Source organism: Microcoleus sp. Pol11C2 (assembly GCF_036701505.1).
Classification (GTDB): domain Bacteria; phylum Cyanobacteriota; class Cyanobacteriia; order Cyanobacteriales; family Microcoleaceae; genus Microcoleus.
Genome location: NZ_JAUBQX010000037.1, coordinates 1 through 57,671 on the forward strand (window position 1 = coordinate 1; position 57,671 = coordinate 57,671).

Consider the following 57,671-nt stretch of genomic DNA (forward strand, 5'->3'; position numbering starts at 1 on the left):
TATTCATTTTTTTTGTCATAATCAAGTATTGCATATAATTGTACCGTACTCATGATAATGATTTAGGATTGCTATATTCGTTGGCAAGTACGGCCTGGTTCAGCGTCGCAGCCAGTGCCTGTGCCTGCTCGCGCAGTTCTGGGACAGCAATCGTTTCCCATAAATCACCTCTGCGCGGAGTCCCCAAAGTATAGAGCAGACTTGAAGGGTTGCCCCGAGCATCTAATACGGCACCATCAGCGGCAGTATCCAATCCCAAACCGATGTCGTTGGGGCGGATCAACCCTTGGGCACGCAAATTGGCGATCGGGGATTGGGGCGATCGGCGATAATCTATTTGTACCCCTGTGCAATTAACCGCGCGGCTGACCTGTAAGACCCGATTCGTTTGCGTTTGGCGATCGCCAACGGTAACAGCCACCCCATCAGGTGTCGCTTGATAGTCCTGAATGCGCCCTGCGGTAACTGTCAGTTGCCCTGATTCCAGCATTGCCCGGACAACATCCCCCATTTCAGGGGCAATCCGATGCCGGTGCACATCCCAATAGGGGCTGGCATGGCGCAAAAACCGTCGCTGCTCGACGCGGCCGAGTTGTTGCCAGAGTTGCTGGGTGATGGGACGCAGGGAATCGATCGCCGATCGCCAGTCGCAGCCCTGCTGGGCCGCCGTCTGCACCTCACTCCGAATGCACCGCAGCAAGCCCAGAATCGTTTTGGGCGCGGTGTCTGGGGTCAAAAAGGCGGGGTAGGGTTTGGTCGATCGATGGGTCAGCGGCAACAAGCCCCGGCGAGACACGGCGTAAATTTTGCCTTGATGGTGGCGCGAGTGGAGCGACACCGCCATATCCATCATTGTCAGTCCAGTGCCAATCAGCAACACCGGCGCATCAAGCTCAAGCCCTGCCAAGGCCGAAGCTGACCAGGCATGGCGGAGGTAGGGGGTGTCATCGTCCTTAGTTTGCGATGCAGTGGGAACTGCTGGCGCGTTTCCCACTGCCAGCACAATTTTGTCTGCCACGAAAGCACGACCGCTCCGCAGGGAGACGATCGCACATGAGGCTTGTGGCTCCACTGCCACCACTTCATCGATGACGCGCGAGAGCCGGACGTTACTGGATGCCGCGGCTTCAGCTTCCTCCAGAATCGACTCAATGTAAAGCCCGTAGATATAACGGGGAATGAAACTGCTGGCGTTCAGGTCCTTGGGCAGTAATGCCGCCAATTCGCTGCGGTTATAGTGCAGCCAGCACAGCAGATGACCGGGATCGTCGGAAAAGGCACTCATCTTGCCTGCAGATACATTCAGCAAATGGCTGGTGTCATTGGTGCTGTATGCAACTCCTAGGCCAATCTCGTGACTGCGATCGATCAGCTCTATCAGCAGGGGTCGGTTGGCTGTTTTCAACAGGTGAACCGCTACGAGACAACCACTAAAGCCAGCACCGACGATCGCGATCGTTGTTATAGGATCGGAAGTCCGCATTTTAGGAACCCTATCAGCATCAAATAGAATACGAATGTATTTATTTTTAAGACCTCGGATCTATGAAAATATATCGCTGCCTCTGTCTCCAACACTTACCCACAAGCGGGAATTTTTAATTACCTGGTTTCCAAACTACTTCTTCAACTTTGAGCTGCTTGGGAATTAAGCCAAGTTCAAAAAAAGTATCGGCAATTTCCTGTTGCTCGGCAACCATATCAGCTTGGATCGGTTCAAATCCATAACTGCGCCGTCGAGTGACTACATCTAAGATAGAAACATCAACATTCAGAATGGGAGCGAGAATCTTGACTACTTCTGCGGGATTCGCATCAGCCCAAGTCGCTACTGCTTGAGTTTCTTCTCTAATTGCCTCAATGATTTTGACATTCGGCTGAGCAAATGAGCGATTAGCTAAGTAAAAATCGCGGTTAGCGGCTAGTCCTTTACTATCTTTAACAACACGAACATCTTTTTGCGCTTGAGCTGCTGCATAAAAGGGGTCCCAAATTACCCAAGCATCTACGTTACCTTGTTGGAAGGCGGCTCTGGCATCGGCTGGTGTCAGGTTGGCCGGCTCAATATCAGTCCATTTTATCCCGGCGGATTTCAGTGCTTTTGCTAATAGGTAATTGGCACTTGAACCTTTTGTAAAAGCTATTTTCTTACCTCGCAAATCTGCCAGGGTTTGAATTGCCGAATTAGCAGGGACTAAAATACCTGAACTGCGGTCTTTGGGCGCGCTACCGCCAATGTACAGCAGAGGTGTGTTAGCAGCCTGGGCAAAGACTGGAGGAGCGTCCCCGGTGCGCCCGATGTCGATGCTGCCGGCGTTTAGTGCTTCCAGCATCGGGGGGCCTGATTGAAATTCTTTCCACTCAACGGATACACCTAGAGGCTGCAAGCGTTTCTCTAAACCGCCTCTAGCTTTGACTAGGGTGAAGGGGTCGAATTTCTGATGACCGATGCGGACTACCTTAGCTGGAGTTGCTGTGGGGGAAGCGGCGGGGCTTGCAGAGCCCGTAGGGGGGGGAGTATTGTTACAGGCCGCGATCGCCCAATTCAAGCCGATTCCTAATAGAAATAGCATTGCTAGGGAAAGGTGCGATCGCCATAATTGAGCAAGGAATGAAATCAGTCTTTTGAGCATAAACAATAATATTGTTTGTCGCTAACTTTCCGATCAGAGACTTCCAACTAATTCGGGTTTGCCACTGTGTAACGCACCAACAAACTCTTGCAACTGCGATCGCAATCTTTGTTCTGTTTCCTCTTCAAGTTGTACGCTTGTTTCGTCATAACTTTGGATCTGCGTGTCTAAAACATAGGCACCAGCCAAGATATGACTAGCGCCCAGCTCGGATAACACTGGTTTGAGGGCGTAGTTAATTGCTAATAAGTGACCCAGCGTACCTCCGGTGGCTATGGGGAGAATAACTTTACCAGCTAAACTCTTCTGCGGGAGCAAATCTAAGTAAGCTTTGAGTACGCCTGTGTAGGCTGCTTTGTAAACAGGTGTGGCGATGATTATGCCCTTGGCTTCTACTACTAAATCATTGACTGCTTTTAAGTCTGGGTTCGCGAATTGTCCGTAAATTAATACCTCTGGTGGGAGATCGCGGACGTTGACAGAGGCCGTACTCAGTTCCTCTTTCTCGACAGCACGGCGGGCGTATTCCAGCACCGCAAAGGATCGGGATGGATGAGACGGGCTACCTGCGATCGCAACAACATTAGGCATTTAATAGTCCTCCTATTTTTGACTCATTTAAAAATGAACGATTTACGGTATCGCTAGCAAATACGGTAAATTGGTAGACTTACCGTATTTTATAGATAGTAAGCTAGCACGGTCAATTTTAAAAAGCAAGTAAGTTGAGATGTAAAGTTGGATAACTCTTATACAAATTTTGCGCGATCGCGAATCTCGGCGGGAATCAACTGTCAGGTTTTTTCTTCCAGATACAGCATAATCCCACCGGACTCAAAAACAGAACCTTTACAGGAACCGGGTTTGCTTGTTCTTAACAATTATTTATCAAAGCCCCAGAAGTTGGGCAAAAAATTATCTTGCTTTTTGTAGATACCTATGCAATAATCTTGTTTAATCAAAAACTACTGTAATTTGACTGATTTACCGTAGATTACGTTAGAAATGCTAATCTGCTATTCACCAGCACCGGTGAGTAGGAGACGAATTGGCATTTACTCAACAGCCACCTTTGACAGCGAAAAAGGTTTTGAGCCTGTGGCATAGATCGCGATATGGAGGTTTTTTAGAATGGAATCACCACTCTCAGGAATAGGTCTAGAATTAGTAAAACTCCAGAAGTCATTTGGAAATATTAAAATTTTGCGGGATATCAACATAGAAATAAATCCCGGAGAATTTGTAGCAATTGTAGGTCGCAGCGGATGTGGCAAAAGTACCTTACTGCGCTTAATCGCCGGACTAGAAGTTCCCACTCAAGGCACTGTCTTTCTAGATGGAAAGCCGTCCCGCAAACTCAACTCTAAAGTGACAATGATGTTTCAGGATGCACGGCTACTACCTTGGCAAAAAGTGGTAGCAAATGTGAAATTAGGGCTAGTCACGGCCAAAGAAAACACGCACTGCAAAGCGATGCAAGTCCTTCACGCGGTAGGGCTTGGCGATCGCGCCAACGATTGGCCGGCGGTACTCTCCGGCGGTCAAAAGCAGAGAGTTTCTTTAGCAAGAGCCCTTGCCTGCGAACCTCATTTACTGCTGCTTGATGAACCCCTCGGCGCGTTGGATGCTTTGACTCGCATTGAGATGCAGCAATTGTTAGAAAATTTATGGCAAGAAAAAGGCTTTACCGCCCTACTGATCACTCATGACGTAGAAGAAGCAGTGGTGCTAGCTGACCGAGTTATTTTAATAGAAAATGGTCAGATAGCAATGGACTGTTCTATTGATATGCCGCGACCGAGGCAGAGAGGAAATGCTCTATTTGCTGCGAAAGTAGAGGCGATTTTGCAGCGCGTTATGGGTCAAAAAGAAAGTAGCAAAGATGCAGAGAAATTTGCAATAGGTAGGTACAAAAAACCCAACTATGTACAGATAAGTAAATACGGATAACGGATCTACCAAGGTAACTCAGATATGGGCGCTCGTTTAAGAATATTTCTGACTCGCGAGCTCTTCGTCAGCCAATCCGATGCACCCGGATTTGATATCACTCGCAGATCCTAAACTCCGATCGATACTTCACTGTTCCGCTGCAATCCTCCAAAGCTCCACTTTCTAACTCCAAAACCATAAAAGCTTCATCGGGCACATCATATTCACATTTCAAGCTCTTTTTGCTAGCAGGAATAAACCCAAAACGCGAATAAAAATCTGGATGGCCAAGCACAACCACTGCCTGAAATCCCGATCGCCTGCACTCTTCTAAACCGTGCTGGATCAGCAGCGTTCCTATACCTTGGCGCTGATATTCGGGAAGAATTGCGACTGGTGCCAACCCCAGAATCGACAAATTGCTAGAACATTTTCCTTCGACGACAACCGGACTGAAGAAAATGTGTCCGACAATGCGATCGGAGGGTAAGGCAACGAAGGAAAATGTAGATGCAATTCCCCGCAATCTATCGACTAAGTTTGCCTCATTTTCTCGCCCGAATGCCGCCATATTAACTTGGCGAACCGATTCTAAATCTTCGGGCTTTTCGGTACGGATATACATAGCTTAGATTAATGGTTTGGTGGCCGATCGGGCAGACGAAATACTACAGAAACTGTTTCTATCTTTCGATCGTGATGTTAATCAAATTCTAGCGCCCCTGAAGTTTTTTTCCTCTTTTTGAGCTATGTACTTTTGGCAACCAATGATGCAACCACTGACAGATTACTGCCAAATCACCCCCAAAGTCGATCGCTTCCAATAGACTACAAGATTGCATTCAATCGCTTTCACTTGCTTCAATTATCTGCGTTTATCTGTGTTTATCTGCCTTACATCTGCGGTTTCTCGATCGAAGACTTATGCAATGCAAGTCTAATCTTCACCCGATACGCCGAACCGCTTAACTGTCATTATTGCGGTACAAGCTGACCGGAAGACAATCGCTTAATGCCCTCCATCGCCGTAGTTTCTCCGGCTTTGTCACCGCCATCACGAGCAATTTTTAAAGCTCCCTCGTAGGATTCGAGAGCTTTAGCAGATTGACCGAGACTTTCATGAATTGCGCCCATGTTGTTGAGCAAGCGTCCGATACTTGTCTTGTCGCCGATTGCTTCTAACATCGGTATAGCTTGCTGAAAATAGATCAGCGCTTGAGTATCTTTGCCGAGTTTGCGAGAGGTAAGTGCCATGTTGTTGAGGAGGCGACCGACGCCAGCCCTGTCTCCGATTTCCCGACGAATTGCTAAAGCTTGGTGGTAAAATTCCATCGCTCTATTAAAGTCGCCGATGTTGTAGTAGACGCCGCCCATGTTATTGAGGGTACGGCCTAAATCGCGGCGATCGCCCTCAACAGTGCGAATCGTGCGCGCTTGCTGGTAAAATTCGATCGCCTTGGCGTAATTGACCTGTTCTGCGTACACGGCCGCGATGTTGTGAAGGGATTCTCCAATTTCAATTTGGTCGTTGGCACTTTTGGCAAGTTCCAAAGCTTCTTGGTGCAGTTTCATAGCTTCGGAAAAATTGTCCCCAATCCGGTTGACGAAACCGATGAGATTGAGAGTGCGCGCGATACGACGCCCTTGGCTGATTTCTCGGTGAATGACTAAAGCTTGCCCCAAAACTTCCAAAGCTTTGGGCCTCAAACCCATTTCGCCATAAACTTCCCCCATATTGTTGAGGGTTTCTCCGATTCCCGCTTTGTCGTCTAGTTGCTTGCGAATTGCCAAAACTTGCTCAAAAGTCTGGATAGCTTCTTGAAACAAACCCTCGCGGTGCTGTTTTACTCCTGTTTCAAAGAGTGCGTCTGCTTGCGTTTTGGGGTCAGTTGCCTGAGCGTGAGCGCTCGCTTGGGCACGCCTAGCATTTATAATTGGGCCATAAGCCCGGGCGTCTGAAATTGCCAGCAAGCTTAGTGCGGGCGATAAGACAATACTTATAGCTGCGAGATAGCTGAAGTGATAAGAGCGGCAGTCCACCGATCGAGTCCTCCAATAGCTAAGTGATAACTATTAAGATAGAGCTTTTTGGGGTGTTCCTGCCGCATTTTTTCTTAATCTCTAGGTTCTGACTGGGTTTTTGTCTTGCCAGACTGCCATAATCAGCGGCATATTGTTGAGAGCGGATATGACAGCAAAGTTTTTGCTGGGTGGAAGCGATGCTTTTTCAGAACTTTGCAAGATGATGTCCTGTTGGTCAAGCGTGATCCAAGCAATTCCTGACAAAACTTGAATTTCTCGATGAGTTTGAGGCAATCTGTATACCTCGTTTTCCATCAGAATAATGCGATCGGGCGCTGCACATTCGGAAGATATTTGAAGCATAGCATCTCCTACTTGGTAATGGGTAATTGCTAATGGGTAATTGCTAATCGAGGGCTGTATTTCACTTCATTTCCACGCCACCCACACACTACTATTGGCAATAACGCCGATCGAGCCAAGCGCGCATTTCATCATCCGTCGCCACGCAGGTAGAACGACCAGTCGCCTGATCGCAACCGTGCCACCAAGTGTTACCATAGCGATCGCACGTCTGCCAAATTCTCAGTTCCTCCTCACTAGAAATGAGGTAGAGCCAAAACAGCCCAATTTTTTTTATAGCTGAAAAGAGAGATAGCCCTTTCTGTTTTTCGGATGGTTTAGCTCGATCAGCCATCAAAAAAAACATCATTATTCGGGGGTTGCTCCGACTGTTGTAAGTAGACATAGCCCACACCTTAAAGTGATAATTTTTACAAAAATTGCACCAATAAAATTACAAAAAATAGCTTGGAGCTGCAATAAATTTACCGCAACTACAGCACAATATTGTTGTCGTGCAAGTCCTGTAAAAGCCTATCTGTTACCTGATAAATTAACCTTAACTCAGCGGCAATTGACAATCAAAGCATTGCTTGCATAGGTTGTATGAATAAAATCGATATATCGAAGCCCCTGTGACAATTTGGGTACTACTGGCACAAATGCTATGAACGAAATTAATACGCGGCGGATGAAACTCTCTCAGATTCAAGCTTTGATAGCTGTAGCAGACTGTGAAAACTTTAGCGAGGCGGCTTTGCAATTGGAACTGTCCCAATCCGCCGTCAGCCACGCCATCGCCTCTCTAGAAACAGAATTGGGAGTGCAATTGTTCCACCGGGGGCGACACGGTGCTCAACTGACGCCAGTGGGGGAAAGGGTAGTGAGTCACGGGCGTCAAATAGCCTGCGCCTTAGAAAGGATGGTCAAAGAAGCGGATTTAGAAAAAGGTTTGCAGGGAGGCCAGGTACGGATAGTTACTTTTCGGAGCGTTGCAACTCATATCCTACCGGGTATTATTGCTAAATTTCGCAGTTGCTTTCCCAAAATTGCCGTCAGCATTACCGAAGTTTATTATACCCAAGCTGTGGAAGAAGCTTTGCGATCGGGCAAAGCAGACATCGGCTTTGTTTCCCTTCCCATTTCCGATGAATTTGAAACTAGAGAAATTTTGCGGGATAAATATGTTGTATTGCTGCCGCCAAGTGCCAAAGTGTCAAGTGCTAAGATTACCTGGAAAGAATTAGCGGCTTATCCGTTGATTTTGCAGCCGGTAGAAAATGCTTGTTCTATACCGCTGCGAAAATATTTGACAACTTCGGGGTTTCCCTTAAATATCGCTTACGAACTCAGCGAAGATTCAACGATTGTCAGTATGGTGATGCAAGGTTTGGGGACAGCAATTCTTCCCCGTTTGGCTGCAGAACCGATACCTACTTCGGTGAAAGTTTGCAGTTTGCCTGCGGATTTTGAAAGAGTAATTGGGGTGGCTGTTTTGAGGAATGGGTTGTTGATTCCGGCGGTGTTTGCGTTCTTGGATTTAGTTAAAAGTGCCGCAGAGGTTGATAGTGATGGCGAGTTTCCGATTAATCCTTCATGAGAAACCTAAGTCAGTTGTTATTGGTTATGGTTTAGATTGGCATTTTGTTACCGCAGATATCAGCCGATGAACACAGATGAACGCGGATGGGATTGTATCTGCGTTCATCTGCGTTCATCTGCGGCTTAAAAAAATCGCATAAAATAGTGCGATCGCTGATTGCCTACTTCATGCGCTTTGCCACAAGACTAGAACTGTCGCCTTGGTGGAGTTTGACTCGACCATCTACCGAGTTTTTATCCTTTAATTTGAGCCAACCGCTACCGGATGCACGATCGCATTCATCATTACCGTCCCAGGTAAACTCAAATCGCTGATCCTTTCCATCTTTTACGACTTCGCCGTCAATTTGACCGGATACTAAACCGAATTGAAATTCTCCTGAACTTGTTTGATCTATCTCGATATACGCTTCAACTTCCATGTCCAAGTAATCACCAGAAAAACGAGCGAGAAGCCCCTGGCTTTAGACATGGGGAGGAAAGCGACAGCGACTTCAGTCGCCTTGAAATATTTTCAAAACCCATAGCTATAGCCATCTTTTTTATGAATTGCTTTGCAATACTTGTGACTAACACCTGTTACTCTCCCAGACTTAGTTACGATATCAAAACTACCCGAAGCACGGCACAGAACACGCCCTGCGTAGCCGCCGATTTTCTTCCCTGCGGTAACGATTGCGCTGACAATATCGCCAGTCTGAAAACCTTTATGGATTTGCACTCTAGACTTATGCCGAATGGGAAATCCGTACTGGTTTGTGCCGCACATCTGTCGCGTTCCGTGACCTTTTGCCACAATCAGCAGCGGCTTTGAAGTCAATACTTTGAGCGTGTCAACGCTACCCACACAGGCAGCATCAAGCCAGTGCGATTTAGCCAATCCTAATCGATGCCGATTGAACTTAGTTTGCCCGCCCGTGCCAGTAGTGACGGACAATTCCGTCTCTTTAAGTGCATTAAATAATGCCCATCGGGTTGAGTTGACCGCTGCTGCATCTTTAAGGGGCAGTTTTGCCTGTTTGAGAATACGGTTTAGCAGGTCGGGCTTAGCTGTCAGGAATACCCGAACATCTTGATTGCCTTTCTTTTGATTGCAATCGTGACAGGCAATCGTTAAGTTAGAAATCCTGTCCGAGCCACCTCTTGACTTGGGTTGAATGTGCTCAATCTCGAACGGTACATTTTCAACCGAGCAATAAGCGCACTGCCGATTCCATTTTTCCAAGAGATACTCGCGGACTTCATAACCCTGCAACTCTCCTTGCTGATACATAACGCCTGAGATTTCAGGGTTTTGCATGAGTTGGGAATCAAACCGCACTAGCTCTTGAACAATGCTGGTAATGGGCGCAAATCGAATCAACTTGCGAACCCATGTGAGTGTTGTTTCAATTCGGTGTTGCAAGGATGGAGCTAGCCAACCATCGGGACGAGTGCGATTGAGGAATCGTGCCTGACGGTATCGAGTTTTGCGATTGCGTCTTCCTCGCCTAAGTTGACGGCGAGAGAGAAGTGCATCTTTAATTTGTTGTCCCCGGTGTTGCAGTTCGGCTCCGAAGATAATCTTGTCGCCCTGTTTGATTGCAATCCCCGTGACTTTCGATCCCGGATCTAATTTGAGTTCTAGCGGTTCAGGATTCACCTCAACTGCTTTGTTCAAAATAATCGTAAACGGATAGCGACGAAATACCGCTGCTTTGCCTGCTTTCAGCAATGACCTTGCCATTCCTGGTTTACAGGGTGATAGCGGTTTGCGATTGGTATCAATTACAAAGACAAAGTTAGACATTTTTGCGTCTCCTCTGATTGCTCGTAACGTTCGCTTCGCCAATGTTTTCAAGGCTTGTCATGTTGGCTGCACTTCCTTAACCCATTACAGATGTTTAACAACCAACGATAGGGCTACAAACTAGCGACGCATTTGTAGGTATCTTGACCTTGAAAACGTAGACCTCGAAGGTATACGGCTGGTCATGTTCTGGCTTGTATCCCGCTCGTAGAGTCGGGCAGTCTACAAGCCCCTGCCTTTAGGCATGGGGTTCATGACTATCCCACAATTCCATCTCCGCGATCCGCCATTTACCGCAATATTCCATTGCTTTTATCCTCCATTTGTGTTAAGGGGAACAAAACCAATATAGTCGAAACAGTTACGCTCAAGCAGTACGCAAACGCTCAATATCCCGGATCGGCGGTGCACCAAACATACGAGAATATTCGCGGCTGAACTGTGAGGGGCTTTCATAACCCACCTGATACGCAGCATTTGTGGCATCGGCGTTTTCGGCAAGCATCAGGCGACGTGCTTCTAATAGTCTTAATTGCTTTTGATATTGAAGTGGACTCATCGATGTCACTTGCTTGAAATGGTGATGAAAAGATGAAGGAGACATCTTGGCTTGTCCTGCAAGATACTCAACGCGCATCGGCTTTGTAAAATCAGCCTTGATGAGTTTTATCGCCTCGGCTATCCGCTCCATATTGCTGCCAGATGTTGCTATTTGGCGGACAGCTTCGCCTTGTTCACCCATTAAAAGACGATAATAGATTTCGCGGATAATCATCGGAGCCAGGATAGGGATATCTTGTGGCGTATCCAAAAGCCTTGTCAATCTGAGGGCGCAGTCGAGCAACGGTGCATCGGCGGTGCTGACAAACAAACCTCTGACACAGTTTTCTTTCTTATTCGCACTTGGACTGGTTTGGGCAGTGATAATATCGCAGAGTTGGCGAGGGTCTAAATTCAGCTTGAATCCTAAATACGGCTTGTCGGGAGTGGCCTCTACAACAAATCCGCTCAGAGGCAAATCAACCGATATCACAAGATATTGAGCCTCGCCATAACGATAGGTTTCCTCACCCAGCAACGCTTCTTTTTTGCCCTGAACGATGATGCCGAGAATAGGTTGATAGACACCGTGCAGTGCGGCGGAAGCTGAAGATTCTCGCGTAAATTCCAGCTTATCTATAGCTGTTTTATGAAAACCGTTCCCCTTGCCTTCAGTGTGCCGAGTTACTAATGCCGCCAATTCTTTACATTGATTAGCGATCCTCTCCGAGGGCTTCGCTAACGCATCTTGGTTTATTAGTTGGTTGAGCATTTCAATCGCCCTGCTAGTTTTTTGATTGATTTAACCCTTTCCTTTTGCTCATCATAGAGCATCTTGAGCCATTCCTAAAATATGGGTTTGGAGGATTAGGCAATAAATTGCGAGGTCTGTGTATTCAAAACGCTTGCTTTTACTCATACGATGAACACATCTGAATGAAACAGTAAAAGGATAAGGCAATGACGAAAAACCCGACAAAAATCGCATTGGTAACAGGTGCGAGCCGAGGACTTGGCAAAAATACCGCTTTGACTCTTGCCAGAAAAGGAGTCGATGTCATCGTGACATATCACAACAGCGATGAGGATGCCAAAAATGTCGTATCTGCGATCGCCGATATCGGATCTCAAGCGGTTGCGCTGCAACTGGATACTTCAAACACGAAAACCTTTGACGGTTTTGTGGAACAAGTCAAGGAGTCACTTCAAGATAAATGGCAGACAGAGCATTTTGATTTCCTCGTGAATAATGCTGGTATTGGGGTTCATGCGTCTTTTGCTGATACCACCGAAGATGATTTCGATCGCTTGATGAATATTCATGTAAAGGGCGTTTTCTTCCTCACGCAGAAACTTCTGCCTTTGATCAATGATGGAGGACGGATAGTCAATATTTCGTCTGGGCTTGCCCGTTTTGCTCTACCTGGCTATGCAGCTTATGCAAGCATGAAAGGAGCGATCGAAGTTTTGACCCGATACATGGCTAAGGAATTGGGACACAGACAGATTGCCGTGAATGTGGTGGCCCCAGGCGCAATTGAAACTGATTTTAATGGCGGTGCGGTGCGTGACAATCCTGAGATTAACAGCTTTATCGCTTCGCAAACCGCCCTAGGTCGCGTCGGTCTGCCTGATGATATCGGCGGTGCGATCGCCTCTTTGCTATCCGAAGAAAACAGATGGGTGAATGCACAGAGAATCGAAGTCTCGGGCGGTCAGTTTGTTTAATTCAAACTAACCTCAACAGAAGAGACAGAAATAGGAGATTTCGAGCCAGAGCCATCCAATTTTAAGGTGAAATAGAAGAGGAAGATATGATTACACAGCTTTTGACTGACCATCTTGCATTGATTGGCAAGGATACCGAAGCTTGGATAAATTTATTTGCTGAAGATGCAGTTGTTGAATTTCCGTATGCTGCTGCTCTGAATGCGCCAGAACGATTTGAAGGCAAATCTGCCATCTACAACCACATGAAAAAGATGGTGGCACAGATGCAAGATTTAGTATTCACGAATGTTCGCGAATATCAAACATCCAACCCTAATGTTCTACTTGCCGAGGTTCATGGAGAAGCCGACATCCTCGCCACACGCCGCCACTATCAACAAGATTATGTGATGCGCCTAGAAACCAAGGATGGAAAAATCGTTCACTACCGTGAATACTGGAACCCTGTCCCCGTTATTGATGCAATGGGCGACACTGAAAAATTGCGCGAATTTTTCAGCCGGGGCTAATACATAAAAGAGAGGATAGCTATGAAAATTGTCATTGCAGCCGCATCAGGCAACATTGGACGACGTACCGCTGAGAAAGTGATACAAGCTGGAGCCGAAACCGTTCTGTTGGCAAGACATCCAGAGAAGTTAGCCGATTTAGTTGAGCGAGGTGCGACAGTGAAGCAAATTAGCAGTGACGATCCTCAAGGATCGATCGAGGCAACACAAAATGCAGATGCCTTGTTTTGGCTGACTCCACCGAAACTCGATACGCCAAGCTTATCCAACTGGTACATCCAGACGGCAATGGCTGGAGCCACAGCAGTGCGCGAAAACGGCATCAAGCGAGTCGTCAATATTTCTAGCATTGGTGCGGGCGCAAGACCCAATTTGGGTACAGTCTCATTCGTTGGTGATGTTGAATCGATCTTCAACCAAACCACAGCAAATGTGCTGCATCTGCGTCCCGGCTATTTCATGGAGAATTTCCTGCAGCAAGTCAAGTTGATTCAGCAAGACCATAGCGTAAGCTTCCCCTATGCTAGTGACCACGATATTCCTTGGATTAGTACGGATGATATCGGCGATGAGGCCGCGAAATATCTACTCGATGATTCTTGGACAGGTAAGTGGACTCGTAATTTGATGGGGCCAGAAAATTTAACGCTCTTGGAAACAACAGTTATTCTTTCACAAGTATTAGATCGCCCGATCGAATATGTTCAGGTGACTATTGAATCGATCCAGCAGCAACTGGCATCGATGGGAGCAACGCCTGATGTCCAACGAGAGTTAGAGAATTTGTTCCGTGCTATTGGCGATCCGAACGGAATTTATGCGACAGCACGAACACCTCAAGCATTTACACCAACAACGTTTGAACAGTTTGTTAAGAACAAGCTATGGGATGCCCTCGCGCCTTGATTGCGACGGGAACTCTCGAAGAGCTGTTTCAAGAAAACCAAATCAAATTCCCAGTAACATCACAAAAATAGGAGATTTCAATGTCTAACTTAAATGGAAAAGTCATCATTATCACTGGAGCCAGTAGTGGAATCGGTGAAGCCAGTGCTAAGTTGCTTGCTAAAAAGGGCGCAAAAGTTGTTTTAGGCGCACGTCGCACCGATCGCCTAGAAGCGATCGCCAAGGACATTCGTGCGGAGGGTGGAACAGTCGAATACCAGGCTCTAGATGTGACACAACGCAGTCAAATGGAGGATCTCGTTCAATTTGCCCAAAGTAAGTTCGATCGCGTAGATGTTCTGATTAACAATGCTGGCATCATGCCCCTATCCGCACTCGAACAACTGAAAGTTGAGGAATGGGATCGCATGATTGATGTCAATATCAAAGGTGTTTTGTACGGCATCGCGGCGGCACTCCCTGTGATGAAAGCCCAAAAGTCTGGTCAGATTATTAATCTTTCTTCAATCGGCGGACACGCGGTTTCTCCTACTGCTGCTGTTTACTGTGCTACTAAATTCGCCGTTGGAGCCATCTCAGAAGGCTTGAGACAAGAAGTTGGGGGCGACATTCGGGTGACGGTGATTTCTCCGGGAGTAACCGAGTCTGAGTTAGCCGAGAGCATCACTGATGAAACTGCAAGATCGGGAATGCAAGAATTCCGCAGAATAGCTATTCCTGCGGCTGCGATCGCGCGATCGATTGTATTTGCGATCGAACAACCTGACGATGTTGATGTTAGCGAAATTATCGTCAGACCAACAGCAAGCCCTTACTAAGTAGGTTAATTTAATTAAATATAAAAGGCGATGGTTATTAGATAGCCGAATTTTTGAAGAAGTCGGCTATCTGAGTATTTGGTTTTTTTAGGGGGACTTAGTTAGCTTACCAATTCCCATTGACAATTCCCAATTTTTCCTTACACAATTCCAAACTATTTCCCGTATCTTTGGCGCAAAATAAATTCAGCTAGTGCTAAATCTACGGGGGTTGTTACTTTCAAATTCGTCTCTTCTCCCTCCACAATTTGTACTGGTAAACCGCATTTTTCAAACAAAGCTGCATCGTCTGTAACTTCCCAACCTTTCTGTCGCCCTTCTTCGTGACACTGCTTTAACAATTTCACTTCAAATCCTTGGGGAGTCTGGGCTGCCCACAAATTGCTTCTGTCTGGGGTGTCTCGCACGATCCGACGCTCATCTACGACCTTAATCGTATCCTTGACCGGGACGGCGACAATCAAGCCGGGACAGGTCAAGAGAACCTCGGCAGATCGATCGAACAATTCAGCAGTTGCCAAACACCTCGCGCCGTCGTGAATCAACACTCGATCGGCATTGGGGGGCAAAGCTTGCAAACCGTTGTAAACTGACTCTTGCCTGGTGGCGCCACCTTGAATCAGTTCCACGGGCTTGACCAAAGATAAATCGCTCAGAATTGCTTTAAAATCAGGAAAATCGTCTGGCTGACCCATGATGCCAATCCAGCTAATGTGCTGCGAAGCTTCAGCAGCAGCCAAAGTCCAACTCAGCAAAGGTTTTTCCAGCAAAGTCAGCAGCAGTTTGTTCCGCTGACTCCCCATCCGTCGCCCCGAACCCGCCGCAGGAATTAATAAGTGCATTAACTAACCGTTCTTAACCCAACTAGGTATATATTAAGAGCGTCCTGTACTTTTGGGTCAGTTGTTTAGCTGTCAGCCAGTAGCTTTTAAAGTCTAGAAATACTATAAGCTGATAGCTGAAGACCGATCGCACAGAGCTACCTCGATAGATAATAGCCGATCGTTTATGATGCGAATACTAGCACTTGTCCCAGGCGGAATTGGCGACCAAATTTTATTTTTCCCCACCCTCGATGACCTCAAGCAGTCTTATCCAGAGGCGCAAATTGATGTCATCGTGGAACCGAGGGCAAAGGGCGCTTACCGAGTCTGCAAATCCGTCAAAGAAGTCTTGACGTACAATTTCAAAGACCGCAACGCTATGGCAGATTTGGGCAATTTACTGGGCGTAATTCGCGATCGCGAATACGAAGCAGTTATTTCCCTCGGCCAGCGGTGGACTGTAGGGCTGCTGCTGTGGCTGACCGGCATTCCGCAGAGAGTTGGGTATTCGGGAACGAACGGTGCTCGATTTCTCACCGCTGCGGTACCGCTGAAAACTGAACAGTACGCAGCTTCAATGTACCACGATTTGCTGCAAGGATTCAACATTAAAAATCCTTGTCCGCCACTGGCAATTAATGTACCTAAACAGGACATTCAGTGGGCGGAAGCCGAACAGCAGCGGTTGGGAATCAAAGAAAGCGGTTACATTCTAATTCACGGCGGTTCGAGTCAATTAGCTGTGTCTAAAGGTATTGACAAAATTTACCCTACAGACAACTGGAAGCAAATAATTGAAGATTGTCAGCAGCGGCAGCCAAATTTGCCCGTTGTTGTTGTGAAAGGCCCCGAAGATGCAGACTTCGTGAAAAAGTTAGTCGAGTCATGTCCAAATGTAAAAGTTATCTCGCCGGATGATGTCGGCAAGTTGGCTGCCACGATTGCTGCTGCTAATTTGATGATATGTACTGACAGTGCGCCGATGCACTTAGCTGTGGCGGTTCAAACTTATACAATAGCTTTGTTCGGCCCGACGGAACCGGCGAAATTGCTGCCAAAGAGCGATCGATTTTTGGGCATTAAATCTCCTACTGGCAAAATGGCCGACATCTCTCCTCAAGATGTTTTGAAGAAGGTTTGGGGCGGCTAAAAACTAGGATATCTAAGTCAGGACACGGCCGTGCCGTGTCCCTACAATTTAGCTGGTTTCCCGACCCGGGGACGAGGAAAGTCGGGCATCTAAAACTCGATGTTAGTCTTCTAAATCATCCATCATCTGCTGTAAATCACATTCCATACCCTCAACTTTCACAATCGGTTTTTACCTATTTTGATCGAGCAATAAAATTCTAAATTAGACTTTTATAAAGTGGTTAATGCAAATGAGCTTAGGAAATTGCCATTGCAGTACGATCCTCTTCGAGGGCTTCGCTAACGGGCGGCTCGAACCTGTAACCGTAACCCCGAATAGTTTTAATAAACTGCCACCCACTAGCATCAGCTTGAATCATTTTCTTGCGAATCTGACCGATATGTACGCTAACAACGTTCTCTTCTCCTGTGTCGTTGCAGTTCCACCCCCAGATTTTTTCGATTAGCTGTTGGCGACTCCAAGATTGACCGGAATGACTTGCTAAAAAATACAAGATATTAAATTCCAAGGTTGTTAACTTGATAATGCGATCGTTGAGTGTTGCTTCTCGACGCGCTGAATCGATCGCAAATTGATCGAATACAATACGTGATGGGGTCACAGGCCTCATGCGTCTCAACACCACTTCTATACGAATTGCCAACTCGGCCAAACCAAAGGGTTTGCAGATATAGTCATCAGCACCGGCGGATAGGACTTTAAGTTTATCAGCTTCGTCTGTGCGGCTGCTTAGCATTACCACAAAAACATTAGTACGGCGCTGCATTTCCTGGCAGAGGTGATAGCCTGTAGTATCCGGCAAATTCCAATCGAGAACTACTAGCAGTGGCTTGAATTTCTCAAACAATGTTAAAGCGGTCTCCCCATCTGCTGCCGAATCTACTTGATATTTCTGATTCAAAAAGCGATGAATTAAATTGCGGATGGATGGGTCATCATCCACAACTAGAATCTTGGGAGTAGTATCAGTAATCATCACAAAAAACTACCTTTATGTTGTGAATAGACGGGTGGCAATTTCAGAACAGCTTTAGTGAAGAGTAAAGGCCAGGTCGTTCCAACTAAACAGAGTTTTTTCGGGCAATTCTTCTTTTAGCTTGGTCTTGAGGTCAAAAGGCTTGCCCCAATCCCATATTTCGATCTCTAGGCGTTTGTTAAATACTGCGATCGCCAGTTCTATTTTCGGAGTTTCCAATGACCGATTTGTGTTCGCGTGGCGAACAGCATGGGTAAAACCCTCGATCGCCGCAAGCTTACAAAGCTGCAAAACTGTCTCGGGAATGGGTAGAAGCTCTAAAAAAACTGCTCGACCCACCAGAAAACTTGAGTAACAGCCTGGAGCGAGCTACGTACTTGAAGTTTAATTTTGTGAAGTGGCTGCTTATAACTTCGATCGGATTGGGGATTTCGTTGCTCTTGAAGCCAGTTAAAGCTGTGTAAGACATCGATCGCACGCTTAAAAAAAGTAGCTTGAGTGCTAGGTTGTGGTGGTACTAAAGCTGGCTGAAAATATTTTACAATTAACAGACAGTTTCGACCCTCAGATGTGCGGGTATAACTTAGCTCATCGGCAATTTTGCCAATAAGTTTTATACCTATTTTTCCTATTTCATCGATTTCGCTAAAATCTTCGTCACGGTGCGAATTGCCTAAGTTAGAGTTCATAACGGTTTTCTCTGCTAAATATTGAGCTTTTTTGTTTCTACAGATATCCTACTGAAGCAAAAAGGGAGAATGAAGGGCAGGCAAGGTTAGTTTTAATTTGCTATCTGCCATGATTTTTAGGGCAAATCGGGCAGGAGATTAAAACCTATCGATCCTAGTCAGGCAGAACTAATTAAAGAATGATTGGCAGATATAGTCATCTTTGCTAAAACATAAATTGCAGCTCCTTTAAACCGAAGGTATCTTTTGCTGGCGATTGTTCAGGTGCAACTTTTCCTTGGCAATTAAGAGGCTTTCCCCAATCCCAAATTTGAATTTCTATGCGTTCGTTAAAAACTGCTATCGCAAGCTCGATCGGAGTGTTTGATGGCATATTTTTGTGGTGGTGAATAGCATTGATAAACCCCTCCACCGTCGCAAGTTTACAAAGCTGCAAAACTTCTTCGGGAAGTGGTAGATTCTCTAACTGTTCGACCCACCATAAAACTTGAGTGACAGTGGCAATATCACTATTGAGTTGAAGGGTAATCTTTTGCAGTGGCTGGTTAGAACTTCGCTCGGATTGGCTAGTTTTTTGCTCTTTCAGCCAGTTGAAAATGTTTAAAGTATCGGTCGCTCGCTTAAAACAATCAGCTTGAGTGCTAGGGTGAGGTAGTACAGGCTGAAAATATTTTACAATTAACAGACAGTTTCGATGGTCAGAAGTGTGGGTATAACTAAGCTCATCGGCAATTTGGCTAATAATTTTTATACCTATCCCCAGTGATGGGATTTCATCCATTTTGCTATAATCTTCGTCTGGGTGTGAGTTGCCGAATAAGTTAAGATTCATTTCTAGTGACCTCCAATGTTTATCAAAAATTGCTTTTGTGCTTCTGATCAAATCATCGCATCACTTTAATTGAGTGAAGTTGACCAGAGGTATAAAGTTAGGTCTATTAGAGGTCGGTATAATCAAAGTATACTCAAGGTATAATTAAACTACTGTCATGCAGAGTCCCGATTCTTCGCAAGGCTCAGGACTGGGAAGCATCCCAGCCGTCTAAGAGCTCATTGGCAAGGCTCAGGATGATTTAAGTGCATGATGCGTAAGTTGTAATAAAGTTAAATTAGGGGTTAACCTAGATGGATTGGCAAGAATTCCTTAGACGCGAATCTGGGACACATGGATTATCGATGGAACACACCGAAACATTATTAGCAGCACTCTCCTCTCCTGAAAGAGCACCCCTCAATCAGGCACAGCTTTCAGTAAAATTCAGCATAACAGAAGCTGCTGTAAAACAGCGGATGGGAGAGATTTATATGAGGTTTGGAAATAGTTTTCCTCAACTTCTTGACCAAAAAGGTGCCGGTAAATTAAATCTATTGTTTATAAAATTAAAACAGAAGTATTATCCAAAACCAGACCCAGTATTTGCCCCCTACCCTGAAGAATTTAGATCGTTAATAGAAGAAAAAATTCGGAGGTTTTGCGGACGCGGATTTGTTTTTGAGAATTTTGAACAATTTATCACCGAAAATCCTCACGGTTATTTTACAATCGTCGGGGATGCGGGAATGGGCAAAAGTTCGATCGTTGCCAAATACGTCTGGGAACATCAATCTCCCTGCTATTTCAATATTCTCGTCGAACGTCGCAACAGACCAGAATTGTTTTTGAAGAGCATTCGCCGACAATTAATTGACCGCTATCAATTGCCAAATTCAGAAGACGCCGATTTACCAACTTTACTGGCACAGGTGGCAGGAAAACTCACGGCGGGCGATCGTTTGGTAATTGCAATTGATGCACTGGATGAAGTCGAACAAGAACCGGGAGGAAATCTTTTACATTTACCGAAAAATCTGCCCACTAACGTATATTTTCTGCTGACGCGGCGACCCTATGCTTCTGATAAAAAGCAGTTGTTAGTAGATGTTCCGGTAAAAGAGTTAGATTTAAGAGAGAGCGAGTATGTTAATTTCAATCGGGAGGATATCAAAGAGTATATTCGGTATGCGATTAATACCGATACGGAGTATAAAGATAAACTGAGAAACTGGATTCACAATCGCAGCATTTTAGATACAACTTTTGTCGAGCAAGTGACCAACAAAAGCGAAAACAATTTTATGTATTTGCGCTATGTTTTGCCTGCAATTGCTAATGGTGATTACAATGACTTGAGTTTAACGCAATTGCCCGATGGGCTGCAAGAGTATTATCAAAGCCATTGGGTGCGGATGGGAATGGAAGCTAAGCCAGGGCAATTGATGGAGATTGTCTTGTATATTTTACTAGAGATTGGCACGGCGATTCCCTGCCAGATGATTGCTGGAATTGTCAAGGTGGATCAATGCGATGTGGGAAAGGTTTTAGAAGATGAGTGGGTTGAGTATTTGAAAAAGCAGAATGTAGGCGAAGAAATCTGCTATACCATCTATCATGCTAGTTTCCTTGACTTTCTGAAAGGCAAACGGGAGATGGATGCAAAGCGGAGAATTTTTAAGCAAGTAAATCAACGGATTGCTGAGTATTTAGAAGAGGGGATGGCGTGAGATGGGAGAATTTGCTGACAAGTTAGCTTCCAAACCCCTTTCCTATCAACGTGCTTATCTCGGCAGCTTACTACCAAATTATGTCAACTCAGGGAACTTAGAAAAGTATTATCAAAAACTGACTGATTTTAACTTTCTGATGGCAAAGATTCAGCATCCTGAGTTTGGGGTGCAGGCACTTATTGATGATTTCAATTTGGTTGAGGATTCAGAAGCAATAACTCACCCAGAGTACAATCCCGAAACAGCGAAAGCCCTGAACTTGATTCAAGCGGTACTGTGGATGTCAGCCGATATTTGGGAGCATGATAAGACGCAACTGGCAGGGCAATTGTTAGGGCGCTTGCTGCACTTTAACATTCCGGCTATTCAGGCAATGCCAGAGGTAGCAAAGCAGTGGAAAGCAACACCTTGGTTGCGTCCTTTGACACCCTGTTTAACTCCCCCTCGCAGGGGACTACTACGAACCCTCGAAGGTCACAGCAACTCGGTAAATGGAGTCGCTGTCACGGAGGATGGGAAGCGAGCGATTTCTGGTGCATCGGACAACACGATCAAAGTCTGGGATTTAACAACTGGAAAGGAAGAATTTACTCTCAAAGGTCACAACCACTGGGTAAATGCAGTAGCCGTCACTGCTGATGGCAAAATGGCGATTTCTGGTTCGTGGGACAACACGATCAAAGTCTGGGATTTAACAATTGGAAAGGAAGAGTTTACTCTCAAAGGTCACAGCAAGTCAGTATATGCAGTTGCTGTCACTGCTGATGGCAAACTGGCAATCTCCGGTTCGTGGGACAAAACCATCAAAGTCTGGGATTTAACAACTCGAAATGAATTGTTTACTCTCAAAGGTCACAGCGACTTGGTAAAAGCAGTAGCCGTCACTGCTGATGGGAAGAGGGCGATTTCTGGTTCATCGGACACCACCATCAAAGTCTGGGATTTAACAATTGGAAAGGAAGAGTTTACTCTCAAAGGTCACAGCAACTCAGTATATGCAGTCGCCGTCACTGCTGATGGGAAGAGGGCGATTTCTGGTGCAGCAGACAACACCATCAAAGTCTGGGATTTAATAACTGGAAATAGACACTTTACTTTCAAAGGTCACAGCAACTCAGTATATGCAGTCGCCGTCACTGCTGATGGGAAGAGGGCGATTTCTGGTGCAGCGGACAACACCATCAAAGTCTGGGATTTAATAACTGGAAATGAACACTTTACTTTCAAAGGTCACAGCAACTCGGTAAATGGAGTCGCTGTCACGGAGGATGGCAAGCGGGCGCTTTCTGGTTCGTGGGACAAAACCCTCAAAGTCTGGGATTTAACCACTGGAAATGAACAGTTTACTCTCAAAGGTCACAGCAACTCGGTAAATGCAGTTGCTGTCACTGCTGATGGGAAGCAGGCGATTTCTGGTTCAAGAGACAAAACCCTCAAAGTCTGGGATTTAACAACTGGAAATGAACTGTTTACTCTCAAAGGTCATAGCTACTCGGTAAATGCAGTTGCTGTCACTGCTGATGGCCAAATGGCGATTTCTGGTTCAAAAGACAACACCCTCAAAGTCTGGGATTTAACAACTGGAAAGGAACTGCTTACTCTCCACAGCTACTCGGTAAATGCAGTTGCTGTTACTGCTGAGGGCAAAAGGGCGATTTCTGGTTCAAAAGACAACACCCTCAAAGTCTGGGATTTAACAACTGGAAAGGAACTGTTTACTCTCCCCAGCTACTCAGTAAAAGCAGTTGCTGTCACTGCTGATGGCAAACGGGCAATTTCTGGTTCTGATGACAACACCCTCAAAGTCTGGGATTTAACAACTGGAAAGGAAGAGTTTCCTCTCAAAGGTCACAGCTACTCGGTAAATGCAGTTGCTGTCACTGCTGATGGCAAACGGGCGATTTCTGGTTCTGATGACAAAACCCTCAAAGTCTGGGATTTAACAACTGGAAAGGAAGAGTTTACTCTCAAAGGTCACAGAAACTCAGTAAATACATTAGCCGTCACTGCTGATGGGAAACGGGCGATTTCTGGTTCAACAGACAACATCCTCAAAGTCTGGGATTTAACAACTGGAAAGGAAGAGTTAACTCTCACTGGTCACAGCAGCTTGGTGAATACAGTCGCCGTCACTGCTGATGGCAAAATGGCGATTTCTGGTTCGTCGGACAACACCCTCAAAGTCTGGGATTTGTCGAATGGAAATATCATTGCTAGTTTCACGGGTGAAAGCCCGATCGCCTGTTGCGCTATTGCACCGGATGGAGTCACAATTGTCGCAGGCGACGAATCCGGCCGCGTATATTTCCTGCGACTCGAAGGGATTACTGAGTATTTAGAAAAGGGGATGGCGTGAGATGGGAGAATTTGCTGACAAGTTAGCGGCTAAACCACTTTCCTATCAACGTGCTTATCTGGGCAGCTTACTGCCAAATTATGTTAAGTCAGGGAATTTACAAAAGTATTATCAAACACTGACTGATTTTAATTTTCTGATGGCAAAGCTTCAGCATCCTGAATTTGGACTACAGGCGCTTATTGATGATTTTAATTTAGTTGACGATTCAGAAGCAGTAACTAACCCCGAGTACAATCCAGAAAAAGCGAAAGCCCTGAACTTGATTGAAGCGGTACTGTGGATGTCAGCCGAGATTTTGGATGAAGATAAGACAAAACTGGCAGAACAGTTAGGGCGCTTACGCTACTTTAAAATGCCAGAGATTCAGGCAATGCTGGAGGTAGCCAAGCAGTGGAAAGCAGCACCTTGGTTGCGTCCTTTGGCACCCTGTTTAACTCCCCCTTGCAGGGGGCTACTAGGCACCCTCGAAGGTCACAGGAACTCGGTAAATGCAGTTGCTATCACAGAGGATGGCAAGCGCGTGATTTCTGGTTCCTCGGACAACACCATAAAAATCTGGAATTTAAGCACTGGAAAGGAAGAGTTTACTCTCACAGGTCACAGGAACTCGGTAAATGCAGTTGCTATCACGGAGGATGGCAAGCGCGTGATTTCTGGTTCCTCGGACAACACCATAAAAGCCTGGAATTTAACCACTGAAAAGGAAGAGTTTACTCTCACAGGTCACAGCAACTCGGTATATGCAATAGCCGTCACGAAGGATGGCAGGCGGGCAATTTCTGGTTCAGCGGACAAAACTCTCAAAGTTTGGGATTTAACTACTCGAAAGGAGCTGTTTACTCTCGAAGGTCATAGCAACTCAGTATATGCAGTAGCCATCACGAAGGATGGCAAGCGGGCGATTTCTGGTTCGTGGGACAAAACCCTAAAAGTCTGGGATTTAATCACTGGAAAGGAAGAATTTACTCTCAAAGGTCACAGCTACTCAGTACATACAGTAGCCGTGACTGCTGATGGCAAGCGGGCAATTTCGGGTTCAAGAGACAACACGCTCAAAGTCTGGAATTTAACAAGTGGAAAGGAAGAATTTACTCTCAAAGGCCACAGCTACCCAGTATATACAGTTGCTGTCACTGCTGATGGGAAACGGCTGATTTCGGGTTCAAGAGATAAAACCCTAAAAGTTTGGGATTTAATAACCAGAAACCAATCGTTTATTCTCGGAGGCCACAGCGGCTGGGTATATGCAGTAGCCGTCACGGAGGATGGGAAACAGGCGATTTCTAGTTCAAGAGACAACAGCATCAGAGTCTGGGATTTAACAAATCAAAAGGAAGAGTTTACTTCTCATGGTCATACCTATTTGGTAAATGCAGTTGCTATCACGGAGGATGGGAAGCGGGCGATTTCTGGTTCAGAGGACAGCACGCTCAAAATCTGGGATTTAACCACTCGAAAGGAGCTGTTTACTCTCGAAGGTCATAGCAACTCAGTATATGCAGTAGCCGTCACTGCTGATGGGAAGCGGGCGATTTCTGGTTCAGAGGACACAAACCTCAAAGTCTGGAATTTAACAACTGGAAAGGAAGAGTTTACTCTTAGAGGTCATAACAACTCAGTCAATGCAGTAGTCGTCACTGCTGATGGCAAAAGGGCAATTTCTGGTTCAGCGGACAAAACTCTCAAAGTTTGGGATTTAACAACTCGAAAGGAAGAGTTTACTCTCACTGGTCACAGCTACTCGGTAAATGCGGTAGCCCTCACCGCTGATGGCAAACGGGCAATTTCTGGTTCAGAGGACAAAACGGTAAAAGTCTGGGATTTAGTAACTCGAAACGAACTATTTACTCTCGTGGGCCACAGCGATTCGGTAAATTCAGTTGCCGTCACTGCTGATGGCAAGCGGGCGATTTCTGGTTCAATTGACAACACCCTCAAAGTCTGGGATTTAACAACTCGAAAGGAAGAGTTTACTCTCACTGGTCACAGCTACTCGGTAAAAGCAGTCGCTGTCACTGCTGATGGCAAGCGGGCGATTTCCGGTTCATCTGACAAAACCCTCAAAGTCTGGGATTTGTCCAGTAGAAATGTCATTGCCAGTTTCAGGGGTGAAAGTTCGATCGCCTGTTGCGCTATTGCACCCGATGGAGTCACAATTGTGGCAGGCGACGCATCCGGCCGCGTATATTTCCTGCGACTAGAAGGGATTACTGAGTATTTAGAAAAGGAGATGGCGTGAGATGGGAGAATTTGCTGACAAGTTAGCGGCCAAACCACTTTCATATCAACGTGCTTATCTGGGCAGCTTACTGCCAAATTATGTTAAGTCCGGGAATTTACAAAAGTATTATCAAACACTGACTGATTTTAACTTTCTGATAGCAAAGATTCAGCATCCAGAGTTTGGGGGGCAGGCACTGATTGATGATTTCGATTTGGTTGGCGCTTCAGAATCATTAACTCACCCAGAATACAACTCAGAAAAAGCGAAATCCCTCAACTTGATTCAAAGGACACTCAGGTTGTCGGCACATATTTGGGTTCGAGATCGGACGCAACTGGCAGGGCAATTGTTAGGTCGCTTACTGTACTTTGAAATGCCTCCGATTCAGGCAATGCTGGAGGTGGCAAAGCAGTGGAAAGCAGCAGCTTGGTTGCGTCCTTTGACACCCTGTTTAACTCCCCCTCGAAGGGGATTGCTACGCACCATTGAAGGTCACAGCAACTCGGTAAATGCAGTCGCTGTCATTGCTCATGGCAAGCAGGCAATTTCAGGTTCAGGAGACAACACTCTCAAAGTCTGGGATTTAACAACTGGAAAGGAACAGTTTACTCTCACAGGTCATAGAAACTCAGTCAATGCAGTAGCCGTCACTGCCGATGGCAAGCGGGCAATTTCTGGTTCGTGGGACAACACCCTCAAAGTCTGGGATTTAACCATTGGAAAGGAACTGTTTACTCTCAAAGGTCATAGCAACTCAGTAAATTCAGTAGCAGTCACTGCTGATGGCAAGCGGACAATTTTTGGTTCTTTTGACCACACCCTTAAAGTCTGGGATTTAACAACTGGAAAAGAAGAATTTACTCTCAATGGTCATAGCAACTCAGTAAATTCAGTAGCCGTCACTGCTGATGGCAAACGGTCGATATCTGGTTCAAGAGACAAAACCCTCAAAGTATGGGATTTAACCACTGGAAAGGAAGAGTTTACTCTCAAAGGTCACAGCAACTCAGTAAATGCAGTAGCCGTCACTGCTGATGGCAAGTTGGTAATTTCTGGTTCATCCGACAAAACCATCAAAGTCTGGGATTTAACAACTCGAAAGGAACTATTTACTCTCAGAGGTCATAGCGACTTGGTAAATGCAGTAGCCGTCACTGCTGATGGCCAGCGGGCAATTTCTGGTTCGTGGGACAACACCCTCAAAGTTTGGGATTTAACCACTGGAAAGGAAGAGTTTACTCTCGAAGGTCACAGCGACTCAGTAAATGCAGTAGTCGTCACTGCTGATGGTCAGCGGGCAATTTCTGGTTCTTTGGACACCACCATCAAAGTCTGGGATTTAACAACTGGAGATGAACTATTTACTTTCAAAGGTCACAGCCACTGGGTAAATGCAGTAGCTGTCACTGCTGATGGTAAGCGGGCAATTTCTGGTTCGTGGGACAACACCCTCAAAGTCTGGGATTTAACAACTCAAAAGGAACCGTTTACTCTCGAAGGTCACAGCAACTGGGTAAATGCAGTAGCCATCACTGCTGATGGGAAGCGGGCAATTTCTGGTTCAGATGACAACAGCATCAAAATCTGGGATTTAACAACTGGAAAGGAAGAATTTACTTTCAAAGGTCGCAGCAATTTGGTAAAAGCAGTCGCCATCACTCCCGATGGGAAGCGGGCAATTTCTGGTTCAGATCACAACTGTATCAAAGTCTGGGATTTAACAACTGGAGATGAACTGTTTACCCTCGAAGGTCACAGCGACTGGGTAAATGCAGTAGCCGTCACGGATGATGGCAAGCGGGCGATTTCTGGTTCATCCGACAAGACCATCAAAGTCTGGGATTTAACAACTGGAAAGGAACAGTTTACTCTCGAAGGTCACAATAACTGGGTAAATGCAGTAGCTGTCACTGCTGATGGCAAGCGGGCAATTTCTGGTTCTTTGGACAACACCATCAGAGTCTGGGATTTAACAACTGGAAAGAAACTCAAAGATCATAGCAATTCGGTATATGCAGTAGCCGTCACTGCTGATGGCAAGCGGGTAATTTCTGGTTCAAGAGACAACACCCTCAAAGTCTGGGATTTAACAACTGGAAATATCATTGCTAGTTTCATGAGCGAAAATCCGATCGCCTCTTGCGCTATTGCACCCGATGGAGTCACAATTGTGGTAGGCGAAGAATCCGGTCGCGTATATTTTCTGCGCCTAGAAGGGGTGGAGGCACTAACATGAATTCCTCACCTCTGTCAACTCCCATCTCTACCGCTGCTTACCCAAAAGAATTTCAGCAACTCCTGCGAGAAAAAACCGAGAATTTTGCAGGTCGCAAGTTTATTTTTTCTGCGATTTCCGACTTTCTGGACTCCCACAGCCGCGGTTATTTCACAATTGTCGGCACTCCCGGCTGCGGCAAAAGTTCCATCCTCGCCCAATATGTCAGGGCCCATCCTCGCAGTATCTATTACAACGCTGCAGTTGAGGGCAAAAATCGAGCTGAAGATTTTCTCGCTTCTGTCTGCACTCAACTGATTGACAAATACCTTGCGGCCAATGGGGAAACATCCGAAATCCTCAAGCTCAAATCTCAAATTCAAAATCTCGAATCCGATGATGGGAGTTGGTTTTTGTCTTTGTTGCTTCAGCAAATTAGCGATAAATTAAACGATCGCCAAAAGTTGATAATAGTCATTGATTCTGTAGATGCGATCGCCCGCACGAGTCAGCCTCCCAGTACCAATCTGTTTTACCTGCCGAGATATTTGGGCGATCGTACTTATTTTATCCTCGCCCGCCGCCCGTTTTTGAGAGAGAAATCCGGTTTGTTAATTGAAACCCCCTCTCAAACCCTCGATTTAAGAGATTATCCCGCCCAAAATCGCGAAGATGCCCTTAACTACATTCAGCAATACCTATCAACCGCACCGGATTTAACTGCACCGGAATTGGGCCACCAACTCGCCACTCTCAGCGAAAACAATTTCATGTATCTGAGTCAGATGTTACCTGCCATTAACGAGAATTCACACCCCGATGCTAATCTGGGGGAGTCCTCACTTGTCTCTGAACTTCCTCCCGGTTTAGCAGCGTATTATCAAAACCACTGGCTGCGGATGAGAGGTGATGGCTTATCGGCGATCGAGTTGTCTGTACTGAATGTTTTGGTACAATCAACAGCAAGTTTATCTGTAAGTGCGATATCCAATATAATTGATCAGGATGAATACGATGTTGAAAAAGCGTTAGACAATTGGATCGAGTTCTTCAATAAACAAGAAATTGGAGGAGAAATTTGCTATGGTTTGTATCATGCCAGCTTCCGCGAATGGCTGGAAAAACAATCTCTTTTAGAATGACGAGTTTACCTAGACTTGCATTTCTTCTCTTCAGTCCGCGCAGGCAGACTTTGTTTATGTAGACGCGATTTCAATCGCCAAGTTATATCAAATATAGTACAACAATGAAACGAGCAGTATTTCTTGACAGAGATGGCGTTCTCAATATCGAAGCCGGCTACATCCACAAAGTAGAAGACTTGCATTTAATCCCCGGAGTAGCCCAAGCTGTACGCCGTTTAAATGACAAACAAATATTTTGCTGTTTGGTTTCCAATCAATCCGGCCCGGCGAGGGGTTATTATCCAGTCAGCCACGTAGAAGCTTTGCACAAACGCCTTTGTCAGCTATTAGAAAATGAAGCAGGAGCCAAGTTAGATGCTCTTTATTACTGTCCTTATTTAAGCGCAGCCGAAGGCGGAACCAACCCAGAATTCACGCGATATACAACGTGGCGAAAACCAAATACAGGGATGTTGGTAGCGGCCGCTTGGGAACAGGATTTAGATTTGCGAAATAGTTTTATGGTCGGGGATAAAGCGACTGATGTTGATATGGCTCACAATGCCGGCTGTACTGGTATTTTGGTGCAGACTGGTTACGGGGAAAGTGTGTTGAGTGGGGAGTATCAGCACCATACTAAACCGGATTTTATTGCAGCAAATTTAGCGGTGGCTGTGGAGTGGATTTTGCAACACTTTGATTAGTCTTTGTAGTGGCATTTAACTTGTTTCTCGTTGAGTCTTACAGGAAAGTGCTACGTAAGGAAGCGCGACTGTGAAGGTTGTACCCACGCCCATTTTGCTTTCGCAGGCGATCGCGCCTCCTTGCAATTCCACAGCTTTTTTAACAATTGTTAATCCCAAACCGTTACCTTTAATCTTTCCCGTATTCTTGCAGCGGTAAAACATTTCAAATATTTTCCCTACTTCAGTTTCTGGGATGCCGATACCTTCGTCTCGAATACGCAGAATTAGTGAGGGAGAGTTAATATTTGTAAATTGGGAATTGCCAAACAAACACTGAGGAGATAAGCAGAAAATAGCTTCTTTGTCTCCCTGACCTGCTTGACGGTATTCCAATTCCAAGGTGACTTGCCCGCCGTTGGGAGAATATTTGATGGCGTTGACGATTAAATTGGAGAGAATGCCATGCAGCAATTGTTGATCTAATATTGCACTGGTAACATCTGACGGGATTAATGTTAGTTTGTGCTTGGCTTCATTTCCTAACTGCAATTGACCGAGCAAATCTTGACAAAATTCGACTAAATTTATCGGTAATGGATTGCATTTGAGTTGACCTGCTTCTGCTCGACCCATGAACAGCATATCGTCGATTAGCTGGTTCATCTTCTGGGTAGCTGAGTGCACCAGCCGCAGGGTTCTAACTTGGGATTCGTCACTGCTGCGAGTTCGATCGAGATCCAGAAGTTCCGCAGAAATTAAAATCGCGTTGAGGGGATTCCGCAATTCGTGAGCGGCCATTGAAATATACTGGTTTTGGCGGTGCGATTTTTCTTCCACTGACTCTTTAACTGCTTCCGCGGCTTTGAGAGATTCTCGCATCTTGGTTTCGATTTCGTGTCTGTGCAGGGCAATCTCGATCGCCACCCGCAAATCATTTTGTTGAAATGGTTTGATAATATAACCGAGTGGGTCTGTAAGTTTCGCTCTTTGCAGCGTTTTATCGTCGGCATAAGCTGTTAAAAATACTGTCGGCACATTCCTATTAGTTCGGATTTTTTCTGCCGCTGTTACCCCGTCTATCTCACCTTTAAGCACGATATCCATCAACACTAAATCTGGCGGGTTTTCTAGAGCTTTTTGAATTGCTTCTTCTCCTGAAGAAACTGTAGCTGTTACTGCATACCCCAGTTTTTTTAATCGGCCTGCTATGTCTTGCGCTACAATAACTTCGTCTTCGACCACCAAAATTTTTATAGGGTTCATTTTTCCTTAAATGCGTCGCCGATAATTTAACTCTTTAAAAATTAGAGTGTAGCAGGTTCCACACTGACTGTCAATTGCAATACTCGCCTCTAATTGGCACGACAACATTCTCACTAATCGCAATCCTAATGTTTCGGCATTTTTTACGTCGAAACCAGCCGGGAATCCGCTACCATTATCTTGAATAATTAATTGAAGTTCCTGAGAACTTAATTCATTAAATTCTATGTTAATTTCACCGGCTAAACTTTGCCTAAAAGCATATTTTAAGGAATTAGACACTACTTCGTTAATAATTAAACCGCAAGGAATTGCTGTTTCTATGTTTAAATAAATTGGGTCAAGGTTAAGATTGAATTTGATAGCAGTGTTGCCGCACCCAAAAGATTGATACAAATTAGCAACCAAGTTTTCGACGTAGGGGGGAAGGTCGATGCGATCGAGATGTTCGGATTGATACAATTGCTCGTGAATCAGAGCCATTGAATGGATGCGGGTCTGGCTTTCTTCAAATAAAGCTAGCGTCGGTTCGTCTTCAATATATTGAGCTTGAAGTTGCAGCAGGCTGGAAATTACCTGCATATTATTTTTGACTCGGTGGTGAATTTCTTTGATCAATACTTCTTTTTCGCGGAGTGCTGCTTGGATGCGGGTCTCGGTAAATTTGCGATCGCTGATATCTTCGCAAATACCCGCGATGCGGTAAATTTTGCCGGATTCGTCGTAAATGGGAAAAGCTCGATCGCACACCCAGCGAATTGTGCCGTCTGGCAGAAAAATCCGATATTCGGTATTGGTGGACTCGCCCTGCAACACTCGTCCCATTGCCTTTTCCAACAGGAGTTTATCTTCTGGATGCACCCACTGCATCATTTTTAATGGATCAGCATACAATTCTTCGCGACTGCGCCCCCAGATTTGTTCGTAAGCTGGACTCAGATACAATAAATCGGTGAATTCCGCAGACATTAGCCAGACGGAATCTTGGATATTTTCTGCTAGCTGGCGGAAGCGTACTTCACTTTCGCGGATGGTTTGTTCTGCCTGTTTGCGTGCGGTAATATCTACTGCAATGCCCACCATGCGGTAAACTTTACCAAAGTGATTTCTAATCGGAAAAGCCCGATCGCGAATCCAGCAGGTTTTGCCGTCCGGCCTGACAATTCGATATTCTATCTCGTCTTCAGACTCAATTTGTCTAGTTAAATTAGCAATAACGCGCTCACGATCTTCTGGATGGAGGGAATCTGCAAAAAAGCGCCCGTTAGCATACAAATCAGCGCAGCTTCTGCCCCAAATCTTTTCGTAACCCGGACTGATATAAATAACTTCCTGGGGTTGAACGTTTACCATCCAAAACACGCTTTCAATGTTTTCTGCTAGCTGTCGGAACCTTTCTTCACTTTCTTTCAGCGCTGCTTCTGTTTTTTTGCGATCGCTAATATCGCGCTGCACGCCAAAATAGCCCATGATTCTGCTGTGGGAATCGTAAATGCAAATATAGTCGCCTTCTACCCAAAATGGAACCCCGTCAAACTTGCGATTTTCATTTTCGATGTGAATTCTGCCAGCCTCAAAAAATTGCCTTATTATCTCTCTGCTACCAGTCAAGTTGTGCGAAAATAAAGAGTCAAGCGTCCGGCCAATAAACTCTTCCCTGGTACCTCCGTATTGAGCTATCAAAGCATCGTTTGCCTTCGTTACCCGCCCCTTAGCAAATATGTAATCCAAGACTTTTTCTTTGTCAACTGTATCGTCCCAGTGTACGGGTTCGTCCAGCATCATAAAGAAAAAACCATCTAAAGATTGAGAGAAAAACAATTCTAGCTGTTCCTGGCTTTCTCGCAGAGCTTCTTCGGCCTGCCAGCGATAGATAATTTCTTCCCGCAATTGAGTGTTGGCTGTTTTTAAGTCTTCAGTGCGCTTTTGATATTTAATTTTTAGCTGATTTTTGATTTCTTGCAGCGCTATTTCTGCCTGTTTTTTTTCGGTGATATCCTGAGTAACTACCATGCCGGCAAAAATTTCTTCCCGGTCGTTTTTGACGGGAGCAATTGTTGTTGAATAAACGCGACCGCCGTATTTATATTCAAAAGTATTCTCTTTTCCTGCCAAAGCAGCGCGATATGTAGTCTCAAAAAGTGGCAAATCTTCAGGTGGCGATACTTCCCACAATGTTTTACCTTCCAACAGTTCTTTTGACAAACCAACTACTGCCAAACCTTGACCGTCAACCAGGGTATAGCGCAAATCGCGATCGAACAAAAACACCGAGCCATTGGGATAATGTTTGATGAGAGTTCGGTACATTTCCTGGCTTTTTTCCAGAGATGCGATTAACTGAATGCGATCGTCCTCGGTGATATCCGATTCCGTTGCCCAAGCCGAAGAGTCCGCATTCTCCACTGCTTTGAGTTGTGCTTCTAATTTATGGCACAATTCTCTCTGCTGCTGCAAATCCTCTTCAAGTTGCCGAATTTTTGCTTTTTGCTCTGCTACTAATGATTCGCAGGTTTCGAGAGGTCGATCGATCTTGGTAGGATCAATACACATAATTGCTCTAGGTTTGCCAGTTGCGGACTTGAGCTTTTTCAAGTTAATACTAACAAAGCTCAAGCCTTTACTGCCAACTTAATTAGACAGAATCTTTTTTGACTTGTGTCTAAAGCCTTCTACCTTTATTTAGGAACTCCCGCCGTCAAGACTTCATGGCTGTCAAATGTCACCAAAACATCATCTTCAATTCTCACGCCAATCCCGCGCCATTTTTCAGGAACCTCCGGCTGTCCTTCCACGGGTTTAATATAAGGAGAAATATAAATCCCCGGTTCCACCGTCAGCACTTGTCCGGCCTGCAAAACTTGCGGATTTTCGCCGTACTGATAAACGCCGACATCGTGCACGTCCAATCCCAGCCAATGACCAGTGCGGTGCATATAAAATGGCTTGTACTTCTCTTCTTTAATTATCTCTTCAATGTCGCCCACCAAAAGTTTTAAATCCATTAAACCTTCCACCAAAACGCGCACCGCTGTTTCGTGAATTTTGCTGTAAGGATTTCCAGGATATACTTGACTAATTGCCTGCAATTGTGCTTGCAAAACTAAGTCATAAATTATCTGTTGTTCGGCTGTAAATTTGCCGCTAACAGGAAAGGTGCGAGTAATATCGGCGTTGTAGTACCCGCAAGCACAACCGGCATCTATTAGCAACAAATCGTTTTCCTGCATTTGCCGGTTGTTTTCGATGTAGTGTAGGACGCAAGAATTGTAACCGGATGCAACAATAGAAGGGTAAGCCGGAGTACAGCCATTTAAGCCAAAAGTATGTTCTATTTCAGCTTGAATTTCATATTCGTATCTGCCGGGTTTGGCGAATTCTTGGGCGCGGTTGTGCGCTGCAACTGAGATATTAGCCGCTTTTCGCATTAATGCTAATTCAGTTTCGCTTTTCACCAGCCGCATCGGGTGTAAAATGATGTTGGAATCTGCGATTGCTGTGGGGCCTGTGCCGCGTTTTGGGTAGGTTGCCATCAAGCGCTGCCAGTGATTGAGGACTGTTTGGTCGAAACTACGATCGCGCCCGAAGTGATAGTATATGCGATCGGCCTTTTCTAAATATTTCGGCAATTTTTCTGCAAGTTCCGTAATGGGGAAAGCTTCATCCGCGCCGTACAATTCCTTAGCGCCTTCTACTCCGGCGCGATAACCGTGCCAAGTTTCTTTTTCCAAGTCTTTTGGCTGCACAAACAACACAAATTTGTGTTCTTCGTGGTGTGGCGCCAGCACTGCTACCGCCGCAGCTTCATTGAAACCGGTTAAGTAGAAAAAATCGCTATCTTGTCGGTATGCGTATTCTACATCGTTGTGCATGACGGCTGCGGGCGCGCTGCGAAATATCGCCGTCCCGCTGCCAATTTTTGCCATTAATTGTTCACGTCTTTGCCTGTATTCGGTGGGGTTGGTCATTCGATTTTAGATTTTAGATTTTAGATTTTAGATTGAGTGTAATATTAACATTCGGCGGTTTCAAGCGCTGCTTGTCAGACTTGCACCCGCAAGCCCAGGGTTGAAGATATAGGTGATCTGTTTTTTTTCTTGGTCTACTTATTTATTCTCTTGTTCTGCGATCGCCAATTTACAAGTATAGTCAACCAGCCGAGACAAAGATGAGTGGCCATCGACTAAAGTCCATTTCGGAGAGAAATTCGACCAATTTTCGCCATCTTGGCTAACTCTGACAGTTCTCAACTGTCGTTGCTGGCAGTCAACTTCCATTTGCGCCAACAATTTATCGTTATTAAACTGTTGAGTTACTAAAATAGTTCTGACTGGATAAGAGGGAGCACCGGGAATATCGGATTTGCTTAATTCAACGCTGCTGGAGTCGATGCAAATATCTACAAAACATCTTGATTTTTCGGCGCTGGCGCTCAAAGTATTGAGTGAAAAAAATATCCAAGTTGCTATAAAAAAAAATGACAAATTCTTAGTATGTATGGCAAATGTAGTAGTCATCTGCGTTAATTGGCGTTTAGGGGTGGTTTAATATTATTGACAGTTTAATAAAAAAGTAGGGACGTGGAAATAGTGCTGCGTCCCTACTTTTTAAAGACACGGCATTGCCGTGTCCCTAATCTTTAAACAAGTCTTAAAGCTGAGGAACGTATTGTTCTTTTTCAGGAACAAAAGTGTATTCAGAGACGATTAGGCGCAACTCTTCGCCGTCGATGGTTTCTTTTTCGATCAACAAATCGACTAAGCGATCAATCACGGTGCGATTTTCGCGAATAATTCGGCGCGCGTCGTCGTAGCAGTGATCGACAATTGCTCGAACTTGTCCGTCAATCCGAGAGGCTATTTCTTCGGAATATTCCGATCGCGCTGTGTAGTCGCGGCCGAGGAAAATTTCGCTTTGCTGAGCTTCCAGGGCGATCGGGCCCAAGGTAGACATCCCATAGCGAGTCACCATTTGGCGCGCCATACCGCTTACTTGCTGCAAGTCGTTGCCGGCACCGGTGGTTACTTCGGCATCGCCGAAAACTACTTCTTCGGCTGCGCGGCCACCCAAGGCACCGCTAATGCGGGCTAAAATTTGCGATCGAGAAATCAAACCTTGGTCTTCGCTGGGCATGAACCAAGTCAAGCCGCGCGCTTGTCCGCGAGGAACTAAGGTAACTTTTTGAACTGGATCGTGGGCTTGAATGATTGTACCAACGATCGCGTGGCCGATTTCGTGGTAAGCAATCAAGCGCTTGCTCTTGCTGTCCACCAAAGGAGTGCCTTCCATACCTGCTACCACGCGATCGACTGCATCGTCAACTTCGAGCATGGTAATCGCTTCTTTGCGGCGTCTCGCTGTTAAAATAGCCGCTTCGTTGAGCAAGTTGGCCAAATCAGCGCCGGTAAAACCAGGAGTGCGGCGGGCAATCGCGTCCAAAGAAATCTCTGCAGACAGCTTTTTGTTGCGCGCGTGAACTTCCAAAATTTCCAAGCGGCCTTTGATATCCGGCGTATCTACGCTAACTTGGCGGTCAAAACGTCCCGGACGCAGCAGCGCTGAGTCGAGCACATCAGGGCGGTTCGTGGCAGCAATGATGATAATGCCAGTATTGCCCTCAAAACCGTCCATTTCGGTCAGCAATTGGTTCAGGGTTTGTTCCCGTTCGTCGTTACCGCCACCGATACCGGCGCCGCGTTGGCGACCCACTGCATCGATTTCATCGATAAAGATGATGCAAGGAGCATTTTCTTTCGCTTTCTTGAACAAGTCCCGAACGCGGGAAGCGCCAACACCGACGAACATTTCCACAAATTCCGAACCGGAGATGCTGAAGAAAGGCACGCCGGCTTCGCCTGCGATCGCTTTTGCCAGCAGGGTTTTACCGGTTCCGGGAGGGCCAACTAGCAGCACGCCTTTGGGAATCTTCGCCCCGACTGCGGTGAAGCGTTCAGGTTTTTTGAGGAATGTCACCACTTCTTGTAGTTCTTCTTTGGCTTCCTCAACGCCTGCTACGTCGTCGAACAGTACGCCTGTTTTAGCTTCCATTTGAAAGCGAGCTTTGGATTTGCCAAAGTTCATGGCTTGGCCCGGGCCGCCGGGAACGTTGCCACCGCGGCGGAAGAGGAAAAACAGGCCTCCTACTAACAAGAGGGGAAATACTAGATTGCCTAAAAGTCCCCAGACAGCGCCGTCGTTGCGTAGTGGGTGAGTGTCGAAGCTGATTTTGGAGTCTCTGAGCCTAGAAACCAGTTCCGGCGCATTTGAGGGCAAGTCTACCCGCCACCGCTGCTCGTGATTGTCCAGTTCGGGATCGACTGCTAGGACAATAGCCGTCCGACCTCCGTCGTAAAGGTCAACGCTGGTCACTCGACCGGCGTTTAAGTAATCTAAGAATCGACCGTAGCTCAGGCGTGTGCTGGCGGTGTTCTTGCTCATTTCAGCGGGGGATGGGGCAAAGGCCCCCTGCCACAAGAAAAAGCCGATGACTAAGGCGGGTATAGTCCAAAGTAGTATAGTTCGCCAAGAAATTTTCATAAATGCGGATGCCTTGAATTGGGGACAGATCGGGTAAGATCGCGGTGTTGGAGAAGTGCGACAAAAGTTTACACTCAGAATCTTAACTAAATTTAACTTAACAATGCACTCTCAGGCAACAGAGCTTTGAGGACGATGGCTCCAGAAAAAGTTAGGTTAGTTACGGTAAGGGCGATCGTCCCGAATATAATGTTTGGTGCTGATTTCGATACCGATCTAGGTAGAGTTAGAAGAATCGCCGCAAAACCCACTGTCTTTAAGCGTGGCAGTGTCAAGGGATAAGGCATGATAATGGTGAGGCTCAGTGAGGTAACACATTTCAATGACAACTAGACAGCTTGTTCCTAATTCGGCTATGCTGACCCAGCAGACTAAAGTCGCTTCTAACAAATCGATTATTAGTGCAGATTTGGGTCGGACGGCAACTAAAGCTTGCGTGAGTCGCAACCCGAGTAGCGTTGTTTTCATCCCTGCCAACGTGGCTACTATGCCCGTGGAAAAGGTGCGGGGTGGCAGCTTTGAGTCGAAAGCAACAGACCCTCTGTTGGATATGTGGCTGGAGTACCAGGGCAAGGGGTACGCTATAGGTCAATTGGCTGCAGATTTTGGCGCTAATCTCGGTGGCGCTGACCAGTCGAAAGTAGTAGATGCTTTGGTTAAGGTCTTTTCCTGTGCTGGATATTTCCAAATGAAGGGCGACATAGCAGTTGTGCTGGGTTTGCCGTTTTATTCGCAGGATCAGTTTGAGAAGGAAAAGGAAGAGATTATCAGCCAACTGCGCTCTCCCCACGTTGTGGTGTACCGGGGCGAGCGTGTGGATATTAATATCAGTCACGTTTGGGTGATGCCGGAAGGGTTCGGCAGCCTGATTTGGTGCGAGGCTCAAGATAACAAGGAGTTTACGCCGGAGTTGCCCGAACTGTCGGTGGCTGTTGTTGATATCGGACACCAAACTACCGATTTGTTAATGGTCGATCGTTTCCGGTTCGCCCGTGCGGCTTCTAAGAGCGATTCCTTCGCAATGAACAAGTTCTACGAACAAGTTGCCTCAAAGATTCCGGGAGCAGACCCTCAATCTCTGTCTTTACTGGAAGCAGTGAATAAACCCGAAGGCCAGCGTTTCTACCGTCCCAGAGGAGCGACTAAGCCGACTAATTTAGATCCGATTATTAAGGATTTGCGGGAGGCTTTCGCTAACGAACTATCCGAACGTTTGGTGCAGTGGTTGCCCGAACGTGTGACGGATGTGGTTCTGACTGGCGGTGGCGGTGAGTTTTTCTGGGAGGTTTTGCAACCTTTGCTTAAAGACGCCAATCTTAAGGCTCACTTGGCTCAGCCTTCCCGAAAAGCGAATGCTTTGGGACAGTTTATTTATGCTGAGGCTCAGCTAGCCACGATAAAGTAACGCATTAAGGCTTGAACCCTATGGCACTGTGGGCAAAAAATAAGGCGAATTTCTCGGTGGCGTTTACGGAAGATGCTGCGGATCAAACTTTGCTGGCCGCTATTGAAAAAGAGTTGGCTTTCACGAAGTATCAGACTTTCAGCAATCTCTGCAAGCAAGCTTTGTGGCAGTTTTTGTCTGTATCTGAGTCTGCTAGCTCTACACAGAGCTTTCAGCGGTTGGAACAGCGTATTGCTGAACTTGTGGTCAAATTTGCTGAGTTTGAGCACAATGTTTCGGCAGAGGAATTAAGCCGTTTGGAGGGACTGGAACATCACCTGAATCAACTCAGCGCCCAGTTGGATCAGTTGCAGGGGAGTGTTAACAGTAAGTTTGATCAAATTTCTTTTGCCCCAGTTTCAAAAGTAGTAGAGCCTGGCCCGATTGAGTCTGAGTCTGTGGTTGATGATAATGTAGTGCCTGATGCTGAGGTTGCTCCTCCTCGGAATTCCGATCCTTTGTTGGAGCGTTTAAGTTCTTTGTTACCCCAAGATTTCTAAAATGAGGTAGACCAAGGCTAAAAAGCCTTGAGATGTAATGTTAGTGGCCCGCTGTTGGTAGCCGGTACTGAATACAGACACAAAGCGATCGCTCTTTTGAAAAAAAAGGGCGATCGCTTTGTTATTTGTCAGTTCTCAGTTGACTGTTGTCTGTTTTCTGTGGTTACAAATTACCAATTACCAATTACCATTATTCGATTAATCCTAATTTTTGTAATCGCGAACGAATCGCACTAGGCTGTCGCTGAAATCTCTGAGCTAATTCGTCAATTTGTTGACCGCTAGCATATTCTTTCTTCAAATTTTCGTCTTCATCCTGACTCCACTTGACATAAGCTCTGGGATATTTCTGGCGAATTTTCTCATTCTGGGTTTTTGGTCGATAACCATTCTTTTGATCTGCATTCAAAGCAGAACCCAACTGTGGGTTGATTTCCCCACCGCGACTAGCTAGCGCCTCTTGCACGCGGTTGGGAATCACAGCAATTTCTTCTGAGAGCTCAGCCAAAGCAGTGTCTACTTTTTGCTGAAGTTCTGTTAGCTGCCGCTGCTGCAAACTCCCCCACTGTGGCAGTTCGTTGATAAACTGCTGCAAGTCCAGAATTATTGTTGTCAAAGTTTCGACTTGTTGCAACTCCGGTCGCTGTTTGAATTGGCGGCTGGTGAGTTCGATCTCGCTTTGAATCATTTTAATAGTTTTTTCTAAAATTATTAGTCGCTGGCGCAGGTTCTCAATTGCTGAAATTAGAGAGTGTACGTTTTCTCCAGGCGCAACATTGAGATTTTCGCGAGATGTTTGAGAAAGAGCTTCGTCTAAAGCATTTACAGCAAGCTGCAATTCCTCGATCGCGCGATCGGTAGTAGCTGCTTGTTGATTTACGCGATCGAACGTGGCCGCCGTATTTGCTTTAACTTGCCTGTGCAGCTTTTGCCGGTTCACAAAATTCAACACCAACGAAATCACTACAGGCACTTGAGCATAAACGCTCTGCCCCCAAACCAAACTAGCAGCCAATCCCACTGCTGAGGCAGCAATAAAAACCACTTCAGCAGTTTCTAACCAATTGCTGGACTTGGGATTTTGGATTTTGGTGGGTGAATTAGATGATGACATAGGCTAATACCATTTTAGATTTTAGATTTTAGATTTTAGATTTTAGATTTGGAATGACTGAGGAAGCTCGGAGTTGGGATCACCGGCCTATAGTTACATTCTTTTTTTCAACGGGTGCAAGTATGCGGATAAAAATAAAGTACGCGCGACGGCAGATATCCGGTATGTAATCGCACGTAGACCCCGAATTTAGCAGTGGTCAAAAACAGATTAAGTTTTTTATTCACAGCCATCTAATTAAATATATTAAAGCTGCAAAATTAGTCTAGCTAAAGTGAAATAAATCAAGACCCCGAGGACATCAACTGCGGTGGTAATAAAGGGAGCAGACATTAAAGCGGGGTCTAAACCCAAAGAACGAAATAGAAACGGCAGAGCTGAACCGGCAATAGAAGCTAAAATTGCGATCGCAAACAAACTCACTCCCACCGCGAGTGCCACTGCTAAACTCCCTTGCAGAGTATAAGCCCAGCCCGTCGCTACAGTCCCCAATATAGCTCCTAGCAGCGCTCCCGCCATCCCCTCGCGAACAATTACTTGAAACGGGCCCATTGCTGTAATTTCATCAGTGTTCAAACCGCGAATTACAACAGTTGAGGACTGAGCTCCGACATTGCCTCCAGTGCCAGTAAGCAGGGGAATAAAGGCTGCTAGGGCAACTACTTGGTTCAAAATATCTTCTTGAGCTCTAATAATTGCGCCCGTGACAGTATTAGTTAAAAGCAGAACAAACAGCCACACCACCCTTTTCCGAGCAACAGTGATTAAATCGGTCTGAAAATAATTGTCGCCACCGGACTGGACGCCACCCAAGGTATAAATATCTTTGGCTGCTTCTTGTTCTAAAATGTCGATCGCATCGTCAACTGTAATGATGCCGACCAGACGCTGTTCGCGGTCTACAACGGGCACAGCTAAAAAATCGTAACGCTGGATCAGCCTAGCTACTTCTTCTTGATCAGTTCCTGTTTGAACAGAAACTACGTCGCGGGTCATAATTTCGCCGACAGTTTTGTCGAGGGGGGAAGTGACTAAATCCCGCAGGGATAAAATGCCAGTCAAGCTGCGTCCGGCGTCGGTGACGTAAAGAGAATAAATTGTTTCGGTAGTTCTAGCCAAAGAGCGAATTCGGTCTAAAGCTTGGGCGACGGTAAAGCTTTCTTTGAGAGAAATATATTCCGGGGTCATGATCCGACCGGCGGTACTGGCTTCGTAACCCAAAAGCTGGGCCGTTGCTTCTCGTTCCGTCGGGCTCAATTCACCCAACAGGCGACGGACTAATATTGCCGGCAGTTCGTCAAAGAGTTTAGCTCGATCGTCCGGGGACATTTTGTCTACAATATCAATGACTTCTTGGCGCTTGAATTTTTCACAGAGGGACTGCTGAACGCTGGAGTCGAGATATTCGTAAACTGCTATCGCTTCGTCTTTGGAAAGCAAGCGGAAAGCTATTACTTGCATGGTTTCTGGCAGGCCTTCGATAGCTTCAGCTATGTCTGCTTCCTGCACCGGGTGCAAAATGGCTTTTGCTCCTTTAAAGTCTCCTTCTTCCAACAGGGCCCTTAACTGCGATCGAACTAATTCCCGCAGTTCCTTTCGCGCGTAGGTGGGTAGAGAAGACGATTGATAATTTTTTTCTGTCACTGATGACCCTCCTAAACCTGTGCTGCGCGCCTTCCTGAATCCAGTTTAGAGCCTATTGACGCCACTGGTTGCAGTGATCAGACTTGCCCTGACAAGATCCACACCTGACCCCTATTTTTCTGGTGCGCGCCCAGCATCTTGCCCGATTTGGGTTCAAATACATTTATCTTGATCGGCGACACTCATCGGTAGGAAAGGAGAATTGCGCCCGAGCACTTTTTCCAACAGGTTCGTCGAACTTTGATTGCGAATATAATTATTTACTGTTTCTTTCCATTCAGTGTCACTTGCTGGCAATATCATGCCGTAAGAAATGCAAGTTAAAGGCTGCTCCGGTATAACAGAATATTGGCTTGGAGTTAAACCCTGTCTCAGCGCTTCTCCTACTAACAGCATTCCGTCGCTAGCGAAGGCATCGATTATGCCGGATGCCGCATCTTTTACACCCGACTCTCTGCCCGCGATACCTTCATACATTCGCTGGTTGGCTAGTTGATATCGGCCTGCAATGAATTGTTGGGTAACAGAACCGCTTAGCACCCCAATGGTCACGTCTTGCAGGAATCCTGAAGGGTTGACTCTCAGTCTGTTTTCTGGCTTGACTAACAGATAAGTGCCGCTGTATAAAAAAGGCAGTGAATATGCAATCCCGCTGGGGGGATTTTTTAGAATTGTATTAGGCCCGCATTCTAGGTGAGTGCGCTTGCTGGTTACGCTGCGAAAGCGCCCTTTTTCTGCTGATTCGTTGAGATCAGTTTCTAGTTTTTCTAAGCGGATGGAGCGATTTAATTTTTTTTCTAAGTCAGCTCGGAAAAGTTCTAAGCCTTCCATGCAAACTCCTTGCCATTTTTCACCTTCTAAGTAGCCGAAGGGAGGGGCATCTTTTCTGATACCAACTTTGAGAATGCCGGTTTGCCGAATTTCTGCCAGTGCTGTCTGGGCTGAGGCAATTGTAGGTAAAGCTGCAGGAAATAATATCGAAAATATGGCTGTAAATGCTGCGAGTTTGAGGTTTTTCTTGGTTGGCATTGAGTTCATTCGTTCGGCATCCGAATAGATATTGTACTGGTTTTTAATATGATACGCAAAAAAACAATATTGTCAATATATTTGGGTGCTTGTATTTGGGGCTATTGGCGTGTTTTGGGTTGTGCGATCGGCTAACTTCAACCAGCACCGTCTAAAATTAAGTTTCGGGGGCTACGTCAATCCTTTTTTCGGCCGCCTGACGGGTTATACACATAAAGAAGTTTTGGGCAAGAATTGGTTTGACAACTTATTATCTTGGTATAGTCAACAATTAATTAAAACTGTCAATATCATTGGCCAGCAGTCATAGTGAATCCCCTGGCTTCCGCTATGGTTCCTTTTCAAACTGCCAAACGTGTAGCGCTGGGATTTAGACTCTCCGATCAAATCAAGGAACAGGGAACAGGAAAATTATTTTATGTAGGAATGTATTTCAAAAGCTGCATCTGAATAGTGTAGAATTATAACAAACCAGATGGGACATTCCAAGGTGCGTATTGTGGGATAAAAATTCTCTGCAATCTGAATTTCATTACGGAATGTTTAAACTTGTATCTTTTCCTTAACCATTTTATATTCTTTACCAAATCTTTATTTTTTTTCTCTAGGGTATTGTTATGGTTGCTTCAAGCGAGTTTACAGCACTTTGTAACAAGAGTGAAATACCCTTTAGTTAAAAAAGAGGTCTTGATGACACACCGCCCCTGCTGCTCGAATTAAATGCTGCGTCACGTTCGCAAGGATCAAATCTACTGGTTTTGTCGCCAATGTTGGCAAACAATACCTATTTACAATCTGAACAGATGTTGCTCATCGCCATCTATAAATGTAGTTAAAGGGCTAGGGGTTCAGGAAGAACATTCTTTACCGATGGAATTTAACAGCTCAACTTAGGGGGTATAAAGTTTAGAGAGTGCCTTATCGCTAACTGGTTTTCAGGCTCAAGACTTAGTTTTATTGCATCATTAAATTACCCAAGTATAGCCCAAAAAATTGAAGACCGCTTTATTCCTATATCGCTTAATTTATGGTAATCCCTCGACGCAAAGTAATTATAAGTTTAGACCAAACACCACTTAAACGATTGCTACCTCTTTTGCTTGGTGTGGTGGCCTCTCTTGCTGTTTTATTTACGTGGCAACAGCTAACCATCAACGGACAAATTCACATCGAGCAGTTAATTCAGCAGGAAGCCAATGCGATTCAGTCACAACTGACCGAAGGACTATCCATTCGGGTGTTGACACTTCGGCAAATGGCGAATCGCTGGCAAGCCAATGGCGGAACACCAAAGGCTCTTTGGGAAGCCGATGCTGAGGCTTATGTAAAGGATTTTTACGGTTATCAGGCGATCGCATTAGTCGATCCATCATTTAAAGTGCGATGGGTTGTGCCACTGGCAGGGAATGAGGCAGCGCAAAACCTAGATTTTAATCGGGAACTGCGTCGCAAAATCACTTTGCAAGTGGCTCGTGATTTGCGTCAACCTATGTTAACTCGCAATGTTTCACTCGTTCAAGGGGGTGAAGGATTTCTAGCAACTTTTCCTTTATTTGTAGGGGAGCGGTTTGATGGGTTTATTGTCGGATCTTTTCAGTTTAAAACTCTATTTGAAAGTATTTTAAAAGTGCCACCAGGGTACAATGTGGCTATCTATAGTGGCACAACTTTGCTCTACGGTCAAGACTATTTGTCTCCATATCCCCCTCAGAAAACAGTTGTAGTGAAAGCCTATGGTGTAGACTGGAGAATAGATGTTTATCCAACTTTAGATTTAGTAAAAAATGTCAAGGTTTATTGGCCTAGAGTTGTATTAATTGGTGGCTTAGTTTTAGTTGTGCTGCTTATGTGGGTCATGTATCTCGCACAAGTTAGTTATGGCAAAGTCGATAAGTTCAAAAAAGCCAATCGCCAGTTGCAATGGGAAATTCACCAGCGACAACAGGCAGAAATTGCGATCGCTCAACTAGCTGCGATCGTTGAATCTTCGGAAGATGCCATTCTCAGTAAAGACTTAGAGGGTGTAGTTACCAGTTGGAATGTAGGAGCCGAAACAATTTTTGGTTATACAGCCGCAGAAATAGTAGGGCAATCAGGGAGAAAATTGATTCCCGCAGACTATCGAGATGAGGAAAACGAAATTCTCACCCAAATCCAGCGAGGACAACGCATCAAACACTACGATACAAAGAGGCTGAGGAAAGATGGAACATTAATCGATGTCTCGATGAGTGTCTCCCCCATTAAAGACCCCGCAGGAAATATAATTGGAGCCTCAAAGATTGCCCGGAATATTGCTGACAGCAAACAAGCAGAAGTAGCACTACGTGAAAGTGAAGAACGCTGGGAACTGTCTGTACGCGGGAATAATGACGGCATTTGGGATTGGAATGTTCAAACCAATGAGGTCTTCTTTTCTAGTCGCTGGAAGGAAATGCTGGACTATGAAGACCATGAAATCCAAAACATTATAGACAAATGGGCGAATCTGCTACATCCCGATGATTTGGGAGGGGTAATGCAAGCCGTTCAAGACCATTTTGCCAAGAAAACTCCTTTTTATATCACAGAACATCGCGTTCGTTGCAAAGATGGTTCCTACAAATGGATTTTGGATCGTGGTCAGGCACTGTGGGATGATGCAGGTAACGTAATTCGGATGGCTGGCTCTCACACCGACATTACGGAGCGCAAGCAAGCTGAAGTTGCTTTACAGGTCAGCGAAGCCAGATATCGGCAATTGATCGATAACTTAAATGCGGGTTTTGTGATTCATGCGACAGATACCACCATCCAATTATGTAATGAAACGGCCTGTGAATTACTAGGGCTTTCAATGGATCAAATGCTGGGAAAAACTGCGATATCTCCGGCCTGGCATTTTGTGCGGGAAGATGGCAGCGTTATGCCCCTAGAGGAATATCCGGTACATCAGGTTTTATCCAGTGGAAGTTCCCTCAAAAATTATGTTTTAGGAATTAAAAAAGAAATTGATAGTTGTGTTTGGGTATTACTTAATGCCTACCCGGAGTTAGATCAAAATGGTCATATCACACAAGTTGTAGTTACGTTTATTGATATTAGCAAGCGCAAAAAAGTCGAGCTGGAAATCCAAAAAACTCGCAATTTCTTACAAGCACTGTTGGATTATCTACCGATTGCAATTTTTGTTAAGGACGCAGAGCCTAAACAATTTGGCAGATTTCAGTTTTGGAATAAAACCAGCGAACTGTTATTTGGCATCTCAGCCGAACAAGCGATCGGCAAAAGTGGCTATGATTTTTTTCCAATAGAACAGGCTATCTTTTTTGACCAAAAGGATAGAGAAGCTTTTGAAAAAGGTAAGACTGAGGATATTGCTGAAGAAGTCATTGAAAGTCATAGTCTGGGCAAACGTTGGCTGCATACTGTGAAGATTCCCATTTACGACGAACAGCATCAGTCCCAGTACCTACTTTGTTTTTCAGAAGATATCACCGATCGCAAACACGCAGAAGCAGAGCTTAGAGAAATGAGTGAGGTGATGAAAAATGCACTGTCGGGGATTTCCAAAATAGACACTCAAGGACGTTACCTCTATGTCAATAAAGCATATTCTGACGTGACAGGCTATCAGCCAGAAGAAATGATCGGGATGTCCTGGGAAAAAACCGTATATCCCGATGAGTGGGAAAAACTGGTTGCAGCCTATTGGGTGATGGTGCAAGAGGGCAGAGTTGAACTTGAAACCAGAGCGGTTCGTAAAGACGGTTCTGTTTTTTATAAGCAATTGGTGATGATTTCAACTTACGATGAACAGAATCAATTTTTGGGGCATTACTGCTTCATGAAAGATATTAGCGATCGCAAAAAAGCCGAACTTGCACTAGAACAGGAACTCCTGCGGAGTAAAGCCTTCTTCAACACTTCCCTGGACGGTGTTGTTGTCATGGATTGGGTCGGAAAAGTTGTCCAAGCTAGTCCCAGCTTTGCTCAAATGCTGGGCTACACCCTAGAAGAAACCATGAATATGAGTGTGTTTGATTGGGATGCTGAATGGACGAGGGAAGAACTACAACTTATGCTCCAGCGAGAGGAGGTTATTCCGCTGTTTGAAACGCGACATCGCCGCAAGGATGGTTCTGTATATGACGTGGAAATTAGCTGGAACCGGGTGGAATTACAAGATGAGATGATTAACTACTGTATCTGCCGGGATATTAGCGATCGCAAACGCAACGAAGCGGAACGCCAACAAGCAGAACAGGCACTGCGAGAGAGTGAAACTCGCTTCCAAGCCTTCATGAATCACAGCCCAGCCCCTGCCTGGATTACCGATGAAAATGGTGTAATGCTCTATGCCAGCCAGACTTATCTCAATACCTTGAAGTTACCCACTGACGATGTGATTGGAAAATCCATTTTTGAACTTTACCCCGCCGCCTTCGCCCAACAATATCTAGATAATATCCAAACGGTTGCTCAAACCAACGAGCTAATTGAAACGATTGAGATTGCGCCCCGTCGAGATGGAACCCTGGGTGAGTTTCTGGTTTACAAATTTCTCATCCCCGACTTACCTGGGCAAATGCTAGTAGGTGGTGTGGCGATCGATGTGACGCGACAACATCAAGCGGAAACCGCTTTACAACTGAGTGAGGAACGCTTAATGCTAGCACTAGAAGCCTCTGGAGATGGACTATGGGATTGGAAAATTGAAACTGGAGAAGTTTACATTAATTCCTACTACCAGGAGATGCTGGGCTACAAGCCCGGTGAGTTGGTGATGGATGTGAACGTCTGGGAACAGATGATTCACCCTGATGATAAATTCTGGGTTTTTGAGGATCTCAATAGTAATTTGCCAGATAGCTGTCTCAAATATGCCTTTGACTACCGTGTGCGTTGCAAGTCAGGTGAGTGGAAGTGGGTCGCTAACTACGCGAAAGTCGTTGCCTACGATGAAGATGGTAAGCCTTTACGGATGATTGGAACGCACAAAGACATCAGCGATCGCAAACAAAAAGAACTGGCACTGCAGCACGCAAGGGAAGCCGCAGAAGCAGCGAACTTGGCAAAAAGTACATTCCTAGCCAATATGAGCCACGAATTACGCACTCCCCTCAACGTGATTCTAGGATTTGCTCAGGTAATGACCCATGACTCCTCCCTAACTCCCAACCAAAAAGAAGACCTGCAAACAATTCGTCGCAGTGGCGATCACCTATTGAGTTTGATTAACGATGTGTTGGATCTCTCGAAAATTGAATCGGGACACTGCACAGTTGAACACAGCGGATTAGACTTAATTGCGCTGCTGCATTCCCTCCGAAATATGTTGGCGGAACGAGCAAGTTCTAAAGGACTTGACCTTTGTTTCGAGATTGCGCCAGAAGTTCCCCAATTTATGCTTGTCGATGCTCAAAAACTGCGCCAGGTTTTGCTCAATCTGCTGAGTAATGCCATCAAATTTACCGATGGGGGAAGCATTACTTTGCAAGTCAGTATTGAGGCCGACGGTACAGGGGCATTAAGCACAACTCGGCCGATTCTCCAGTTTGTAGTGGCTGACACAGGTGTAGGGATTGCATCGGTCGAACTTGATACCATCTTCGATGCGTTTGTGCAAGCCCAAGCTGGGAAGCGATTGACCGGCGGTACTGGGCTAGGTCTAACCATTAGCCGCAAATTGTTGGAACTCATGGGCGGAGAAATTTCTGTCAGCAGCACTCTGGGAGAGGGGAGTAGCTTCACCTTTACCCTTCCCGTCAGCCCCATCAGTGGAGTTAATGTTACACCCGAAGAGAATAATCGCCTCGTGATTGGGCTGGCTCCCAGTCAAGGGGATCATCGCATTTTGGTGGTTGACGATCAACCAGAAAATCGCTTGCTAATGGTCAGATTACTGACACAATTAGGATTAGAGGTAAAAGAAGCTACCAACGGACAGCAAGCTGTGCAGATTTGGCAACAATGGCAACCCGACCTAACCTGGATGGACATTCGGATGCCCGTGTTAGATGGATACGAGGCTACGAAGCAAATTCGGGCAATGGAAGACGGACAGAACAGTATCATTATTGCACTTACGGCCCAGGCTTCCCAGAGCGACCGCGCCCTCGCCTTAGCTGCTGGCTGCAACGACTACATCAGCAAGCCCTTCCGGGAACAGACCCTATTTCTTAAGATGGCGGAATACCTAGGTTTAGAGTATGTATATGAGGAAGAGGAAACTGAAATAGGCGAACGGGGAACAGATTGTTTTCCTTCTTACTTCTGTTCTGTTGCCTCTTCCGTTTCAGATTCCCTCGATCCAACGCTTCTGGCGACATTACCAAAAGAATGGGTGGTTGAGTTGGAAGATGCTGCTTTATGTGGGGATGATGTTGCGATCGTTGAACTGGTAGCTCAACTTTCATCAGACCTCGCTCAATTCGGTACTCATCTGACGGAACTCGCCAACCAGTATCAATTTGAGAAAATCCTTAATCTAATTCAAGGTAATTTCCCAAGTGTAATTCCTCCATTGGACTTATAAACTGTTGTGTAGTTAAACGTTCGATTAGGACTACGGAATTAGGAATTGACCCAAGACAATTAAATGTTGTTGGTAAGATTTGCCAAAAAACTCCTTAATTTGTATTAATAATTACTCTCTAAAATGCCTCATAAAATACCCAAAAATTTCCAAATAAATCCTTTCGATTTAACAAATCTAGAGGAATGCAGTGAAGAATCCGTTTATGCTCCCGGTCATATTCAGCCCCACGGAATAGTTTTATTGCTGCAAGAAAAGAGCCTCAATATTTTACAAGTAAGTGACAATGTAGAAGTGTTTTTTGGCATTTCTGTCGCAGAATTGCTAGGTCAGCCATTGCCATGGTTATTTGGTCACGAGCAAGTACAAGAAATTGTTAGGTATCTCAATCAAGAAAAGCTCAAAATTAATAATAGTTTTGAGCTGAAAATACCTCTAAGAAACGGCCAAATTCAAACATTTAGAAGCACACTGCATCAGCTAGCAGATGAGTTGATTCTGGAACTAGAACCCCAATTGACTATTGAAAATAATCATTCAATGGATTTTTATCAGCGTCTGCAAACAGTTATCCTCAACTTTCGCAGTGCGTTCGGTCTTTCGGATTTAGCTCAAACCATTGCTAGAGAAGTAAAAGCCATGACCGGATTCGATCGCGTGATGATTTATCGCTTTGAAGCCGATGACCATGGGGTGGTGATTGCTGAAGAGAAAGAAAGCTATCTAGAAAGCTACCTGGGATTGCATTACCCGGCGATCGATATTCCCGTACCCGCCCGCAAATTGTTTTACAGCAATTGGGTGCGCCAAATTCCCAATATCAATTACACCCCTGCCCGCCTAATTCCCACCAACCATCCCCTAACCAATACACCCCAGGATCTCAGTGCTTGTGTGTTAAGGGGAGTATCTCCCTACCACATTGAATATTTGCAGAATATGGGAGTGGCTGGGACACTGACGATTTCGTTAATTGACGATCGGCGCCTCTGGGGATTAATTGCCTGTCACCATTACAGCCCGCGATTGGTAGATTACGAAACTCGCAAAAGCTGTGAATTTTTAGGACAATTTGCCTCGATCGAACTGGTGCATCAGCAAGAGCGAGAATTGAACGTTTACCGATCGCAGGCTAAAACTATTCAGGATAAACTTCAGCAGGCATTCCGGCGAGAGTCTAATTTTATCGAACAGGTATTGACCGAAAATGCTTCTCAATTGCTAGATTTAGTTCATGCTCAGGGAGCTGCAATTCTGCTCGATGGTCGTCTGACATTGGTGGGTCAAACACCATCTGAATCTGAGGTTGACGAACTCGTGCAGTGGTTGCTGCAACACAACAAAGAACGAGTGTTTGCAACAGCTTCTTTGTCTCAGTTGTATCCCCAAGCCCAGCAATTCAACGATCGAGCTAGCGGTGTTTTAGCAATCTCCATCTTCCTCTGCTACGCCAAACAAAAGTCGTACCATATCCTTTGGTTCCGACCGGAACAAATTCAAACCATAAACTGGGCAGGTAATCCACAGGATGCTGTGTCGATCGACGAAATTGGAAAAATGCACCTGTGTCCCCGCAAATCCTTTGAACTGTGGCAAGAGACAGTGCGGGAAATGTCTTATCCGTGGCAGATTGCAGAGTTAGAAGCTGCAGCCGAAATGAGACATATCCTCATGCTGGCCGTGTTAGAATTTTCGCAAGCTGCCCTAGAACACGCTGCAGAAAGGGCAGCTATAGCCAACCGTGCCAAAACCCAGTTCCTTGCCAACATGAGCCACGAGCTCAGAACCCCACTCAACGCCATTCTGGGATTTACCCAGCTTATGAACCGCAGCCCTTATATCCCAGAAGAATTTCAAGAGCATTTAGGGATCATTACCCGTAGTGGAGAACACCTGCTGACATTGATCGACGATGTTTTGCAAATGTCTAGGATTGAAGCAGGGCAATTGGTACTGAGTAAAAGCTGTTTTAATCTGCATCGACTGCTAGGTTCTATTAACGAGATGTTCACCATCAAAGCGCCTGAGAAAGGGTTACATCTGAGCAGCGAGTGGGATGCTACTGTCCCGCGTTATGTCTGTGGCGATCAAGCAAAACTGCGCCAAATCTTGATTAATCTGCTGGGGAACGCGCTCAAATTTACAACAACAGGAACCATAGCCCTGCGCGGACGAGCTTTTTCATCAGATGATATGCCATCGAGTACAAATTGCGATCGCGCCACTAATCCACCGGATATTAAACCAACTATTACCTTGTGTCTCGAAGTTGAGGATACCGGACCTGGCATTTCTCCCTCAGATTTAGAATCAATTTTTGACGCTTTCATGCAAACCAATCGCGGTCGCAACGATCGAGGAACAGGTTTAGGACTGTCTATCAGTCGTGAGTTTGCGCGTCTGATGGGAGGCGATATCACCGTGCAAAGCACCCTCAATCGAGGCTCGACTTTTACCTGCCAAGTCGTTTTGGAACTACCAGAGTCCGTTGATTTAGAGGAACCTGAAATTAACGCTCGGGTTATCAGGATCGAACCTGGGCAACCTATCTACCGAATTCTCGTAGTAGAAGACGTTCCAGAAAATCGGCAACTGCTGGTGACACTGCTGGAGTCAGTTGGGTTTGATGTGTGTGCGGTGGAAAATGGGGTAGAGGCGATCGCTCGTTGGCAGGCCTGGCACCCTGACCTGATTTTGATGGACATTCAAATGCCTGTCATGGATGGTTATGAAGCCACGAGACAGATTCGAGCACAAGACTCATTAGTCATTAGTCATGGGTCATCAGCAGATCGCTCAGGGCAAATGTCACAGGACAACAGACCAATGACACGCATCATTGCCCTCACTGCATATGCTTTTGAAGACGATCGTATCGCCAGCCTGCAAATCGGTTGCGATGACTACATTGCCAAGCCGTTTACTGAAGACACACTTTTCGACAAAATAGCTCATCACTTGGGTGTGCGCTACTGCTACGCCGAAAAAGTTCCGCGAGATTTATCAGCTTCGCCACCAAAGATGTTTATTCCCGACTTGAAAACCATGCCCACCCAGTGGATTGCAGAAGTTCATGAAGCCGCACTCGATCTTAGTGATAATAAGCTTTATGAACTTATCGCTCTAATTCCCAAGGAGAAACAAGATTTCATCGCGGCGATGACATCTCTGGTCGATAACTTTCAGCTTGAAGCGATCGCAACTCTCACCCAGATTTAGGAATAAGAACATGACAGATCTATTCAAACTTGTGGCCCAAACGAATATTCTCATCGTGGATGATACGCCAGACAATTTGCGCTTGTTAGCCAAAATTCTAGAGTCACAGGGCTATATTGTGCGTAAAGCGCTCAACGGCAGAATGGCACTCCAAGGTGTTCATCGCGACCCACCGAGTCTGATTTTACTTGACATCAATATGCCGGAGATGAATGGGTACGAAGTCTGCCAAAAGTTAAAAGCATCGGAAGCGAGTGATCAGATACCGGTTATTTTTATCAGTGCGCTCGAACGACTGGAAAACAAGGTACGAGCCTTTGAACTGGGTGGCGTAGACTATATTACCAAACCTTTTCAAGAGCAGGAAGTGCTGATGCGAGTAAAAAATCAATTACTCATCCAGCAGCAACGCCAACAACTGCTGGAACAAAATCAACGTTTAGAACACGAAATCCAAGAACGTCTGAGGGCAGAAGCCGAAGTAAGGCAGCTATCCGTGACCGATGAATTAACTGGATTATATAACCGACGAGGCTTCTTTTTACTAGCCGATCAACAACTAAAAATTGCTCGACGCACGCAAACATCCTATTTTATTTTGTTCGCTGACCTAGATGGTTTGAAAAAGATTAACGACACTTTAGGACACGAAATGGGAGACAGAGTAATCGTTGACGCCGCTCAAATATTGAAGCAAACCTTTCGTGAGGCGGATATTGTGGCTCGACTGGGAGGAGATGAATTTGCTTTATTTATTCCTAACTTTTCGGGTAATTCATCTATTAATTTCCAGGCTCGGCTGCAAGAAAACATAGATCGCTTTAATCAACACTCCGAGCGAGCTTATATATCAATAAGTCTTGGTGTTGAGTTTGGAGATTTAAATAATGAAGTTTTATTAGAACAATTGCTAGCCAAGGCTGACAAACTAATGTACGAGCATAAACGCACCAAACGCTGTTTAAATCCTCAACCGTTCTTTTGAGAACAGCTATATCGGAGCGCCATAAGCATTATTTATTAAACGTGAGTTCAACCGAGAAAGAGTAAACTGAAAACAAGATAGGGAAACAGCTTGAAGACTTTACCCCGTCAGCCGGAAAACACGATGCAGTACACTTCACCACACCTAAACCCGAGAGGGTAGCAACCCCGTTAAAAGCTTTCCCTGTATTAGTTTAAGGGTGTGTGTGATCAAAAAATATCGTAGGTATTGTCCACAATCCTGAGCTAAAATCGACTGACTGATGCTGTATGGGTGGAGAGTTTGCCTACAGTTGTATTCTTTTTTTAAACTGGTATTATTTGCACAAACCGATTTTATTTATTTATTTATTTGCCCGATCGCGCTAAAATGATGCCTAACTGAACTGCAATTACTCCTAGTATGGCACTGCCTGCCCAGTAAAAAGCGGCGATGCTGTAAGATCGATCGCGCCACAAGACATTCGTCTCTAAACCGTAAGTTGAAAAAGTAGTATAAGCACCCAAAAAGCCCGTTGCTACCATTAAGCGCACTTCCGACGGAATAGTCGGCACTCGTTCAAAAGCGAGGGTAATAAAAAATCCCATAGCTAAGCAACCAGTGATGTTAATAAAAAAAGTTCCGTAGGGAAAAGCCGTACCGAAACGGCTGGCAAACCACAAGGTGATATAATACCGGCTCAAAGCGCCGGCAACGGCACCTAAACTAATTGCGATCGGGTGGCGCAGATTCGGGTCTTGCAGCATACAGATCTTGGACATTTGCTAGTTGAAATTGAGATGAATTTTAGATTCAGCCGACTTATGTAAAGTATTGTAGGATTAAATTGGCGAACGCTCTAGCTGTTCGCAATTAAAATTAAGAGAGAGTATTTATGCAAATTGTGCTGGCTACCTTAGACGATGGTTTAGTTAGAGCGTGGGAAAGCACTTGCGGCAGTATGGAAAATGTAAAGATACATCACGGTTCAATATTTGATGTGAAATGCGATGCTATTGTTAGTCCGGGAAATAGTTTTGGTTTCATGGACGACGGCTTAGATTTAGAAATTTCCGAATATTTTGGAGGGCAGGTTCTTGAACGCTTGCAAAAACTAATTAAGGCTAGACATCATGGCGAACTATTAGTAGGAATGGCAGAAATTGTAGACACCGATCATGCTGAAATTCCCTATTTAATCGCGGCACCAATTATGCGCGTTCCCACAGTTTTAAGAGAAACAGTAAATGTTTATCTAGCAACCCGCGCTATTTTGACTCTCGTAAAATTTGGCTCAGTCCCAGATGGAACGCCAGTCAAACATATCATTGGAACTATCGCTATTCCCGGCATGGGTACGGGAATGGGCAAAGTGCCGCCAGATATCTGCGCCAATCAAATGAAAGTTGCGCTCGAAGATATCCTTTTATCTCAGTACGAATTTCCTCAATCTTTACTGCACGCTCAAAGATGTCACCACTTGTTATATACGGACGAAAGCGAAGATTTGCAGTTGGAAAATTGAAAGTATTAAATTTGCCAGTTTTATTGTGTTGAGAAACCAAGTTTATTTGTGTGGTTTTTTTGAGGTATAGAGACTTATCACAAATTAAAGTGCGCTAAACCGTACCTGCAACTTGGCGGTATCCTACACACGAGAGCAACTTTGGTAGATATAATGTAATAGAACTGAGGTCATTCCAACTAGGTAAGCGCGGATACAAAAGTTGATAAAGCTGGAACAAAAATTGCCTAGTTCTTATTAAATGCCAGAATGCCTTCTGGCGCTACACCTACAAAGTCGGTATAAAAGACCACAATTCCATCTGGCGCTACACCTACAAAGTCTGCATCCAGGGACTGTGAGATTTTTGGAAAATGTTTACTACCACAGGAGAAGATTGATATGACAGATCCAAAAGTAACCGAAGAACCAATTTTAGAGGCAACTCTCGAAACGACGGAGCTCGTCAAACAAGAGATGCCCGACGCGACTGATGAGGCGATCGCAGAAACTGCGGCGCTGTTTGAAGCAATTAAAAAACGCGCCACCGCCGAAGTGCAAGCAGCGGGCGAACTCACCCGCGAAGCTTATTTAAAAGCTGTGAATAAGGCCTCCGGGGCGATCGAAGAAAATAAGGATCTCGCCCACGAGAGATTCACAGAAGCAGTCAGGCTGATTAAAAAAGAAACTGAGAAAAATTGGCTGGTGGTAGATGCGATTAAAACGCGGGCGCAAGCGCAGGTGCAAGATGCCGGCGAAGTCAGTCGCGAAGCTTATTTGAAAGCAGTGCGACAAGCGCGAGAAGCGGTGGAACAAAATAAATTGATCGAACGCGATCGCATCGAACAAGCTGTTGACCACATTCACACGGAAGCTGAAAAGAATTGGCACCTTATTGTGAAGCAAATTGAGTCGATCGGCACTCGCTTGACGGATGCGGCTAAGTCTGCATGGAACGCGCTGACGGCGTTTTTTGACAAGTCTCACAGCGATCGCGGGGATTCCTAGAAGGGCCAGCCGGGCGTTTGGAACTCCCAGCGGGTTGTTAGGGTACTTAGCTTTGGAATTAATTCCAAAGCTAATGGCGATCGTCCGTGCATTTGCATTCAGCAGAAGTTTCAGGCATACTGCATAATTAAAAAGCTTTATTTTTAGTCCACAACCCCCAATTATGAGAAGTTACTACTGCGGCGAACTGCGAAGCGAACACATCGGAGAGACTGTCACCCTTTACGGCTGGGTGGATCGCCGCCGCGATCATGGCGGGGTGATTTTTCTGGATGTGCGCGATCGATCGGGTATTGTGCAAATTGTCAGCGATCCTGAACGCACCCCCGATTCCTATCACGGGGCTGAGGCTTTACGCAGCGAATACGTGGTTAAAATTACTGGGCGAGTCACCAGCCGCCCCGCAGATTCCCTCAACCCGAAATTGCCTACGGGTGAGGTGGAAATTTATGCTGACGAAATTGAGTTGTTAAATGCGGTTCGCAAACAGTTACCGTTTCAGGTGGCGACGGCGGAAAATGAAAGTGTGCGGGAAGATTTGCGGCTGAAATATCGCTATTTGGACTTGCGGCGCGATCGTATGAGTCGCAATTTGCAGCTTCGCCATCAAGTGGTCAAAGCTATGCGCCGCCACCTGGAAGATGTGGGAGGTTTTATTGAAGTTGAAACCCCGATTTTAACGCGATCGACTCCTGAAGGTGCGAGAGATTATTTAGTGCCCAGCCGCGTCAATTTGGGCGAATGGTACGCTTTGCCGCAGTCGCCGCAGTTGTTCAAACAATTGTTAATGGTTTCGGGTTTGGACAGATATTATCAAATTGCCCGCTGTTTCCGCGATGAAGATTTGCGCGCCGACAGACAGCCGGAATTCACACAATTAGACATGGAAATGAGTTTCATGTCTTTAGAAGAAGTTATCGAATTAAACGAAGGTTTAGTCTCCCAGATTTTCCAAAGTGTCAAAGGGGTAGAATTGCCTCGTCCTTTTCCGCGCTTGACTTACGCTGAAGCCATGGATCGCTATGGTAGCGACAAACCAGACACTCGCTTCGGTTTGGAATTAGTCGATGTTTCCGATTTGATGAAAGATTCGGGATTTAAGGTATTTTCCGGGGCGATTGCGGCAGGCGGAATTGTGAAGATTTTGCCGATTCCGGGCGGAAATGATGCGATTTCTAACGTGCGGATTAAACCGGGTGGCGATTTGTTTAGGGAAGCCAGCGAAGCCGGTGCGAAGGGATTGGCTTACATCCGCGTGCGGGATAACGGCGAAATTGATACGATCGGCGCTATTAAGGATAATTTGACGG

The 57,671-nt window shown here is 45.6% G+C and carries 46 protein-coding genes (1 of these 46 running past the window's edge); 22 read left to right on the top strand and 24 right to left on the bottom strand.

All coding sequences use genetic code 11. The features are described 5' to 3' along the window. Nucleotides 1-49 precede the first annotated feature (49 nt). From QUA42_RS19450 to ssuE, 3 genes are all read right to left on the bottom strand, one after another. A complete protein-coding gene (locus QUA42_RS19450) occupies nucleotides 50-1,483 on the bottom strand; it encodes an FAD/NAD(P)-binding protein (protein ID WP_333139253.1) in 1,434 nt (477 codons plus the stop codon). Nucleotides 1,484-1,598: 115 nt separating this feature from the next. Then, nucleotides 1,599-2,633, bottom strand: coding sequence for a sulfonate ABC transporter substrate-binding protein (locus QUA42_RS19455; RefSeq protein ID WP_333139255.1), 1,035 nt, complete (start codon nucleotides 2,631-2,633; stop codon nucleotides 1,599-1,601). 33 nt (nucleotides 2,634-2,666) lie between these two features. After that, entirely contained in the window at nucleotides 2,667-3,224 is a 558-nt protein-coding gene (gene ssuE, locus QUA42_RS19460) for an NADPH-dependent FMN reductase (protein ID WP_333139257.1), read from the bottom strand. 540 nt (nucleotides 3,225-3,764) lie between these two features. Between ssuE and QUA42_RS19465 the strand changes: the two genes are divergently transcribed. Then, nucleotides 3,765-4,583 carry an ATP-binding cassette domain-containing protein gene (locus tag QUA42_RS19465; RefSeq protein ID WP_333139259.1) on the top strand — a complete coding sequence of 273 codons (819 nt, stop codon included), beginning with the start codon at nucleotides 3,765-3,767 and terminating at the stop codon, nucleotides 4,581-4,583. A 97-nt stretch (nucleotides 4,584-4,680) separates the two neighbouring features. Here the strand turns inward: QUA42_RS19465 and QUA42_RS19470 are convergent, their stop codons facing one another. From QUA42_RS19470 to QUA42_RS19485, 4 genes are all read right to left on the bottom strand, one after another. Beyond that, the gene (locus QUA42_RS19470) at nucleotides 4,681-5,190 is read right to left on the bottom strand and encodes an N-acetyltransferase (RefSeq protein ID WP_333139261.1); all 510 of its coding nucleotides are present in this window, start codon (nucleotides 5,188-5,190) and stop codon (nucleotides 4,681-4,683) included. A 350-nt stretch (nucleotides 5,191-5,540) separates the two neighbouring features. Further along, the gene (locus QUA42_RS19475; protein ID WP_333139263.1) at nucleotides 5,541-6,605 is read right to left on the bottom strand and encodes a tetratricopeptide repeat protein; all 1,065 of its coding nucleotides are present in this window, start codon (nucleotides 6,603-6,605) and stop codon (nucleotides 5,541-5,543) included. An 81-nt stretch (nucleotides 6,606-6,686) separates the two neighbouring features. Beyond that, nucleotides 6,687-6,950, bottom strand: coding sequence for a hypothetical protein (locus tag QUA42_RS19480; RefSeq protein ID WP_333035521.1), 264 nt, complete (start codon nucleotides 6,948-6,950; stop codon nucleotides 6,687-6,689). 91 nt (nucleotides 6,951-7,041) lie between these two features. After that, nucleotides 7,042-7,335 carry a hypothetical protein gene (locus QUA42_RS19485; RefSeq protein ID WP_333139265.1) on the bottom strand — a complete coding sequence of 98 codons (294 nt, stop codon included), beginning with the start codon at nucleotides 7,333-7,335 and terminating at the stop codon, nucleotides 7,042-7,044. A 261-nt stretch (nucleotides 7,336-7,596) separates the two neighbouring features. On the opposite strand from QUA42_RS19485, the gene QUA42_RS19490 reads away from it, so the two are divergent. Then, nucleotides 7,597-8,529, top strand: coding sequence for a LysR family transcriptional regulator (locus tag QUA42_RS19490; protein WP_333139266.1), 933 nt, complete (start codon nucleotides 7,597-7,599; stop codon nucleotides 8,527-8,529). Nucleotides 8,530-8,692: 163 nt separating this feature from the next. Here QUA42_RS19490 and QUA42_RS19495 read toward each other — a convergent pair whose 3' ends face one another. From QUA42_RS19495 to QUA42_RS19505, 3 genes are all read right to left on the bottom strand, one after another. Then, nucleotides 8,693-8,953 carry a hypothetical protein gene (locus QUA42_RS19495; RefSeq protein WP_333139268.1) on the bottom strand — a complete coding sequence of 87 codons (261 nt, stop codon included), beginning with the start codon at nucleotides 8,951-8,953 and terminating at the stop codon, nucleotides 8,693-8,695. 92 nt (nucleotides 8,954-9,045) lie between these two features. Next, nucleotides 9,046-10,320: an RNA-guided endonuclease IscB gene (gene iscB, locus QUA42_RS19500; protein WP_333139270.1), complete on the bottom strand. Its 1,275-nt coding sequence runs from the start codon at nucleotides 10,318-10,320 to the stop codon at nucleotides 9,046-9,048. A gap of 367 nt (nucleotides 10,321-10,687) precedes the next feature. Next, nucleotides 10,688-11,632, bottom strand: coding sequence for an AraC family transcriptional regulator (locus QUA42_RS19505; protein ID WP_333139272.1), 945 nt, complete (start codon nucleotides 11,630-11,632; stop codon nucleotides 10,688-10,690). A 188-nt stretch (nucleotides 11,633-11,820) separates the two neighbouring features. On the opposite strand from QUA42_RS19505, the gene QUA42_RS19510 reads away from it, so the two are divergent. The 4 genes from QUA42_RS19510 (at nucleotide 11,821) to QUA42_RS19525 (ending at nucleotide 14,824) form a co-directional block, all read left to right on the top strand. Then, nucleotides 11,821-12,588, top strand: coding sequence for an SDR family oxidoreductase (locus QUA42_RS19510; protein ID WP_333139274.1), 768 nt, complete (start codon nucleotides 11,821-11,823; stop codon nucleotides 12,586-12,588). A 71-nt stretch (nucleotides 12,589-12,659) separates the two neighbouring features. Further along, nucleotides 12,660-13,100 (top strand): nuclear transport factor 2 family protein, encoded by a 441-nt coding sequence (locus tag QUA42_RS19515; protein ID WP_445301344.1) that lies wholly within the window; start codon nucleotides 12,660-12,662, stop codon nucleotides 13,098-13,100. 21 nt (nucleotides 13,101-13,121) lie between these two features. Beyond that, nucleotides 13,122-14,006, top strand: a complete 885-nt coding sequence (locus QUA42_RS19520) for an NmrA family NAD(P)-binding protein (RefSeq protein WP_333139278.1) — start codon at nucleotides 13,122-13,124, stop codon at nucleotides 14,004-14,006. A gap of 80 nt (nucleotides 14,007-14,086) precedes the next feature. Further along, the gene (locus QUA42_RS19525; protein ID WP_333139280.1) at nucleotides 14,087-14,824 is read left to right on the top strand and encodes an SDR family oxidoreductase; all 738 of its coding nucleotides are present in this window, start codon (nucleotides 14,087-14,089) and stop codon (nucleotides 14,822-14,824) included. Between the two features lie 155 nt (nucleotides 14,825-14,979). On the opposite strand, the gene ispD is transcribed toward QUA42_RS19525, so the two are convergent. Then, nucleotides 14,980-15,666, bottom strand: a complete 687-nt coding sequence (gene ispD / locus QUA42_RS19530; protein ID WP_333139282.1) for a 2-C-methyl-D-erythritol 4-phosphate cytidylyltransferase — start codon at nucleotides 15,664-15,666, stop codon at nucleotides 14,980-14,982. Nucleotides 15,667-15,835: 169 nt separating this feature from the next. On the opposite strand from ispD, the gene QUA42_RS19535 reads away from it, so the two are divergent. After that, nucleotides 15,836-16,798: a glycosyltransferase family 9 protein gene (locus tag QUA42_RS19535; RefSeq protein ID WP_333139345.1), complete on the top strand. Its 963-nt coding sequence runs from the start codon at nucleotides 15,836-15,838 to the stop codon at nucleotides 16,796-16,798. Nucleotides 16,799-17,036: 238 nt separating this feature from the next. On the opposite strand, the gene QUA42_RS19540 is transcribed toward QUA42_RS19535, so the two are convergent. The 4 genes from QUA42_RS19540 to QUA42_RS19555 all read right to left on the bottom strand — a co-directional run bounded on the left by QUA42_RS19540 (nucleotide 17,037) and on the right by QUA42_RS19555 (nucleotide 19,298). Further along, complete coding sequence (locus QUA42_RS19540) at nucleotides 17,037-17,777, bottom strand: response regulator transcription factor (RefSeq protein WP_333139347.1); 741 nt, start codon at nucleotides 17,775-17,777, stop codon at nucleotides 17,037-17,039. Nucleotides 17,778-17,831: 54 nt separating this feature from the next. Then, on the bottom strand, nucleotides 17,832-18,116 hold the full coding sequence (locus QUA42_RS19545) for an ATP-binding protein (RefSeq protein WP_333139283.1): 285 nt from the start codon (nucleotides 18,114-18,116) through the stop codon (nucleotides 17,832-17,834). Next, on the bottom strand, nucleotides 18,095-18,466 hold the full coding sequence (locus QUA42_RS19550) for a hypothetical protein (protein ID WP_333139285.1): 372 nt from the start codon (nucleotides 18,464-18,466) through the stop codon (nucleotides 18,095-18,097). The genes QUA42_RS19545 and QUA42_RS19550 overlap by 22 nt, the downstream gene beginning before the upstream one ends. Before the next feature lie 205 nt (nucleotides 18,467-18,671). Further along, nucleotides 18,672-19,298 (bottom strand): ATP-binding protein, encoded by a 627-nt coding sequence (locus QUA42_RS19555; protein WP_333139288.1) that lies wholly within the window; start codon nucleotides 19,296-19,298, stop codon nucleotides 18,672-18,674. A gap of 344 nt (nucleotides 19,299-19,642) precedes the next feature. Between QUA42_RS19555 and QUA42_RS19560 the strand changes: the two genes are divergently transcribed. The 6 genes from QUA42_RS19560 to QUA42_RS19585 all read left to right on the top strand — a co-directional run bounded on the left by QUA42_RS19560 (nucleotide 19,643) and on the right by QUA42_RS19585 (nucleotide 29,636). Continuing rightward, nucleotides 19,643-21,007, top strand: a complete 1,365-nt coding sequence (locus QUA42_RS19560; RefSeq protein ID WP_333139290.1) for an NACHT domain-containing protein — start codon at nucleotides 19,643-19,645, stop codon at nucleotides 21,005-21,007. 1 nt (nucleotide 21,008) lies between these two features. Continuing rightward, entirely contained in the window at nucleotides 21,009-23,366 is a 2,358-nt protein-coding gene (locus tag QUA42_RS19565; RefSeq protein ID WP_333139292.1) for a WD40 repeat domain-containing protein, read from the top strand. Nucleotide 23,367: 1 nt separating this feature from the next. Next, entirely contained in the window at nucleotides 23,368-25,608 is a 2,241-nt protein-coding gene (locus QUA42_RS19570; RefSeq protein ID WP_333139294.1) for a WD40 repeat domain-containing protein, read from the top strand. A gap of 1 nt (nucleotide 25,609) precedes the next feature. Beyond that, on the top strand, nucleotides 25,610-27,829 hold the full coding sequence (locus QUA42_RS19575) for a WD40 repeat domain-containing protein (protein WP_333139296.1): 2,220 nt from the start codon (nucleotides 25,610-25,612) through the stop codon (nucleotides 27,827-27,829). Continuing rightward, nucleotides 27,826-28,950, top strand: coding sequence for an ATP-binding protein (locus tag QUA42_RS19580; RefSeq protein WP_333139298.1), 1,125 nt, complete (start codon nucleotides 27,826-27,828; stop codon nucleotides 28,948-28,950). The genes QUA42_RS19575 and QUA42_RS19580 overlap by 4 nt, the downstream gene beginning before the upstream one ends. Before the next feature lie 104 nt (nucleotides 28,951-29,054). Further along, nucleotides 29,055-29,636, top strand: coding sequence for an HAD family hydrolase (locus QUA42_RS19585; RefSeq protein ID WP_333139299.1), 582 nt, complete (start codon nucleotides 29,055-29,057; stop codon nucleotides 29,634-29,636). Nucleotides 29,637-29,651: 15 nt separating this feature from the next. Here the strand turns inward: QUA42_RS19585 and QUA42_RS19590 are convergent, their stop codons facing one another. The 5 genes from QUA42_RS19590 to ftsH2 form a co-directional block, all read right to left on the bottom strand. Further along, the gene (locus QUA42_RS19590; RefSeq protein ID WP_333139301.1) at nucleotides 29,652-30,881 is read right to left on the bottom strand and encodes an ATP-binding protein; all 1,230 of its coding nucleotides are present in this window, start codon (nucleotides 30,879-30,881) and stop codon (nucleotides 29,652-29,654) included. Nucleotides 30,882-30,887: 6 nt separating this feature from the next. Then, nucleotides 30,888-33,434, bottom strand: a complete 2,547-nt coding sequence (locus QUA42_RS19595) for a PAS domain S-box protein (protein ID WP_333139303.1) — start codon at nucleotides 33,432-33,434, stop codon at nucleotides 30,888-30,890. 125 nt (nucleotides 33,435-33,559) lie between these two features. Then, entirely contained in the window at nucleotides 33,560-34,849 is a 1,290-nt protein-coding gene (locus QUA42_RS19600) for an aminopeptidase P N-terminal domain-containing protein (protein WP_333139305.1), read from the bottom strand. A 138-nt stretch (nucleotides 34,850-34,987) separates the two neighbouring features. Further along, entirely contained in the window at nucleotides 34,988-35,398 is a 411-nt protein-coding gene (locus tag QUA42_RS19605; RefSeq protein WP_333139306.1) for a hypothetical protein, read from the bottom strand. Nucleotides 35,399-35,531: 133 nt separating this feature from the next. Then, nucleotides 35,532-37,418 carry an ATP-dependent zinc metalloprotease FtsH2 gene (gene ftsH2, locus QUA42_RS19610; protein ID WP_333139308.1) on the bottom strand — a complete coding sequence of 629 codons (1,887 nt, stop codon included), beginning with the start codon at nucleotides 37,416-37,418 and terminating at the stop codon, nucleotides 35,532-35,534. Nucleotides 37,419-37,740: 322 nt separating this feature from the next. Here ftsH2 and QUA42_RS19615 point away from each other — a divergent pair, with 322 nt between their 5' ends. Next, nucleotides 37,741-38,823 (top strand): ParM/StbA family protein, encoded by a 1,083-nt coding sequence (locus QUA42_RS19615; RefSeq protein ID WP_333048413.1) that lies wholly within the window; start codon nucleotides 37,741-37,743, stop codon nucleotides 38,821-38,823. Nucleotides 38,824-38,843: 20 nt separating this feature from the next. Further along, nucleotides 38,844-39,362, top strand: a complete 519-nt coding sequence (locus QUA42_RS19620) for a hypothetical protein (RefSeq protein ID WP_333139310.1) — start codon at nucleotides 38,844-38,846, stop codon at nucleotides 39,360-39,362. Between the two features lie 190 nt (nucleotides 39,363-39,552). Here the strand turns inward: QUA42_RS19620 and QUA42_RS19625 are convergent, their stop codons facing one another. The 3 genes from QUA42_RS19625 to QUA42_RS19635 all read right to left on the bottom strand — a co-directional run bounded on the left by QUA42_RS19625 (nucleotide 39,553) and on the right by QUA42_RS19635 (nucleotide 43,149). Then, the gene (locus QUA42_RS19625) at nucleotides 39,553-40,476 is read right to left on the bottom strand and encodes a hypothetical protein (protein WP_333139312.1); all 924 of its coding nucleotides are present in this window, start codon (nucleotides 40,474-40,476) and stop codon (nucleotides 39,553-39,555) included. A gap of 246 nt (nucleotides 40,477-40,722) precedes the next feature. Next, nucleotides 40,723-42,120 carry a magnesium transporter gene (mgtE, locus tag QUA42_RS19630; protein WP_333041966.1) on the bottom strand — a complete coding sequence of 466 codons (1,398 nt, stop codon included), beginning with the start codon at nucleotides 42,118-42,120 and terminating at the stop codon, nucleotides 40,723-40,725. Nucleotides 42,121-42,273: 153 nt separating this feature from the next. Then, nucleotides 42,274-43,149 carry an amino acid ABC transporter substrate-binding protein gene (locus tag QUA42_RS19635; protein ID WP_333139314.1) on the bottom strand — a complete coding sequence of 292 codons (876 nt, stop codon included), beginning with the start codon at nucleotides 43,147-43,149 and terminating at the stop codon, nucleotides 42,274-42,276. 85 nt (nucleotides 43,150-43,234) lie between these two features. On the opposite strand from QUA42_RS19635, the gene QUA42_RS19640 reads away from it, so the two are divergent. The 4 genes from QUA42_RS19640 (at nucleotide 43,235) to QUA42_RS19655 (ending at nucleotide 53,870) form a co-directional block, all read left to right on the top strand. Then, nucleotides 43,235-43,459, top strand: a complete 225-nt coding sequence (locus QUA42_RS19640; protein WP_333139316.1) for a hypothetical protein — start codon at nucleotides 43,235-43,237, stop codon at nucleotides 43,457-43,459. 717 nt (nucleotides 43,460-44,176) lie between these two features. Next, a complete protein-coding gene (locus QUA42_RS19645; protein WP_333139318.1) occupies nucleotides 44,177-49,666 on the top strand; it encodes a PAS domain S-box protein in 5,490 nt (1,829 codons plus the stop codon). Between the two features lie 123 nt (nucleotides 49,667-49,789). Then, the gene (locus tag QUA42_RS19650) at nucleotides 49,790-52,885 is read left to right on the top strand and encodes a response regulator (protein ID WP_333139320.1); all 3,096 of its coding nucleotides are present in this window, start codon (nucleotides 49,790-49,792) and stop codon (nucleotides 52,883-52,885) included. Nucleotides 52,886-52,895: 10 nt separating this feature from the next. Then, nucleotides 52,896-53,870 carry a diguanylate cyclase gene (locus QUA42_RS19655; protein ID WP_333139322.1) on the top strand — a complete coding sequence of 325 codons (975 nt, stop codon included), beginning with the start codon at nucleotides 52,896-52,898 and terminating at the stop codon, nucleotides 53,868-53,870. A 347-nt stretch (nucleotides 53,871-54,217) separates the two neighbouring features. Here the strand turns inward: QUA42_RS19655 and crcB are convergent, their stop codons facing one another. Further along, nucleotides 54,218-54,631 (bottom strand): fluoride efflux transporter CrcB, encoded by a 414-nt coding sequence (gene crcB, locus QUA42_RS19660; protein WP_333139324.1) that lies wholly within the window; start codon nucleotides 54,629-54,631, stop codon nucleotides 54,218-54,220. 113 nt (nucleotides 54,632-54,744) lie between these two features. On the opposite strand from crcB, the gene QUA42_RS19665 reads away from it, so the two are divergent. The 3 genes from QUA42_RS19665 to aspS form a co-directional block, all read left to right on the top strand. Beyond that, the gene (locus QUA42_RS19665; protein WP_333139326.1) at nucleotides 54,745-55,374 is read left to right on the top strand and encodes a macro domain-containing protein; all 630 of its coding nucleotides are present in this window, start codon (nucleotides 54,745-54,747) and stop codon (nucleotides 55,372-55,374) included. Nucleotides 55,375-55,755: 381 nt separating this feature from the next. Next, complete coding sequence (locus QUA42_RS19670) at nucleotides 55,756-56,361, top strand: hypothetical protein (protein WP_333139328.1); 606 nt, start codon at nucleotides 55,756-55,758, stop codon at nucleotides 56,359-56,361. Nucleotides 56,362-56,524: 163 nt separating this feature from the next. Then, nucleotides 56,525-57,671, top strand: partial view of an aspartate--tRNA ligase gene (gene aspS, locus QUA42_RS19675; protein WP_333139330.1) — the 5' portion only. The gene runs 641 nt beyond the window's last position; the window shows 1,147 of its 1,788 coding nt (coding positions 1-1,147); the start codon lies at nucleotides 56,525-56,527; the stop codon falls past the right edge of the window.

What these genes read in the sequence shown, in the direction of transcription:
- crcB (WP_333139324.1), bottom strand. Translation starts at nt 54,631, where the DNA reads ATGTCCAAGATCTGTATGCTGCAAGACCCGAATCTGCGCCACCCGATC.
- QUA42_RS19645 (WP_333139318.1), top strand. Translation starts at nt 44,177, where the DNA reads ATGGTAATCCCTCGACGCAAAGTAATTATAAGTTTAGACCAAACACCA.
- QUA42_RS19550 (WP_333139285.1), bottom strand. Translation starts at nt 18,466, where the DNA reads ATGAACTCTAACTTAGGCAATTCGCACCGTGACGAAGATTTTAGCGAA.
- QUA42_RS19585 (WP_333139299.1), top strand. Translation starts at nt 29,055, where the DNA reads ATGAAACGAGCAGTATTTCTTGACAGAGATGGCGTTCTCAATATCGAA.
- QUA42_RS19575 (WP_333139296.1), top strand. Translation starts at nt 25,610, where the DNA reads ATGGGAGAATTTGCTGACAAGTTAGCGGCCAAACCACTTTCATATCAA.
- QUA42_RS19615 (WP_333048413.1), top strand. Translation starts at nt 37,741, where the DNA reads ATGACAACTAGACAGCTTGTTCCTAATTCGGCTATGCTGACCCAGCAG.
- QUA42_RS19665 (WP_333139326.1), top strand. Translation starts at nt 54,745, where the DNA reads ATGCAAATTGTGCTGGCTACCTTAGACGATGGTTTAGTTAGAGCGTGG.
- QUA42_RS19570 (WP_333139294.1), top strand. Translation starts at nt 23,368, where the DNA reads ATGGGAGAATTTGCTGACAAGTTAGCGGCTAAACCACTTTCCTATCAA.
- QUA42_RS19540 (WP_333139347.1), bottom strand. Translation starts at nt 17,777, where the DNA reads ATGATTACTGATACTACTCCCAAGATTCTAGTTGTGGATGATGACCCA.
- ftsH2 (WP_333139308.1), bottom strand. Translation starts at nt 37,418, where the DNA reads ATGAAAATTTCTTGGCGAACTATACTACTTTGGACTATACCCGCCTTA.
- QUA42_RS19600 (WP_333139305.1), bottom strand. Translation starts at nt 34,849, where the DNA reads ATGACCAACCCCACCGAATACAGGCAAAGACGTGAACAATTAATGGCA.
- QUA42_RS19480 (WP_333035521.1), bottom strand. Translation starts at nt 6,950, where the DNA reads ATGCTTCAAATATCTTCCGAATGTGCAGCGCCCGATCGCATTATTCTG.
- QUA42_RS19620 (WP_333139310.1), top strand. Translation starts at nt 38,844, where the DNA reads ATGGCACTGTGGGCAAAAAATAAGGCGAATTTCTCGGTGGCGTTTACG.
- QUA42_RS19565 (WP_333139292.1), top strand. Translation starts at nt 21,009, where the DNA reads ATGGGAGAATTTGCTGACAAGTTAGCTTCCAAACCCCTTTCCTATCAA.
- QUA42_RS19635 (WP_333139314.1), bottom strand. Translation starts at nt 43,149, where the DNA reads ATGCCAACCAAGAAAAACCTCAAACTCGCAGCATTTACAGCCATATTT.
- QUA42_RS19670 (WP_333139328.1), top strand. Translation starts at nt 55,756, where the DNA reads ATGACAGATCCAAAAGTAACCGAAGAACCAATTTTAGAGGCAACTCTC.
- QUA42_RS19580 (WP_333139298.1), top strand. Translation starts at nt 27,826, where the DNA reads ATGAATTCCTCACCTCTGTCAACTCCCATCTCTACCGCTGCTTACCCA.
- QUA42_RS19520 (WP_333139278.1), top strand. Translation starts at nt 13,122, where the DNA reads ATGAAAATTGTCATTGCAGCCGCATCAGGCAACATTGGACGACGTACC.
- QUA42_RS19535 (WP_333139345.1), top strand. Translation starts at nt 15,836, where the DNA reads ATGCGAATACTAGCACTTGTCCCAGGCGGAATTGGCGACCAAATTTTA.
- QUA42_RS19485 (WP_333139265.1), bottom strand. Translation starts at nt 7,335, where the DNA reads ATGTCTACTTACAACAGTCGGAGCAACCCCCGAATAATGATGTTTTTT.
- QUA42_RS19505 (WP_333139272.1), bottom strand. Translation starts at nt 11,632, where the DNA reads ATGCTCAACCAACTAATAAACCAAGATGCGTTAGCGAAGCCCTCGGAG.
- QUA42_RS19470 (WP_333139261.1), bottom strand. Translation starts at nt 5,190, where the DNA reads ATGTATATCCGTACCGAAAAGCCCGAAGATTTAGAATCGGTTCGCCAA.
- QUA42_RS19525 (WP_333139280.1), top strand. Translation starts at nt 14,087, where the DNA reads ATGTCTAACTTAAATGGAAAAGTCATCATTATCACTGGAGCCAGTAGT.
- QUA42_RS19650 (WP_333139320.1), top strand. Translation starts at nt 49,790, where the DNA reads ATGCCTCATAAAATACCCAAAAATTTCCAAATAAATCCTTTCGATTTA.
- ssuE (WP_333139257.1), bottom strand. Translation starts at nt 3,224, where the DNA reads ATGCCTAATGTTGTTGCGATCGCAGGTAGCCCGTCTCATCCATCCCGA.
- QUA42_RS19465 (WP_333139259.1), top strand. Translation starts at nt 3,765, where the DNA reads ATGGAATCACCACTCTCAGGAATAGGTCTAGAATTAGTAAAACTCCAG.
- QUA42_RS19655 (WP_333139322.1), top strand. Translation starts at nt 52,896, where the DNA reads ATGACAGATCTATTCAAACTTGTGGCCCAAACGAATATTCTCATCGTG.
- QUA42_RS19450 (WP_333139253.1), bottom strand. Translation starts at nt 1,483, where the DNA reads ATGCGGACTTCCGATCCTATAACAACGATCGCGATCGTCGGTGCTGGC.
- iscB (WP_333139270.1), bottom strand. Translation starts at nt 10,320, where the DNA reads ATGTCTAACTTTGTCTTTGTAATTGATACCAATCGCAAACCGCTATCA.
- QUA42_RS19560 (WP_333139290.1), top strand. Translation starts at nt 19,643, where the DNA reads ATGGAACACACCGAAACATTATTAGCAGCACTCTCCTCTCCTGAAAGA.
- QUA42_RS19605 (WP_333139306.1), bottom strand. Translation starts at nt 35,398, where the DNA reads ATGACTACTACATTTGCCATACATACTAAGAATTTGTCATTTTTTTTT.
- QUA42_RS19595 (WP_333139303.1), bottom strand. Translation starts at nt 33,434, where the DNA reads ATGTGTATTGATCCTACCAAGATCGATCGACCTCTCGAAACCTGCGAA.
- QUA42_RS19590 (WP_333139301.1), bottom strand. Translation starts at nt 30,881, where the DNA reads ATGAACCCTATAAAAATTTTGGTGGTCGAAGACGAAGTTATTGTAGCG.
- QUA42_RS19495 (WP_333139268.1), bottom strand. Translation starts at nt 8,953, where the DNA reads ATGGAAGTTGAAGCGTATATCGAGATAGATCAAACAAGTTCAGGAGAA.
- QUA42_RS19555 (WP_333139288.1), bottom strand. Translation starts at nt 19,298, where the DNA reads ATGAATCTTAACTTATTCGGCAACTCACACCCAGACGAAGATTATAGC.
- ispD (WP_333139282.1), bottom strand. Translation starts at nt 15,666, where the DNA reads ATGCACTTATTAATTCCTGCGGCGGGTTCGGGGCGACGGATGGGGAGT.
- QUA42_RS19490 (WP_333139266.1), top strand. Translation starts at nt 7,597, where the DNA reads ATGAACGAAATTAATACGCGGCGGATGAAACTCTCTCAGATTCAAGCT.
- QUA42_RS19510 (WP_333139274.1), top strand. Translation starts at nt 11,821, where the DNA reads ATGACGAAAAACCCGACAAAAATCGCATTGGTAACAGGTGCGAGCCGA.
- QUA42_RS19455 (WP_333139255.1), bottom strand. Translation starts at nt 2,633, where the DNA reads ATGCTCAAAAGACTGATTTCATTCCTTGCTCAATTATGGCGATCGCAC.
- QUA42_RS19625 (WP_333139312.1), bottom strand. Translation starts at nt 40,476, where the DNA reads ATGTCATCATCTAATTCACCCACCAAAATCCAAAATCCCAAGTCCAGC.